51 protein-coding genes, 2 tRNA genes and 3 pseudogenes (1 of these 56 running past the window's edge) are annotated in these 57671 nt (G+C 29.9%); 14 read left to right on the top strand and 42 right to left on the bottom strand.

The features are described 5' to 3' along the window. The 5 genes in view from trmA to ELQ06_RS05755 are tightly spaced (at most 59 nt apart) and all read right to left on the bottom strand, a layout consistent with a single transcriptional unit that may run on beyond the window. Nucleotides 1-857: the 5' portion of a tRNA (uridine(54)-C5)-methyltransferase TrmA gene (gene trmA / locus ELQ06_RS05775; protein ID WP_052797729.1), read on the bottom strand. The gene continues 217 nt to the left of window position 1, outside the view; the window shows 857 of its 1074 coding nt (coding positions 1-857); the start codon lies at nucleotides 855-857; its stop codon lies beyond the left edge, outside the window. After that, complete coding sequence (locus tag ELQ06_RS05770; RefSeq protein ID WP_052797728.1) at nucleotides 854-2587, bottom strand: Na+/H+ antiporter NhaC family protein; 1734 nt, start codon at nucleotides 2585-2587, stop codon at nucleotides 854-856. The genes trmA and ELQ06_RS05770 overlap by 4 nt, the downstream gene beginning before the upstream one ends. Then, nucleotides 2584-3333, bottom strand: a complete 750-nt coding sequence (locus ELQ06_RS05765) for an SDR family NAD(P)-dependent oxidoreductase (protein WP_052781854.1) — start codon at nucleotides 3331-3333, stop codon at nucleotides 2584-2586. The genes ELQ06_RS05770 and ELQ06_RS05765 overlap by 4 nt, the downstream gene beginning before the upstream one ends. Next, a complete protein-coding gene (locus ELQ06_RS05760; protein WP_052797727.1) occupies nucleotides 3330-4568 on the bottom strand; it encodes an ankyrin repeat domain-containing protein in 1239 nt (412 codons plus the stop codon). Before ELQ06_RS05760 ends, ELQ06_RS05765 begins: the two co-directional genes overlap by 4 nt. A 59-nt stretch (nucleotides 4569-4627) precedes the next feature. Next, on the bottom strand, nucleotides 4628-7174 hold the full coding sequence (locus ELQ06_RS05755) for a bifunctional aconitate hydratase 2/2-methylisocitrate dehydratase (protein ID WP_052781852.1): 2547 nt from the start codon (nucleotides 7172-7174) through the stop codon (nucleotides 4628-4630). 54 nt (nucleotides 7175-7228) lie between these two features. On the opposite strand from ELQ06_RS05755, the gene ELQ06_RS05750 reads away from it, so the two are divergent. Continuing rightward, nucleotides 7229-7681, top strand: a complete 453-nt coding sequence (locus tag ELQ06_RS05750; RefSeq protein WP_052797726.1) for a methylated-DNA--[protein]-cysteine S-methyltransferase — start codon at nucleotides 7229-7231, stop codon at nucleotides 7679-7681. On the opposite strand, the gene ELQ06_RS05745 is transcribed toward ELQ06_RS05750, so the two are convergent. From ELQ06_RS05745 to mobB, 5 genes are read right to left on the bottom strand one after another with little or no spacing between them, the layout of a single operon-like run. Continuing rightward, nucleotides 7673-8614 carry a hypothetical protein gene (locus ELQ06_RS05745; protein WP_052779789.1) on the bottom strand — a complete coding sequence of 314 codons (942 nt, stop codon included), beginning with the start codon at nucleotides 8612-8614 and terminating at the stop codon, nucleotides 7673-7675. The genes ELQ06_RS05750 and ELQ06_RS05745 overlap by 9 nt on opposite strands. A gap of 3 nt (nucleotides 8615-8617) precedes the next feature. After that, nucleotides 8618-10504 carry a methionine--tRNA ligase gene (metG, locus tag ELQ06_RS05740; RefSeq protein ID WP_052797725.1) on the bottom strand — a complete coding sequence of 629 codons (1887 nt, stop codon included), beginning with the start codon at nucleotides 10502-10504 and terminating at the stop codon, nucleotides 8618-8620. A 9-nt stretch (nucleotides 10505-10513) separates the two neighbouring features. Next, nucleotides 10514-10711 (bottom strand): hypothetical protein, encoded by a 198-nt coding sequence (locus tag ELQ06_RS05735; RefSeq protein ID WP_002856855.1) that lies wholly within the window; start codon nucleotides 10709-10711, stop codon nucleotides 10514-10516. After that, the gene (locus ELQ06_RS05730; RefSeq protein WP_044260904.1) at nucleotides 10704-11546 is read right to left on the bottom strand and encodes a class 1 fructose-bisphosphatase; all 843 of its coding nucleotides are present in this window, start codon (nucleotides 11544-11546) and stop codon (nucleotides 10704-10706) included. Before ELQ06_RS05730 ends, ELQ06_RS05735 begins: the two co-directional genes overlap by 8 nt. A 1-nt stretch (nucleotide 11547) precedes the next feature. Continuing rightward, entirely contained in the window at nucleotides 11548-12039 is a 492-nt protein-coding gene (gene mobB / locus ELQ06_RS05725; protein ID WP_052797724.1) for a molybdopterin-guanine dinucleotide biosynthesis protein B, read from the bottom strand. Nucleotides 12040-12134: 95 nt separating this feature from the next. Here mobB and ELQ06_RS05720 point away from each other — a divergent pair, with 95 nt between their 5' ends. Continuing rightward, nucleotides 12135-12620: a hypothetical protein gene (locus tag ELQ06_RS05720; protein ID WP_052797723.1), complete on the top strand. Its 486-nt coding sequence runs from the start codon at nucleotides 12135-12137 to the stop codon at nucleotides 12618-12620. On the opposite strand, the gene ELQ06_RS05715 is transcribed toward ELQ06_RS05720, so the two are convergent. From ELQ06_RS05715 to gltX, 3 genes are read right to left on the bottom strand one after another with little or no spacing between them, the layout of a single operon-like run. Next, nucleotides 12517-14142: a lytic transglycosylase domain-containing protein gene (locus ELQ06_RS05715; protein ID WP_079460078.1), complete on the bottom strand. Its 1626-nt coding sequence runs from the start codon at nucleotides 14140-14142 to the stop codon at nucleotides 12517-12519. The two genes, ELQ06_RS05720 and ELQ06_RS05715, sit on opposite strands and share 104 nt — an antisense overlap. Continuing rightward, nucleotides 14139-14420 carry a YggT family protein gene (locus tag ELQ06_RS05710; RefSeq protein ID WP_002852501.1) on the bottom strand — a complete coding sequence of 94 codons (282 nt, stop codon included), beginning with the start codon at nucleotides 14418-14420 and terminating at the stop codon, nucleotides 14139-14141. Before ELQ06_RS05710 ends, ELQ06_RS05715 begins: the two co-directional genes overlap by 4 nt. Nucleotides 14421-14422: 2 nt before the next feature. Continuing rightward, entirely contained in the window at nucleotides 14423-15718 is a 1296-nt protein-coding gene (gltX, locus tag ELQ06_RS05705; protein ID WP_052797722.1) for a glutamate--tRNA ligase, read from the bottom strand. Between the two features lie 85 nt (nucleotides 15719-15803). On the opposite strand from gltX, the gene ELQ06_RS05700 reads away from it, so the two are divergent. Together ELQ06_RS05700 and ELQ06_RS05695 are read left to right on the top strand one after the other, a co-directional pair. After that, on the top strand, nucleotides 15804-16928 hold the full coding sequence (locus tag ELQ06_RS05700; protein WP_052797721.1) for a metallophosphoesterase: 1125 nt from the start codon (nucleotides 15804-15806) through the stop codon (nucleotides 16926-16928). Beyond that, nucleotides 16925-17725, top strand: coding sequence for a phosphatidylserine decarboxylase (locus tag ELQ06_RS05695; RefSeq protein WP_052797720.1), 801 nt, complete (start codon nucleotides 16925-16927; stop codon nucleotides 17723-17725). Before ELQ06_RS05700 ends, ELQ06_RS05695 begins: the two co-directional genes overlap by 4 nt. Here ELQ06_RS05695 and ELQ06_RS05690 read toward each other — a convergent pair. The 7 genes from ELQ06_RS05690 to ELQ06_RS05660 are packed head-to-tail and all read right to left on the bottom strand — an operon-like array spanning nucleotide 17722 to nucleotide 23764. Beyond that, nucleotides 17722-18003, bottom strand: a complete 282-nt coding sequence (locus ELQ06_RS05690; RefSeq protein WP_052793861.1) for a FlhB-like flagellar biosynthesis protein — start codon at nucleotides 18001-18003, stop codon at nucleotides 17722-17724. The two genes, ELQ06_RS05695 and ELQ06_RS05690, sit on opposite strands and share 4 nt — an antisense overlap. After that, nucleotides 18000-20159, bottom strand: a complete 2160-nt coding sequence (locus ELQ06_RS05685) for a flagellar hook-length control protein FliK (RefSeq protein WP_052797719.1) — start codon at nucleotides 20157-20159, stop codon at nucleotides 18000-18002. The genes ELQ06_RS05690 and ELQ06_RS05685 overlap by 4 nt, the downstream gene beginning before the upstream one ends. Next, nucleotides 20152-21339 carry an MFS transporter gene (locus ELQ06_RS05680; protein WP_002899568.1) on the bottom strand — a complete coding sequence of 396 codons (1188 nt, stop codon included), beginning with the start codon at nucleotides 21337-21339 and terminating at the stop codon, nucleotides 20152-20154. Before ELQ06_RS05680 ends, ELQ06_RS05685 begins: the two co-directional genes overlap by 8 nt. Continuing rightward, nucleotides 21317-21820 (bottom strand): hypothetical protein, encoded by a 504-nt coding sequence (locus tag ELQ06_RS05675; RefSeq protein ID WP_052793858.1) that lies wholly within the window; start codon nucleotides 21818-21820, stop codon nucleotides 21317-21319. Before ELQ06_RS05675 ends, ELQ06_RS05680 begins: the two co-directional genes overlap by 23 nt. Continuing rightward, nucleotides 21820-22149, bottom strand: a complete 330-nt coding sequence (locus ELQ06_RS05670; RefSeq protein WP_052793857.1) for an AtpZ/AtpI family protein — start codon at nucleotides 22147-22149, stop codon at nucleotides 21820-21822. Before ELQ06_RS05670 ends, ELQ06_RS05675 begins: the two co-directional genes overlap by 1 nt. After that, nucleotides 22146-23420, bottom strand: a complete 1275-nt coding sequence (gene hemL, locus ELQ06_RS05665) for a glutamate-1-semialdehyde 2,1-aminomutase (RefSeq protein ID WP_052797718.1) — start codon at nucleotides 23418-23420, stop codon at nucleotides 22146-22148. Before hemL ends, ELQ06_RS05670 begins: the two co-directional genes overlap by 4 nt. Further along, complete coding sequence (locus tag ELQ06_RS05660; RefSeq protein WP_002852485.1) at nucleotides 23417-23764, bottom strand: c-type cytochrome; 348 nt, start codon at nucleotides 23762-23764, stop codon at nucleotides 23417-23419. Before ELQ06_RS05660 ends, hemL begins: the two co-directional genes overlap by 4 nt. 79 nt (nucleotides 23765-23843) lie before the next feature. On the opposite strand from ELQ06_RS05660, the gene folD reads away from it, so the two are divergent. Together folD and lepB are read left to right on the top strand one after the other, a co-directional pair. Further along, nucleotides 23844-24692 (top strand): bifunctional methylenetetrahydrofolate dehydrogenase/methenyltetrahydrofolate cyclohydrolase FolD, encoded by an 849-nt coding sequence (gene folD / locus ELQ06_RS05655; protein WP_002852542.1) that lies wholly within the window; start codon nucleotides 23844-23846, stop codon nucleotides 24690-24692. 9 nt (nucleotides 24693-24701) lie between these two features. Beyond that, a complete protein-coding gene (lepB, locus tag ELQ06_RS05650) occupies nucleotides 24702-25550 on the top strand; it encodes a signal peptidase I (RefSeq protein ID WP_052781840.1) in 849 nt (282 codons plus the stop codon). 21 nt (nucleotides 25551-25571) lie between these two features. Here the strand turns inward: lepB and ELQ06_RS05645 are convergent, their stop codons facing one another. From ELQ06_RS05645 to ELQ06_RS05620, 6 genes are all read right to left on the bottom strand, one after another. Beyond that, nucleotides 25572-26732 (bottom strand): molybdopterin molybdotransferase MoeA, encoded by a 1161-nt coding sequence (locus tag ELQ06_RS05645; RefSeq protein WP_052793855.1) that lies wholly within the window; start codon nucleotides 26730-26732, stop codon nucleotides 25572-25574. Beyond that, complete coding sequence (murA, locus tag ELQ06_RS05640; RefSeq protein ID WP_052793854.1) at nucleotides 26729-27985, bottom strand: UDP-N-acetylglucosamine 1-carboxyvinyltransferase; 1257 nt, start codon at nucleotides 27983-27985, stop codon at nucleotides 26729-26731. The genes ELQ06_RS05645 and murA overlap by 4 nt, the downstream gene beginning before the upstream one ends. 65 nt (nucleotides 27986-28050) lie before the next feature. Further along, nucleotides 28051-28479 (bottom strand): flagellum-secreted nonflagellar protein FspA2, encoded by a 429-nt coding sequence (fspA2, locus tag ELQ06_RS05635; RefSeq protein WP_052781837.1) that lies wholly within the window; start codon nucleotides 28477-28479, stop codon nucleotides 28051-28053. A 126-nt stretch (nucleotides 28480-28605) separates the two neighbouring features. Further along, nucleotides 28606-29172, bottom strand: coding sequence for an aminodeoxychorismate/anthranilate synthase component II (locus ELQ06_RS05630; RefSeq protein WP_002871815.1), 567 nt, complete (start codon nucleotides 29170-29172; stop codon nucleotides 28606-28608). Further along, nucleotides 29169-30953 (bottom strand): bifunctional anthranilate synthase component I family protein/aminotransferase class IV, encoded by a 1785-nt coding sequence (locus ELQ06_RS05625; RefSeq protein WP_052797717.1) that lies wholly within the window; start codon nucleotides 30951-30953, stop codon nucleotides 29169-29171. The genes ELQ06_RS05630 and ELQ06_RS05625 overlap by 4 nt, the downstream gene beginning before the upstream one ends. Beyond that, nucleotides 30943-32007, bottom strand: coding sequence for a tyrosine-type recombinase/integrase (locus ELQ06_RS05620; protein WP_002872858.1), 1065 nt, complete (start codon nucleotides 32005-32007; stop codon nucleotides 30943-30945). Before ELQ06_RS05620 ends, ELQ06_RS05625 begins: the two co-directional genes overlap by 11 nt. Before the next feature lie 628 nt (nucleotides 32008-32635). Here ELQ06_RS05620 and ELQ06_RS05615 point away from each other — a divergent pair. The 4 genes and pseudogenes from ELQ06_RS05615 to ELQ06_RS05570 all read left to right on the top strand — a co-directional run bounded on the left by ELQ06_RS05615 (nucleotide 32636) and on the right by ELQ06_RS05570 (nucleotide 36754). Continuing rightward, nucleotides 32636-33298, top strand: coding sequence for a thiol:disulfide interchange protein DsbA/DsbL (locus ELQ06_RS05615; RefSeq protein ID WP_052797716.1), 663 nt, complete (start codon nucleotides 32636-32638; stop codon nucleotides 33296-33298). A 13-nt stretch (nucleotides 33299-33311) separates the two neighbouring features. Further along, entirely contained in the window at nucleotides 33312-34094 is a 783-nt protein-coding gene (gene dsbI / locus ELQ06_RS05610; RefSeq protein ID WP_052797751.1) for a protein-disulfide oxidoreductase DsbI, read from the top strand. Between the two features lie 100 nt (nucleotides 34095-34194). Continuing rightward, nucleotides 34195-36024 (top strand): annotated as a pseudogene (locus ELQ06_RS09045) (aryl-sulfate sulfotransferase). An 88-nt stretch (nucleotides 36025-36112) separates the two neighbouring features. Then, on the top strand, nucleotides 36113-36754 hold the full coding sequence (locus ELQ06_RS05570; protein WP_002873066.1) for a thiol:disulfide interchange protein DsbA/DsbL: 642 nt from the start codon (nucleotides 36113-36115) through the stop codon (nucleotides 36752-36754). A 34-nt stretch (nucleotides 36755-36788) separates the two neighbouring features. On the opposite strand, the gene ELQ06_RS05565 is transcribed toward ELQ06_RS05570, so the two are convergent. Beyond that, on the bottom strand, nucleotides 36789-37775 hold the full coding sequence (locus ELQ06_RS05565) for a c-type cytochrome (RefSeq protein ID WP_052797714.1): 987 nt from the start codon (nucleotides 37773-37775) through the stop codon (nucleotides 36789-36791). Between the two features lie 207 nt (nucleotides 37776-37982). Between ELQ06_RS05565 and ELQ06_RS08640 the strand changes: the two are divergent. Beyond that, nucleotides 37983-38133: pseudogene (locus ELQ06_RS08640) on the top strand (hypothetical protein). On the opposite strand, the gene ELQ06_RS05555 reads toward ELQ06_RS08640, so the two are convergent. Genes ELQ06_RS05555 through ELQ06_RS05535 form a run of 5 tightly spaced genes read right to left on the bottom strand, consistent with a single transcriptional unit; the run spans nucleotide 38111 to nucleotide 42592 of the window. Next, the gene (locus tag ELQ06_RS05555) at nucleotides 38111-38743 is read right to left on the bottom strand and encodes a hypothetical protein (protein WP_044306006.1); all 633 of its coding nucleotides are present in this window, start codon (nucleotides 38741-38743) and stop codon (nucleotides 38111-38113) included. The pseudogene ELQ06_RS08640 and the gene ELQ06_RS05555 overlap by 23 nt on opposite strands. Continuing rightward, on the bottom strand, nucleotides 38740-38982 hold the full coding sequence (locus ELQ06_RS05550) for a hypothetical protein (RefSeq protein WP_052797712.1): 243 nt from the start codon (nucleotides 38980-38982) through the stop codon (nucleotides 38740-38742). The genes ELQ06_RS05555 and ELQ06_RS05550 overlap by 4 nt, the downstream gene beginning before the upstream one ends. Beyond that, nucleotides 38966-40012, bottom strand: coding sequence for a DHH family phosphoesterase (locus ELQ06_RS05545; protein ID WP_002859543.1), 1047 nt, complete (start codon nucleotides 40010-40012; stop codon nucleotides 38966-38968). Before ELQ06_RS05545 ends, ELQ06_RS05550 begins: the two co-directional genes overlap by 17 nt. An 8-nt stretch (nucleotides 40013-40020) precedes the next feature. Continuing rightward, a complete protein-coding gene (gene flhA / locus ELQ06_RS05540) occupies nucleotides 40021-42195 on the bottom strand; it encodes a flagellar biosynthesis protein FlhA (RefSeq protein WP_044260867.1) in 2175 nt (724 codons plus the stop codon). After that, nucleotides 42182-42592, bottom strand: a complete 411-nt coding sequence (locus ELQ06_RS05535; protein ID WP_002852609.1) for an RrF2 family transcriptional regulator — start codon at nucleotides 42590-42592, stop codon at nucleotides 42182-42184. The genes flhA and ELQ06_RS05535 overlap by 14 nt, the downstream gene beginning before the upstream one ends. 174 nt (nucleotides 42593-42766) lie before the next feature. On the opposite strand from ELQ06_RS05535, the gene rpsO reads away from it, so the two are divergent. Next, complete coding sequence (gene rpsO / locus ELQ06_RS05530; protein WP_002852579.1) at nucleotides 42767-43039, top strand: 30S ribosomal protein S15; 273 nt, start codon at nucleotides 42767-42769, stop codon at nucleotides 43037-43039. A gap of 85 nt (nucleotides 43040-43124) precedes the next feature. Here the strand turns inward: rpsO and ELQ06_RS05525 are convergent, their stop codons facing one another. Both ELQ06_RS05525 and flgL read right to left on the bottom strand, forming a co-directional pair. Next, nucleotides 43125-45965: a DNA translocase FtsK gene (locus ELQ06_RS05525; RefSeq protein WP_052781829.1), complete on the bottom strand. Its 2841-nt coding sequence runs from the start codon at nucleotides 45963-45965 to the stop codon at nucleotides 43125-43127. 109 nt (nucleotides 45966-46074) lie between these two features. Further along, nucleotides 46075-48327, bottom strand: a complete 2253-nt coding sequence (flgL, locus tag ELQ06_RS05520) for a flagellar hook-associated protein FlgL (protein ID WP_052781828.1) — start codon at nucleotides 48325-48327, stop codon at nucleotides 46075-46077. Between the two features lie 180 nt (nucleotides 48328-48507). Between flgL and ELQ06_RS05515 the strand changes: the two genes are divergently transcribed. Then, nucleotides 48508-48594 (top strand) — tRNA-Leu (locus ELQ06_RS05515). A 10-nt stretch (nucleotides 48595-48604) separates the two neighbouring features. Further along, nucleotides 48605-48679: transfer RNA gene (locus ELQ06_RS05510), tRNA-Gly, on the top strand. Between the two features lie 30 nt (nucleotides 48680-48709). Here the strand turns inward: ELQ06_RS05510 and abc-f are convergent. The 8 genes and pseudogenes from abc-f to ELQ06_RS05470 form a co-directional block, all read right to left on the bottom strand. Next, complete coding sequence (gene abc-f / locus ELQ06_RS05505) at nucleotides 48710-50641, bottom strand: ribosomal protection-like ABC-F family protein (RefSeq protein WP_134237483.1); 1932 nt, start codon at nucleotides 50639-50641, stop codon at nucleotides 48710-48712. A 9-nt stretch (nucleotides 50642-50650) separates the two neighbouring features. Next, nucleotides 50651-51934, bottom strand: coding sequence for a HAMP domain-containing sensor histidine kinase (locus ELQ06_RS05500; RefSeq protein ID WP_052793846.1), 1284 nt, complete (start codon nucleotides 51932-51934; stop codon nucleotides 50651-50653). Next, nucleotides 51928-52590, bottom strand: coding sequence for a response regulator transcription factor (locus tag ELQ06_RS05495; RefSeq protein ID WP_052781825.1), 663 nt, complete (start codon nucleotides 52588-52590; stop codon nucleotides 51928-51930). Before ELQ06_RS05495 ends, ELQ06_RS05500 begins: the two co-directional genes overlap by 7 nt. Beyond that, nucleotides 52577-54160 (bottom strand): phosphoglycerate dehydrogenase, encoded by a 1584-nt coding sequence (serA, locus tag ELQ06_RS05490; protein ID WP_052797710.1) that lies wholly within the window; start codon nucleotides 54158-54160, stop codon nucleotides 52577-52579. The genes ELQ06_RS05495 and serA overlap by 14 nt, the downstream gene beginning before the upstream one ends. Further along, entirely contained in the window at nucleotides 54157-54645 is a 489-nt protein-coding gene (locus ELQ06_RS05485; protein ID WP_134237482.1) for a hypothetical protein, read from the bottom strand. The genes serA and ELQ06_RS05485 overlap by 4 nt, the downstream gene beginning before the upstream one ends. Continuing rightward, nucleotides 54645-56315 carry a 30S ribosomal protein S1 gene (locus tag ELQ06_RS05480; RefSeq protein WP_002870044.1) on the bottom strand — a complete coding sequence of 557 codons (1671 nt, stop codon included), beginning with the start codon at nucleotides 56313-56315 and terminating at the stop codon, nucleotides 54645-54647. Before ELQ06_RS05480 ends, ELQ06_RS05485 begins: the two co-directional genes overlap by 1 nt. Before the next feature lie 131 nt (nucleotides 56316-56446). Further along, nucleotides 56447-57280 (bottom strand): 4-hydroxy-3-methylbut-2-enyl diphosphate reductase, encoded by an 834-nt coding sequence (locus ELQ06_RS05475; protein ID WP_002867459.1) that lies wholly within the window; start codon nucleotides 57278-57280, stop codon nucleotides 56447-56449. Next, a pseudogene (locus tag ELQ06_RS05470) lies at nucleotides 57270-57671 on the bottom strand (3-phosphoshikimate 1-carboxyvinyltransferase); the annotation flags it as partial. The pseudogene ELQ06_RS05470 and the gene ELQ06_RS05475, both read right to left, overlap by 11 nt.

Here is a 57671-nt window from a genome sequence, read left to right as displayed (position 1 = left end):
TGAGAGAAATTAAAATCATCCAATCGAATATCTTTTAAACGAAAAAATTCTCTTTCTTTTTTGATAGCAAGACTTAATTCTTCGCTTGAAAGTCTTGCAAAGTGGATATTTGTTGTATTGTTAAGCTCGCAATTTTTTAAAGCAAAATTAATATTACTTTTTGAAATTTCGGTGGCTAAAACTTTAAAAAAGAATGGTGCTAAAGCTAAAGTAAAATTTCCATATCCACAGTAAAGCTCAAGTAAATCCATTCTTTTTTGAGTATTTAAAATTTCACACACCCAAGTAATCATTTTTTCATTTATAGCAGTATTAGGTTGAATAAAACAATCGTTGTTAAATTCATAAAATATTTTTCTATCTTGAATATTTAAAGTTTGTCTTAGATTTTCTGTTTTAAAAATAAGTTTTTTGCCTTTACTTCTTGCTATAAGGTTGATATGAAGATTATTGCTTAAAATTTCTAAATTTGACTTTATGTCTTCTATATTTTTATGATAGAGTAAAGTTACGCTAAGTTCTTGTTTTGTGGTTAAAAATTCTACACCAAAAAGTTTTTCTTTTAATTTATCATCTTGTCGCAAGTATTCTAGAAGTTTTGGCATAAAAGCACAAATTTTTTCATCAGCAAAATCTAAATATTCTATAATGTACTTTTTTTTGCTTTTTGGATCAAACATTGCATAAAAAAGCGTATCGTTTTCATGATAAAATGAAAGTTCAGCTCTTGTGCGATAATGTTTATCTTTTGAGGCAAAAAGTTTAAAATCCTTTGTATAAAATTCTTTAAAATATTTTTTTATGAAAGAGTGTTTTTGATCTAAAGTGAGAAAATTTCCAAAATTTTCAAGACTCATGGAACTTTCTTTCCGATGAGTCTTAGTAAAAGCGCAATAAGTATGAAATTTAAAGGCAAGACAAACCAAACGCTAAGTCCTAAAGATACAGGAATATATCCAGCGATTAAAGAAATACCACAGATAAATAAAGCATAAGGAATTTGTGTTCTTACATGCTCCATATGATCGCATTTTGCACTCATAGACGAAAGGATTACATTATCTGAAATTGGTGAGCAATGATTTCCAAAAATCGCACCTGTTAAAACGCAACTTATATTAATGACCATATAATGATGCATAGCGTTTGCATCCATGCCATTGATTTTGGCGATTTCATGAGCTAAAGGTACAGCCAAAGGCATTAAAATCCCCATAGTTCCATAGCTTGTTCCTATGGCAAAAGAAATGGCTGAAGCAAAAGCAAAAATAGTAGCAGGTAAAATAAACTCAGGCAATTTATCTGCAAGTAAACTAGTGATAAATAAAGAAGTCCCTAGATCTTTTACTATGCTTGAAAGTGACCAAGCAAATAAAAGCAATACTATGGTAAAAATCATGGTTTTCCAGCCATATATCCAAGTTTCTACCGCTTCTTTAAGATTGAAAATTTTACGACGCACCCCGATAAAAATCGCTACAATAGCAGCAAACAAAGCAGCTTGGAATAACACCACAGAAGAATCAGCATTTCCAAAAGCAGCCCTAAAAGTTTCAAAAGACAAAGGATTGGCACTTGCTTTTGCAAGTTCTTCACCTTCTAAAGCGCTAAGTCCATTAAAATAAAATCCTGATATAGCTAAAATGATTAAAGTAAAAATAGGAACAATAGCATCAAAAGCACGAATTTTAATACCTTCTTTTGGCGCTAAAAACTGATCTTCTAATTCAGCGGTATCTAGTGCGCCTGATTTAGGTAGAGGTGCAATTTGTCCTGTGGTTCTTGCACGCACTTCAGCCTTGTACATAGAACCAAACTCACGTCCCATGATTGCAGTCATGACTACAAAAAAAAGCATGAAGATATTATAAAAACGATAAGGTATGGTTTCGACAAAAATTCCAAAAGCACTAATATCGCTAATGCCTATGTGTTCATAAGCGGTTTTAATTAAAGAAACTTCTAAGCCTATCCAAGTAGAAATTACAGCTATTCCTGCCACAGGAGCTGCGGTAGAGTCGATAATAAAGGCAAATTTTTCACGAGAAATTTTAAATTTATCTGCCAAAGGACGCATAATTGGACCTACGATTAGTAAATTAGCATAATCATCAAAAAATATTAAAAGCCCTAAAAACCAAGTGTTAACTTGAGCTGATACAGCTGATTTGGCTCTTTTGGCAAATTTTAATGCTACAGCTTTTGCACCTCCCATTTTTGTGATAAGTGCCACAAGACCACCTATACAAAGAATTTGTAAAATGATTCCTGCATTTACTGGATCTGAAGTTGAACCTAAGATATAGGAAATAATTTTTGAAAAAGATTCTACCGCAGTATTGTAATAATTTACAAAAGTTAAATGTTGTGCTTTAAAAATATTTGCAGAAAGGCTAAGTAGAAAAGTTCCACTTAAAACTCCAGTAAAGAGCGATAAAATAACATCTTTTGTGATAAAGGCTAAAGCAATAGCAACTAAAGGTGGTATAAGCGTAAAAGCTCCAAATAAATTAGCATTTGCAGCTGCTTCTGAGGAGTTTGCAAATGTAACTAAAGGTAAAAATAATAAAACTAAAAATTTATTCATTCATTTCTTTCTATATAAAATCCATTCCAAGTTTGTGTTACCGGCATAAGCTCGATTTCATTAACATTAATATGGCTTGGTAGGTTAATAATAGACATTACCACTTTGGCAATATCATTAGCACTGATAAATTGCGTATTTTCATAGACTGCATCAGCTTTTTGGATATCTCCTTTAAAACGCACTTCACTAAATTCAGTTTTGCAAAGTCCTGGAGCAATGTTTGTTACTTTGATATTGCTTCCTCTAAGATCATTTCTTAAGGCCAATGAAAATTGTCCTACAAAAGCTTTGGTTCCACAATACACATTGCCTCCAAAATAAGGATTTCTTCCTGCAACCGAACCTAAGTTAAAAATATAAGCATTTTTTTGTTTACGAAGTATAGGAATAATAGCTTTTGCAACATATAAAAATCCTTTGATGTTTGTATCTACCATAGTGTTAATATCTTCAAGGTTTAATTTATCAAATTCATCTACCCCTAAAGCTAAACCTGCATTATTAAAAAGCACATCAATTTCTTGAAATTCTTTGGGTAAATTTTCAATAGCCTCAAAGATTTCTTTTTGATTTCTTACATCTATGCAAAGCGTGTAAATCTTATCTTTGTGGGCATTTTTTAACTCTGCTAGACGCTCTTTGCGTCTAGCAAGGGCGATTACTTTGTAGCCTTCTTGTATAAAAGCTTCAACGCAAGCTCTACCAAAACCTGAACTAGCTCCTGTAATAAATGCGGTTTTCATTCTAAACTACCTCCGTAAAATAGATTTTCGTTTGCTTTTAAACCCAAGCTTTTTAGATAATCAGCATTTTCTTTTTTACCTGCTGCTAGCGCAAAGTCAAGTGCATTAAAACCAAGATCATCAACAGCATTAAAATTTGCTCCTTTTGAAATAAGAAGTTTTAAAATTTCAATATTTCCATAGGCTGCAGCATGCATTAAAACATTTTTTGAAGTGTGCTCTAGAGCGCAAAATGTAATAAAATAAGGCGTATTTGAACCTATGTTCGCACTTAATGCTAATTTTTCATTGTTATTAATATATTTTTGATTAACATTTGCTCCATTATCAAGAAGTAGTTTTATGATATCAAGACGATTAAACTCTATGGCATAAAAAAGTGGGGTTTTTCCAAAGGCATTGGCTTGATTAACATTTGCTCCATTTTGGATTAAAAAGTTTGTATTTTCATAATTTTCCAATGCGTAAAAAATAGCACTTTCATAACCTTCGTCAATCCTAGCACCAAAACGAATCAAAAGTTCTAAAATTTCTTTTTCTCTTTGATTTAGAAGCGCTGCTTGCAAGGCTATAGTAAGGTCATCTTGGCTTGGATTATTTGAAAAAATAAAATCTTGTATATAAGATACTGAATAATTTTTATTTGACATGATTTTTGCTAAAGGACTAATGTCTTTGTAAATTTTTGTTTCGCCAACAGCCCAATTTAAAAATTCGTTTAAGGCATTGCTAGTATAGTAAATATTACTACCTTTATCAAAATTAAAATTACTTTCAAAATACTTTTCTAAAGGTTCTATAGCATTGTTATATTCTTTCCAAAAAGCTTTGTAAAGTCTAAAATTTCCTATGCTTTGATATGCCCAATATCTAAAATAAGATTTTAAAATATCATATTTTTTTTCTAAATTCTCAGGTGTATCTAAAGTTTTTTGATAAGCGATGGGATCGATAGCTATTTTTAATAATAAAAAATCAAATTGTTGTAATTTTGGCAAATAAGCCATACCATTACAAGAGCTATTGCTTCCGCGAATTTCATTGGAAATTGCATAGAGTTTTTTTGTAAAATCTTGATTTTTTAAAGATTCTTTACAGCTTGAAGCTATATTTAAATAATCTAAATTTGAACTTTCATTTAGTAATGTTTTATTATTTTTAATGTTGTTGCAGTTAATGGCATCACTAGCCATTAAACTTGCAAAACAACAAAAGGAAGTGAATAATAACTTCAATATTTTTCCTTTGAAAATTTTAATTTTGTTATTTAATCCAAATAAGTATTAAATTTGAATTAATTTTCAAGTTTGAAATTTTCAATCTCATTAAAATTTAAATATCTATAGATATTTGCCTTATGCTCATCACTTAGTTTTTCGCTAACAATTTGTAAGTATTCTTCCTTGCTTGGAATTTTACCCAAAATCGCACAAACTGCCGCAAGTTCTGCACTGCCTAAATATACTTTAGCACCCATTCCCATACGGTTGTCAAAATTTCTTGTAGAAGTTGAGAAAACTACAGCTCCATCATTTACTCTAGCTTGATTACCCATACACAAAGAACAACCAGGAACTTCTATTCTAGCACCTGCTGCGCCAAAGATGCTGTAATAACCTTCATTGGTAAGTTGTGCTTTATCCATTTTTGTTGGAGGCACTACCCAAAGTCTGGTTTTAAGTATGCCTTTATCTTTTAAAATTTCTCCCAAAGCTCTATAATGTCCTATGTTTGTCATACAAGAACCTACAAAAACTTCATCTATATTTTTTGGACGCTTATCATCGGCTAAAATTTCGCTTAAGGTTGCCACATCATCAGGGTCATTTGGACAAGCTAGGATTGGCTCTTTAATGTCATTAAGATTAATATCTATAATATAAGCGTATTTTGCATCTTTATCTGCTCTTAAAAGAGTAGGGTTTTTAAGCCATTCTCTCATTTTTTCAGCTCTTCTAGCAAGGGTAGCTTTATTCTCATATCCTGCTTCTATCATAGCTTCAATTAAAGAAATATTGGATTTGATATATTCGCTTACACTTTCTATGCTTAAATCTACACTACAAGCAGCTGCAGATCTTTCAGCACTTGCATCACTGAGTTCAAAAGCTTGTTCGACTTTTAAGTTTGGCAAGCCTTCTATTTCTAAAATTTTTCCTGCAAAAATATTTTTCTTATTTTTCTTTTCAACGGTAAGTTGTCCTTGTTTGATTGCATAATAAGGTATAGCATTAACCAAATCTCTTAAGGTAACTCCAGCTTGTAATTCTCCACTAAAACGTACTAAAACACTTTCAGGGACATTTAAAGGCATAGAACCAGTAACTGCAGCAAAAGCTACAAGTCCGCTTCCTGCAGGGAAAGAAATTCCTATAGGAAAGCGTGTGTGAGAATCCCCACCCGTTCCTACGGTATCTGGCAATACAAAACGATTAAGCCAAGAGTGGATAACTCCATCACCTGGTTTTAAACTTACCCCACCACGACTTGTCATGAAATTGGGCAAGGTTTTATGTAAATTTGAATCGCTTACTTTTGGATACGCAGCTGTATGGCAAAAGCTTTGCATAACAAAGTCTGCGTTAAAACCTAGGCTTGCAAGTTCTTTAATTTCATCTCTAGTCATAGGACCTGTGGTATCTTGAGAGCCTACAGTTAAAGTCATAGGTTCTATATACATACCTGGACGCACACCTTCAACTCCACAGGCACGACCTAGCATTTTTTGAGCCAAGGTATACCCACCGCTTGAAGATTTAGGTTGTTCAGGTTTGGTAAAGATATTTTCACTTTCCATGCCTAAAAATTCTCTAGCCTTAGCACAAAGCCCACGACCTATGATAAGTGGGATTCTTCCTCCTGCTCTAACTTCATCTAAGAGAGTGTTTGGATTGAGTGTAAATTCTGCGATTGTAGAGCCATTTTTTATGATTTTTCCCTCATAAGGATGAATTTCAAACTCATCGCCCATTTCTAAGTTTGTTACATCGCAGATGATAGGTAAAGCCCCGCTATCTTGAGCAGTGTTAAAGAAAATCGGTGCTATGGTTGAACCCATTACTATACCACCACTGTGCTTGTTTGGCACACCTTCTATTTCTTTTCCTAAGTGCCATTGTATAGAATTTATTGCTGATTTTCTACTTGAACCTGTTCCTACAACATCACCTACATAAACCACTTCGCGACCGCTTTTTTTAAGCTCTTTGATTTTTTCTAAGGAACCTGTTTGTCTTACCTTTAGCATGGCATTTGCATGTAAAGGAATATCACTTCTTGTAAAAGCATCTCCTGCAGGGCTTAAATCATCAGTATTTGTTTCCCCTGCTACTTTAAAAACTATACATTTAATCACTTGAGGTAGTTTTTCTTTTTTATTAAACCAGTCCGCATTTGCCCAGCTTTGTAAAACTTCCTTAGCGTGTGGATTGTTTTTGCTAAGTTCAGCTATGGTATGAAAATTATCATGTACAAAAATAATATTTTTCAACACTTCTGCAGCATCTTTGGCTATGTTTTCATCTTTTAAGGCATCGATTAAAACTTTAACATTATATCCGCCTAGCATAGTTCCAAGCATTCTTAAGGCTCTTTTTTTGTCTATATTTGGAGCACTGATTTTGCCTTTAAGTATGGAATCTAAAAATTCACATTTTACTAAAGCTGCATCATCAACACCAGGATTTACTCTGTTTTCTAAAAGATTTGCAAGCTCTTCATTATTTTCATTTTCAAGTAATTTACAAAGTTCTCTAGTTTGATTTGCATTTAAAGGAAGGGGTGGTATACCCAAAGCGGCTCTTTCTTCAACAAGTTTATTGTATTCTTGCATAAAAGACATTTTCTACTCCTTAAATATTTTTTATTATAATTGTAGCTCTTTGAAGGATAAAAAATGTTTAAAGTTTATTATAAAATGCCTTTATGTTACCTATCTTTACATAGTGATGGAAAATTTTTAACTAGAGTCGATTTTTGTGATAATAAAAGATCAGAAAAAAATTGTAGTTTGCTTAACTTAGCAAAATATGAACTTGATTTATATTTTACTCATAAGCTTAGAAAATTTAGCATTCCTGTTTTGATACAAGGTACGGATTTTGAATTAAAGGTTTATAAGGCTTTAATGGAAATTCCTTATGGCAAAATAGCTACTTATAAAGATATAGCAGAAAAAATTAATCATCCAAAAGCTTTTAGAGCTGTCGGAAATGCAAATTCTAAAAATCAAATTCCTATTTTTATACCTTGTCATAGAGTTATTGCAAGCAGTGGCATAGGAGGATATAATGGAGGGCTTGAAATAAAAAGATTTTTGCTTGAAAATGAAGGAGTGAATTTAAAATAAGCTTGGGGTTTGATTTTCTTTGTTTTCAAATTCTTGTTCAAAAATATCATAATTTTCAAGAATTAAACAATATTTAAAATTTTTTAACTTTCTTAAATCTGAAAGCTGATTATAGGAAAAATCGCAAAATAAAGAATTTTTAGAAGCAATTTTAAAGTCTTTTATGTTTTTAAATTTTTCTTTCCAGAATTCAAAGGTATTTTGGTTGTTGCTTACAATAAACGCTTGAGAGCTTGAACCAAAAGGAGTGATTTCAAATTTATCATCAATAAAATAAATTTTAAAATCATCAATCTTATTAAAGTCAAATATTATTTTTTGACTTTTTTCTTTTAAAAAAGAAATAATTTTTGCAAAACTATTTGCGTAAAAAAAAGGCAAATTAAGATTTTTAAAATATAAATTTTCACAAATCAAAGTTGTAAAAAAGAAGCTAGATCGCGATAATAAGGTAAAATTAGCATCTTTTAGACTATGAGAATAGGCGCAAAGTTTATTTAAGTAATTTTCTTCACAGTAGCAAAAAATTTCACCCTTTTTTGCTTTGATTAGTTTTTCAAAATCAGCAAAAATATTTCCTTTTAAAATGTTAAAATAAAAAGCCTTGCAAAGACTTAGTTCGTAAGATTTAAAAAGTAAAAATTCACATTCTTTATCTTCGCAAAAAAAGCGTAAAAATCTTACAAGAGCTCGTTCTAGATTTTCTACTCTAAAATAAAAAATTTCTTTATCTTCAATAGTAATGTCATTTTCTGTAATTATAGCATAAGCGCCTTTTTCTATAGCTTGGGCAATTTCTTTTTTATCGTTATTAAAGAAGGCAAAGCCTGTTTTAAGTTCGTTTAAATTTATGGCAAAACCTTCCACGCTTAAAACACTACCTTCATGAATTAGTGTTGCGTTTAACAGTTCGCCTAAATTGCTAATTTGCATATTTTAACCTACTAAAGAGCCGTTTTGCACAAGTTGTTCAGGGGTGATTAAAACAAGTTTATCTCCGCTTTTTGCAGAAAGTATCATGCCATCGCTTTCATGTCCAAAAATTTTAGCTTTTTTAAGATTGCTTATAACGCAAACTTGTTTACCGATTAAATCACTGGCCTTATAGTATTTTGCTATGCCTGAGAGTACTTGACGGATTTCTTTATCGTCAAGTTCGAGTTGAAATTTTAAAAGTTTTTCACTCCCTTCTATATTTTGACAATCAAGTACCTTAGCAACTTTGATTTCAATTTTTGCAAAATCATCGATTTTTATTTTAGGACTTTCTTCTTTTTTAGGTTCTTCTTTAATTTCTTGTTTTAAAAGAGCTTTTTCTACTTTTGGAAATAAAGCTTCGCAAGGATTTGCTTTAAAATCTAAAAGTTCATTATCAAGTATCATTTTTGTGTAATTTGCAGACGAAATTTCAAAATTTAAAGCTAAGGCTACCTTTTTAGAGGACTTTGGTAGAGTGGGATTTAGTAAAAGAGTTGTTTTGGCTAAAATATTTGCACAAAGTGCTACTAAAGCATTAGCTTGTTCGTGTTTGTTTTCTTTGATTAAATTCCAAGGTTCGTATTTACTAATAGCTAAATTTGCCACACTTAAGGCTTTAAAAAGTTCTTCTAAATAACGATTACACTGTAAGTTTTCTAAAAATTCTACCGCTAAATTTAAGTGTTCTTTTGCTTGATTTAGTTCGGCATTGTAAAATTTTAAAACACCTTCTTTTGAAATATTTCCTTGAGAATATTTTGTACTCATACCTATAATGCGATTAAGTAAATTTCCAAATTCATTGCTAAGCTCTGCATTGATACGATTTATCAGCATATTTTCGCTAAAATCCCCATCGTTACCAAAAGGCACTTCTCTAAGCAAGAAATATCTAAAAGCTTCACTTCCATAGGCATCAACTACTTCTTTAGGTTTTACAACATTGCCTTTGGATTTGCTCATTTTTTCACCTTCTTTAGTCCACCAGCCATGTGCACCTATAAATTTTGGCAAAGGCAAATCCACGCTCATTAAAAAAGCTGGCCAATAAATGGCATGAAAACGCAAGATATCTTTTCCTACTAAATGCACATGCGCAGGCCAAAATTTAGCATTTTCTCCCTTGTTTTGAAAGTCAAGTGAGCTTACATAGATAAAAAGTGCATCAAGCCATACATAAATAATATGTTTATCATCATTAATTTCTTGAGGCAGTTTAATCCCCCAATCAAAACTTGTTCTTGTAATGGAAAGATCTTTAAGGCCGTTTTGGACAAAATTTATAAGTTCGTTTTTTTTGTTTTTTGGCAAGATGGGATCTTTTTCTTCATACCATTGTAAAATTTTATCTTGATATTTTGAAAGTTTGAAAAAATAGCTTTCTTCTTTTAAAATTCTAGTTTGTTTGCCACAATCTGGGCAAGAACAATCGTTAATAAGCTGACTTTGAGTAAAAAAGCTTTCACAAGAAATACAATAGTGTCCTTCGTATTCATCTTTATAAATATCACCTTTTTGCCACATTTTTAAAAACATAGCTTTAACAAATTCAATATGTCTTGTATCAGTTGTTCTTGCGTAAATATCATAGGTGATTTCAAATTCATCCCATAATTTTTTAAATTCAAAACTGATTTTATCAGCGTATTCTTGAGGAGTGGAATTTCTTAATTTGGCAGCTTCTTCGATTTTTTGTCCATGCTCATCTGTTCCTGTTAGAAATCTTGTTTCATGTCCTTGCAAACGATAAAATCTTGCTAAAGTATCGGCTATGATGGTAGTATAGGCATGACCTAAATGAGGTACATCATTTACATAATAAATTGGTGTTGTAATATAACGCATTTTTTTCCTTTAAAAGTCAAATCCGCCTTCGGTTTTACCCTTAGACATACTGTTATAGACTGCATCAACATAATTTTTTCTAGTTTGGCAGTTAAAAATTTCATCGCAATTATAACAAGAGTTTAGATTTTTTGAGTTTTGACATGAAAGTAAAATTTCTTTTTTTTTATCCATATCTTGCTCAAATTCATCTCTAATATCACTCATTGTAAGCCTTTAAAAGTTTTGAAATTTCATATTCTGAACCAAAAAAACAAGGAGTTGTTGCATGGATTTTATCAAATTCAAGTTCAAGTAAAGAGCGGTTTTTTCCATTTGTAGTTTTTCCGCCTGCTTTTTCTATGATAAAGGCTAGAGGAAAGACTTCAAAAAAGGCACGAAGTTTGCCATTAGGCGCATCTTGTGTTGCAGGATAGCTAAAAATGCCACCCCCTTTTAATAAAATTTGATTGATATCACTTACCATGGCTCCAGAATATCTTAAGCGATAGCCTTCATCAAAAAGACTTTTGATAAAATTAGCGTGTTTTTCTTCCCAAAATTTTTGCGTTCCGCCTGTAGCATTAATCTTGCCTTTTTCATTCATTTTAAGATCTTTTATAAAAATAAATTCATTATTTGCATTTAAGCGATAAAGTTTTGGCTGATCTTTGCAAATCACAAGTTCTAAGCGCGCTCCATACATACTATAAAGTGCAGCTCTTAAATTTTTAGCACTTGCTTTTTCTTCATAGATAGCAAAAATAGAACCTATAGCAAAATTAACATCCATTAAGCTAGAACCGTCTAAAGGATCATAAGCTACGATAAAATTTGCCCTCTCGTTAAGCGTTAAAATTTCATCTTTTTCTTCACTTATGATGGCTTTAATACTTGAACATTGACTTAGGGTTTTTGTGATGATTTCATCGCTTAAAACATCAAATTTGAGTTGGGTATCGCCTGTAAAATTTTGATTTTGACTGTAGCTTGTATCGGGAAATTTTAAAGCGTTAGAAATTTCTAAAACCGCTTTTTGTATATAAGAAATCACTTCTTGCATTTTATAATTCTCCTTGTAAATTTTTAGCATTTTTAAGTATGTATTGGCAAATAGCTTGTATATCGTTTAAATCAAGCCAAGTAAGATAAGGGTGAGAAATTTTTTCATAGCTTGCAATGGCGTTTGAAAAAGTAAAATAACTTTCATCAATTTCTTTGCAAAATACGCTAATGCGTGGTAAATCAAGAGTTTTTAATCCTTCAACCAAACAAATGTCAAAATCAGGGCTTAATTTTAAAGCTTTTAAAATATCTCTGTTTTCATGAGAAAAAAAAGTTGTTCTTGTAGGGCTTAAAACCATGACTTCAGCTCCACTTTTAAAAAATTTAAAACTATCTTTACCGTTAAAATCAAATTGAGCTTTATCGGCAGGATCGTGTTTAATGATTAAAACTTTTAAATTTTGTTGCAAAAAATTATCAGCTATTTTGGTGATGAGTGTAGTTTTTCCTGAATTTGAAGGCCCGCTAAAAGCTATAATAAGTTGTTTCATAAAATATACTCTTAATTTTTTTGCAAAATTATATCTTTTTAAACCAAAAAATAGGGTTAAAAGGCTACAATAATACTAAAAAATATGGAAAAAGAATGAAAATTTATAGTGTAATTTTAGGTGCTTTTTTGCTTGGAGCTTGTTCTTTAAAAGATCAGGCGATTGTGGATACAAATTTAAAATCTCAAACTTTAATGTTTACTCAAAAATACAAAATCACACAAGATAAGATTAATGCCATTATAACTATGTCTTATTTAAACCCAATTCTAGACAAGACAAGTAAAGATGATGTATTAGCTTTATCTTTTACTCCAAATACATTAAAAATTCAAAATTTAGAAGTTTTTATCAATAATAAAAAAGCCAATATTGAAAAATTGGATGATGAGTATTTAAAATATGTAATACAAAACAACTATACTGATTATTTTAAAATATCTCTTCCTAGTGTCAAGGAAGAGACTAGGCTTGTAGTTAAGATTTGTTTAGATCATTTGCCTTGTTTTGAATTAAATTTTCAAAAATATCCGAAATCTTTATACTATCGTTCAGAAGATGTCGATACACAATATAATTAGCTAGAACTTTTTTTCCGTAAATTCGGCTTTCTTGATAAGGAACTAGCTCCATAGACAAGAAAGGTTCAAATTTGCCTGTCTTAAACATATCATTTCTTGCAAGCATACGGTTAGTAAATCCTATACCGCCATTATAAGCATAAGCGACAAAAAGTGGAGATTTTAAACGTGATTCAAGGTAATTTAGATGATAGTTTCCAAAGTAATATGCTATTTCAGGTTTAAACATAAAATCTTGATCGAAATTTGGAATTTTTAATTCTTTTTCCCCTATGTGATTGGCCAAAAATGGCATAAATTGCATCATGCCTAAAGCATAAGAAACTGAAATAGCAGTTGGAATAAAACGACTTTCTTGTCTGGCAATAGCCAAAATTAAAGCTTGTCTTGTTTTGTTATAGTCTTTTATATTGTCATAATAAGGCATTATAAAATAATGTTTTTTAAAATTATTTTTGCGTTCTAATATGTAAGCATAAATAGGCAAGGTTTCTTGTGTGTCAAATTCTTTTGCCAAGATATCTAGTTGACTTGCGTTAGCATCGCGAATTTGTTTGTTTATTTTTTGCCAAGCAAAAGGATCTTGCATATTAAAATTATTTTTTTTCTTGCTTGGATTAAGGCTTTCTATCTTTGGAAAAGGTGTGTTAGTAAGTTCTTTTGCGTAAAGACTATAAATATTTAAAGAAGAACTTTGCGATAAAGTTTTTAAATCTTCTTCATTTTTTTTAATCAACCACATCCAAAATATAGCATTGTCTTTATTGCTTTGCGATTTAAAACTTTGAGCCGCCTTTTTAAAAAAGTCATAAGCAAGTTCTATTTTATCATAAGTTAAGGCATTGACTCCTAAATAGAAAGCAGAATCTTCACTTACATTTTCAGGATTTATTTCTAGCATAGAATGTCTAAATTTTGGATTTTCTTTTTTAATAATAATATTTTGCGCAAAATCTTTAAAACCAATGTGGTTTGGTAGTTTATTGACTAAACTTGTATTTAAATCTAAGTCGTATTTTTTAGAATAATTATAAAGTTTAAAAAAACCATTAATATCTTCTTTTTGTACTATATAGCTCATAGGATCAGAAGTATTAAAAGCTAGCAATAAATTTGTCAAATCAGGTCTTTGATTTTTAAAGGTTTGAGCTAAAGTAGTTCGGTCTTTGGAATTTAAACTCGCTATAAAAACTAATGAATTTAAGCGCACACTTTGACAAGTTAAATTTGCATCTAAGATAGTATTTGCTGTATAGGTATAGCATTTAGCATATTTTGGGTTGATATAAGGCTTTAAAGGGATGATTTTTTCAAGTTCGGATTTAATTTTTCCTATATAGCGAAAAATATGAGAATTTAAATCCTGTGCATCTTTTTTACTGATTTTATTTTTTTCTAAAAGCCTATAAATATAATAATCCTTAGCAAGTGAATTTTCTTCCTTTTTGAGTTTTTCTATGCTATATTGTGTAGCATTTAAACTTGAAAAAATAAATAAAAAAACGAGTATTTTTTTTATCACAATATACTCCTTAAGATATTCCCAAGAAAAATGCCAAGAAACTGCAATGCTAAGACTATAATCAAAGGTGCAAGATCAATATTACCAATGCGTGTTGGAATTTTTCTAACTAAGGCGTAAGCAGGATAACTTAATTTATATAAAATTTGCACTATGGGATTATAAGGATCAGGGTTTACCCAGCTTAAAAGTGCTGTGATGATAATAATCCAAGTATAAATGTTAATGACAATTTGAAGTACTTGAAAAATAGAAATAATAAAAGAGTCTATAACCATAATTAAATCCTTGCCAATTCGTGAATAAAATTTTTAATATAAGGATAAAGATCACTAAGCTCAGGTCCGTGGATATTTCCTGTTAAAATTATCCTTAAAGGCATGAAAAATTTTTTACCTTTTAAGCCACTTTTGCTTAAAAGTTCATTTTTAAAATCTTCATAATTTTCAAAAAGTTCAATATCTTTTAAGAGTTCTTTTAAAATCTTATATTCTGTTTCAAACTCGCCAAAATCTTTTGTGCTAAAAATAGCTTGCATTTTTTCTTTAAGTTCTTTTATGGTGCTTGCTTCTTGAGTGTAAAATTTAGCAAGTTGTGCAAGATCTTTATTTAAATCTAAAATTTTATTAAGCTCATCATCTTTTATCATTTTGATATGTTCGCGATTGATTTGCAAAAGTTTTTTAAGATCAAATCTTGCTGGAGCTTTTGAAACTTTAGAAATATCAAACCATTTTATAGCCTCTTCTAAGGTAAAAATTTCACAAGGAGTTTTATTGCCTAGCATGATAAGATAATTCGCGATTGCACTAGGTAAAATTCCACTTTCAAGTAGCCATTTTACAGAAGAATGTGCTTCTCTTTTACTCATTTTAACACCTTCTTCGTTTAAAATGATAGGCAAGTGTGCATAAGTCATAGCTTTATTATAACCTAAGCTTGCGCGGATATGTTCTTGTTTTGGAGTGTTTGAAACATGATCTTCTCCGCGTATAATACAAGTAACATTTTCAAGCATATCATCAACCGCACAAGCAAAATTATAAGTTGGAGTTTTATCTGTTCTCATGATGACAAAAGAGTCTATGTTTTCAGGCTCGAAACTAAGCTCGCCTTTGATAAAATCAGTGAATTTCATAGTATGAGTAGGTTTTTTAAGACGGATAACAAAGGGTTTTTCACATTCTAAAACATCAATATCGGCTAGTTTTTCACAAGTGCCATCGTAGCGATAAGCTTTACCTTGTTTTTTAGCTAACTCTTTTTTTGCTTCAAGTTCTTCTTCGGTACAAAAACAAGCAAAAGCTTTTTTTTCACTTGCAAGTTTTAAAGCCATTTGGCGATGGAATTTTAAATTTTCACTTTGTATATAGTAATGCTGCCATGAAATACCAAAAAGATTTAAAATTTCTTTGATTTCTTCTTCTTTTCCTGCTATATTTCTAGCCTTATCAGTATCTTCAATACGTAAGATAAAATCCATATTTTTTTGTCTTGCACAGATATAATTAAAAATTGCTGCACGTAAATTTCCTATGTGCATATCACCTGTGGGAGAAGGTGCAAAACGGTACATCTTATAGCCTTTAAAATTATTTAAAAACTTATTATAACAGAAAAATTTATACGGATATTTAATTTTACTTGGTTATAATACTTTTATGATATTTTTAATTTTTTCTTTCATTGTGTTATTGATTTTTGGCTTAGCAAATGTTTATATTTATAAAAGATTAATCAAGAAAATTACTCTTTTTAAGTATTTTTATAAAATTTTTTCCTTTATTTTTATTGTGCTTTTTTTAGCTCAAGCTGTGTTTTTAATATTTCGTAGAGATGAATATTTAAGTGATACTTGGTATGAAATTTTAGCCATGTTTTATGCGCCGACTTATTGTTTGTTTTTTATGACTTTAGCTTGGGATTTTGTTAAATTGATTTTAGTTCTTATGGGTAAAAGAGATAAAACATATAATCTTATTTTGCGTTTGATTTTTGAACTTTCTCTTATAGTTTTAAGTGTGTTTTTAATTTATGCAAGTATAAATAATGCTCTAAAAACACCTGAAGTAAAGAGTGTTGATGTTGAAATACCAAATCTTAAAAAAGATTTAAAAATTGTCATGCTTACTGATATACATTTGGGTAAAAATTTGCATGAAAATTTTTTAGACAAGCTCATCACTAAAGTAAATTTGCAAAGTCCTGATATGATTGTAATAGCAGGGGATCTGATTGATACTAATCCTAAAGATTTAAAAAATTACATCTCAAAACTTAATGATTTTAACTCCACTTACGGAACTTTTTATGCTTTGGGAAATCATGAGTATTATCATGGTATCAATGAAGTTTTGGATTTACTTAGAAAACATACTAATATGAAAATTTTAGTCAATCAAAATTTAGATTTGGGTTTTATAAATATTGCTGGACTTGGAGATTTAGCCGGACTTGATAGGGGTTTATATGCTCCTGATTTAGCAAGAATAAAAGTGGATTTAAATACAAGTAAAGCTAGTATTTTACTCACACATCAACCTAAAACAGCTTTGCTTTATGATTTGAGTGATTTTGATCTTGTTTTAAGTGGGCATACACATGGAGGGCAAATTTTCCCTTTTATGTTTTTAGTTAAACTTCAGCAAGGTTTTGTTCATGGGCTTTATGATTTAGGAGAAAAAACTAAGCTTTATGTGAGTAGTGGAGCAGGATTTTGGGGGCCAAGTCTTAGAGTTTTTGCTCCGAGTGAAATAGTAATTTTAAATTTAAAAGGAAAAAAATGAGTTTTTCAAAAGAAAGTTCGAGACTTTTTGGTTTTGTAGCTGGGATTAAATTTCCTAAAATGATACAAAAAATTATTAATGAAAATTATGTTAAGTATTTTAATATCAATATGAGTGAATTTAAAGCTCCTTGTGAATACGAGAGTTTAAATGCTCTTTTTACAAGAACTTTGCAAATTCCAAGAAAATTTGAAAAAGGTTTTATCAGTCCAAGTGATGGTAAAATTTTAGAGTGTGGAAGTACTTTTTTAGCAAATGAAGAACATTTTGCTTTTTCTATAAAAGGACATGCTTATAGCGTTGAGGAGCTTTTAAAAGATAGCTTTGAAAAAGATGAACTTAAAAATGGGCTTGATTATGTCAATATTTATCTTTCTCCAAGAGATTATCATCGTTATCACAGCCCTTGTGATATGCAAATTTTAAGTGCAACTTACACAAGTGGAGTGCTTTATAGTGTAAATGAAAAGCATTTAGAACGCATTAGTAATTTATATGTAAAAAATGAAAGAGTAAGTTTGAAATGTCAAAATAAAAAAGGCATTTTTTGGCTTGTTTTTGTGGGGGCGCAAAATGTAGGAAAAATGCGTTTTAATTTTGATACAAGCATACAAACCAATGCTAAAATTTCTCATAATTTTACTAGAAAATATGAAAATTTAAATTTAAAAAAAGGCGAAGAACTAGGAAATTTTGAACTAGGTTCTACTATAGTTTTAATCTCTCAAAAAGGGCTTTTAACTTTTAATTTAAAAGTAGGGCAGAGTGTTAAATTTGGAGAAAAAATAGCGGATTAGTTTTTAGGAGTTTTATTTGCCATTTGATAGATAAAGGCAAAAACTTCAGCTACAGCTTTATACATATTAGGTGGAATTTCATCACCTAAGTCAAGCTTGCTTAAAATTTCTATTAAATCTTCATCTTCTTTAATAGGAACTCCGTGTTCTTTGGCTAAAGAAATAATTTTAGCAGCACTTTCGCCTTTGCCACTTGCAAGCACTTTTGGGGCGGAGTTTTTTTCTCTTTGATAACCTAGAGCTACAGCTTTTTTAATCGATCTTTTGATTTTGCTCATACTTTTTTATCCATACCCATCTCAAGATCTAAATTTTTCATATTTCTAGTATCAAATTTACTTCTTATGATATCACCTACAAAGAAATTTGCACTCAAAAGTCCTGCTTTATTGATATTTCTTTTAAGTTCATGGGCATTTTCATAGATGGTTTTTCTAAATTCAATGTTTTCTGCCATGATATTAATATCTATATATTTTTCATTATTTAAAGAAATAAGAATTTCTAAATCCCCAAGTTTTGCAAATTCGAGTTTAATCTGAGCAAAAAATTTATCCTTTTTTCCGCGTCTAAACATAATTTTAGAATCATTTAAATCATCCCAAGAAAAAGGCAGATAAGTATTGATAGAATCATTGGCTAAAGACATAAGCTGATTGATTTCAATTTGCGCTAAAAGACGATTAGCTTGATTATATATAGCTTCATTGCCTTCATTTTTAGCTAAATTTGAAATTTGCAAAAGTGTTGATTTTACATCATGGTGTAAAGATTCAGCTATATCTTGTTCTGTTTTTGGTTTAATTTGCGCTAGATCTTTGGTAGAAAGATTGAGTTTGTGTTCGAGATTTTTAAGTTCTGCTTGATTAAGTTTGGCATTTTGAGCATAAGGTTCAAGTTCTTTCAAGCTTTCATTAAGTCTGCGAGAAAGATTGCTTAAATTTTTACTTAAATCTTGCACTTGCTCTAGATCTAAATTCTCTACATTAAATGCTAAATTTTTTACAATATTTTGTTTTATAAATTCCTGATTTTTAAAAATATTTTGCATAGTTTGGTTATTGTTAGATTGAATATTTTGAGTATTATTTAAATTTTGCGTATTGTTTGTGTTAGGATTTGAAGTGTTGGTATTTGTATTGATTGAAGTTTTGTTTTCTGTTTTTGTTTCATAAAATTTTGGATTTTCTTTGATATTTTCTTTTGATTTTTCTTGTTTTTCATCTTTAGTTTTTTCTTGGTTTGGAGTAGAATTTTTTATATCATTGTCTAGCTTATTTTCTGTTTCATTATTTTGAATATCATTTTTTGTATCTTGGGTATCTTCTTCATGGGTTTTTATACCAGAATCTAAATTTTCATCTTCTTTTGATGCTTTTATATGTTTTTCTTCATCTTGGTTTTTTGTATTATGATTAAGTTTTTCTTCCTTGATATTTTCTATGTTACTTAAAAGATTTTCTAAAATATTTTCTTTATCTTGTATTTTAAAAGCTTGATTGCCTAGTATATTTTTTAAAGTATTTTCAAGTTTTTCAAAGGCGGTAGCAGTTTGCTTAAGGATGTTTGGATCTTTTATCATTAAATTTTCTGGCTTATTAAGAGCTTTGAAAAAATCATTTTTGATGGAATTTAATTCTTTTAAAATTTTATTAGCTATAGGGGTGATTTTTTCTTGAGCATGACTGGGATTTTTACTTATATAATTTTTAAAATTTTCCAATTTAGAACTTAAATTCAAAAGTGCTTTAAAAGAACTTTGATTTAAAATTTGCTTATTTTCATTTTTGCTAGAATTAATAATATTTTTTAATTCTTTTAAAGTGTCTTTTGGGCTTAAATTTGTATTTGCAAGCTGGGCTATCTGAACGCTTAGTTTTTCGCTACTAAGACCTTTGATTGTACTTAAAAGAGAGTGAAAACTTTTGGGTAGTAATTCTTCGTTTAGGGCATCTTTTAATTTAGCTTCTAAAAATACGCCTGAATTTTTAAACAAAGGAGCTAAGTTATTGTTTTTTATTTCACTGGCAGGTTTTAAAATTTGATTTAATCTATCTAAAACTTGCGTAAAAGTATCGCTTTTTGCAAGTTCTGTGCTTAAAGTTTTTAATTCATTAGCAAAATTAGGAGCTAAATTTAAATTTTTTCCTTGTTTAAGTACGGGGGAATCGGGATTTTTTTGAGCATTGATTTGATCTAAAAGTTTATTAACAAGTTCTTTTAATTTGGCACCTGTTTCATTTTGAACAAATTTTGCTAGTATTTCTTCACTACTAGCGTCCTTGCTTAAACCTAAATTTTGCTTTAAAGCTTGTGCAAGTGCTTCTTTTGGATTGTCTTTTAAATTTGTTTTATCTTTTGAAGCAGAGTTATCTACTTTTAAATCATTTTTTTGCGTATTGGCAATTTGACTTGCTAGTTGAGTATTAATCATCAAATATCACCATATTTCCAGGCTTTTTCTTAAATTTTTTATTTAAAATATTTGGTTTATTGATAGCAAAAAGAATTAAAAATGCTAAAGAAACTATATAAAACCATATAAAACCTTTGATTTCAAAATATTGCATTAAAAAACCTAAAATTAAAGGGCCAAACAAAGAGCCTAAAGAATAGCAAAAAAGAACACCGCGACCTAACTCTACACCTTTATTTTTGCTTACTAAAACATCATTTGCTCTAGCAAGTGCTAAAGCATATAAGCAAAATATTCCTATACCAAGAGTAATTCCTAAAAAATATTGCATATATAAATGAAGTTTAAAAAAGATAAATATAAGCATAGTGATAAATCCTATACTTGCACAAGTGATAATGGCAAATTTGCGACCAAGTTTGTCTGAAATAGTTCCTATGATGGTTTGTGCAATAAAACCACCTAAAACCCCACAAAATATAAAATAAGAAACCGCTTTTGTATCAAAACCTTGCAAAAGTATAAATAAAGATGCCATAGAAAAAAAGCCATTTATAAGCATTCCGGCTATAAAGCTTGTGACGATAGCTAAAGGAGCTATATCAAAAATTTTAGGTATAGAAATAGGACTTGATGCGGGTAAAACAGGTTCTTTGATTTTAATTAGATTTAAAGGTAAAGATGAAAGTAAAATTAAAGTTGCACTGAGGATAAATACACTATGTTTGCTTAAATTTAACGCTATGATTAAAACTCCAATACCAAACGCAAGATAAAAAACAATTTCATAAAAACCTAAAATTCTAGATCGAATGGCATTTTTGCTTTTTTCATTAAGCCATGATTCTATGACCATTAAAAGTCCATAGTAGCAAATTCCTATGGAAAATCTTAAAACAGCCCAAAAAATAAGATTTTCGCTTACTGTATGAAGCATAGCTGAAATTCCAAAAATAGCACCAAATAGCCCAAAAGAGCGTATATGACCTATACGAGAAATAATTTTATGAGCACTGATGGTTCCAATAAGAGCGCCTACAAAAAAACAAGAACTTACTACTCCAACAGCTAAAGAACTTTCTCCGTTTTCTTTTAATATAACACCTATAGAGCTTACTATCAAGGCATTACCTGCAAATAAAAATGCCATACCAGCAAAAAGTGCCGTCATTGATTTAATAATTTTTTTTGGACTCATACTTTTTTATATATAAAATAAAAATAAACACACAAACTAGCAAGGATGAAATTCCACAAATATAAGCAAAGATATTTAATTTATCTTGGCGATGTAAAAATAAAAATCCAGCAACCAATACTACATAAGCCATCAATTTAAAGAGAGTAAAAAACATAGCAAAAAAATGGATTTTCTCTTTAACATTTGGCTTTAAATCGTCTTTTAGAACTTTAAAATGAATAATTTTTGATAAATTTTGTTTTTTTTTGATAAAAAGTGATGAAATGAAATTAAAATCTTTTTCATAATTTTTTGATTTTTTTATAATGACTTTTTTATAATTTAAATAAGAAGCAAAAATAATCAATAAAACACTAAAAAAAGCTATTTCATAGCTTAAAAATGTATCTAATTTAAAATGATTTAACGATGAAAATATGATCCAAAAAAATAAATGAATAATGGAAAAAATATAAAATAGAGCTTTTTTGTGTTCCATTATTTGTTCTTTTCTTTTTGAATTTTTTCTTTGATCAACTCATCTCTTTCTCTGAATTCTTCATAGCTTTTTACTTGAACTTTATAAGCTTTGTAAACATTAAGTATAGCAGCACTGATCCCCCAAAAAACTCCAAGCCAAAAAAGCCAAGGATAAGGAGTAAATTTTTTAAGCAAATATCCTATTCCCACACCTATAAATACAGCAACAACCATAGAGATGCCAAGACTTAAACCATCCGCAGCTTCAAGAGTTTTGCGAATAATTTTTTGTCTTTTGCCGTTGGAATTTTCTAAGTGATTTTTTTCTTCTTTTAAAATATTGCTCATATTCTTTTAAAGCTTTCTCTAACAGCTTCTAATGTTGTATCTATAATTTTATCATCCATTTTTGAACATATAAAACCTGTTTCAAATTGAGAAGGCGCTAAATAAATTCCATTTTCAAGCATATTTTTATGAAATTTTGAAAATAATGCTAGATTAGATTTTAATGCATCTTGGTAGTTTGATACAGGATCTTTGGTGAAAAAGTATCCAAACATAGAACCTACATGACAAGCTTGTAGCGGAAGTCCTTTTTCATCTGCTAATTTTTTCATTCCTTGGGTAAGTTTTTTTGCTAATTTTCCAAGTTTGTCATAAAGCTTGGTTTTCTTTTTGGCTTTTGTAAGACTTGCTATACCTGCAGCCATTGCCAAAGGATTTCCACTTAAAGTTCCTGCTTGATAAACTCCACCCAAAGGACTTAAAATATCCATAATTTCAGCTCTAGAAGCAAATGCTGCTGCAGGTAGACCACCTCCTATTACCTTACCAAAAGTAATTATATCTGCTTGAATATGATTGATTCCATAGGAACCAAGGTAAGATGCTCTATATCCACTCATTACTTCATCAAAAATCAGCAGAGTTTGATTTTTTTTACAGATCTTAGCAAGTTCTTCTAAAAAATCTTGTTTAGCTGGAACTAACCCCATATTTCCAGCAATAGGCTCAATGATAACACATGCAATATCTTTATTTTTTTCAAAAAGCTCTTTAACGCTGTTTATATCATTATATTTTGCTACTAAAGTGTGTTTAGCTATATCTTCTAAAACACCCAAAGAACTAGGAGAGTTAAAAGTAGCAGCACCACTTCCTGCACTCACTAATAATGAATCAGAATGCCCGTGATAACATCCTTCAAATTTTAAAATTTTGTCTTTTTTAGTAAAACCACGGGCAAGACGAATAGCACTCATGGTTGCTTCTGTTCCACTGCTTACAAAGCGGATCTTTTCTAAATGAGGAAAATCAGATAAAACAAGCTTGGCAAGTTCAGTTTCTAATAAAGTTGGAGCTCCAAAACTTGAACCTTTATGAAGTGCTTTTTGACAAGCTTTTTGTATATCTTTATCGCAATGTCCAAAAAGTAAAGGCCCCCAGCTTTGAACATAGTCTATATAAGAATTTCCATCTATATCGAAAATATAAGCACCTTTTCCATGAGAAATAAATTTTGGCTCACTTTGAACATTTGCAAAAGCACGAACTGGAGAATTTACACCGCCTGCGATGAATTTACACGCTTCTTTAAAAGCTTTTTTGTTTGTCATTTTTCTTCCTTGCTAAATTGCTTGATGTAATTATATAAAGTTACAATTTCATCATTTGTTAAAGAGTAATTTGGCATGATTGATTTTGCGTCTTTACTCTGATTAAGAGAATTTTTAAAATTCTCAAAACTAAGATTTTGTATACTTGGAACTTTATAAGCTGTTTTAATACCATTTTTCATATAATATCCTAAAATTTGTTCGCTTCCATCTGCTCCATGACATTCTTTACAACTAATGCCCCTTGGATTTTCATAAAGCATTTTAGAGTATTCTTTAAGAGTGATAAAATCAGCACCAAAAAGACTGATACTAAATAAAAAAAACATTAAAACAATTTTCAAAGTTTCACCTTGTTAATGAAGTTTTAATATGATACAATTTTTACTTTAAAAAAGTGATTAAATTTATAGAAGGAAAATAATGACTTTGCTTGATGGTAAAGCTTTAAGCGCAAAAATCAAAGAAGAATTAAAAGAAAAAAATCAATTTTTGAAAAGCAAAGGGATTGAAAGCTGTTTAGCTGTTATCTTAGTTGGAGATAATCCTGCAAGTCAAACTTATGTAAAATCTAAGGCTAAAGCCTGTGAAGAATGTGGAATTAAATCTTTAGTTTATCATCTTAATGAAAATACTACACAAAATGAACTTTTGGCATTGATTAATACCTTAAATCACGATGATAGTGTTCATGGAATTTTGGTTCAGCTTCCCTTACCTGATCATATTTGTAAAGATTTAATACTTGAAAGTATTATAAGTAGTAAAGATGTTGATGGCTTTCATCCTATTAATGTAGGATATTTAAATTTAGGCTTAGAAAGTGGGTTTTTGCCTTGTACTCCACTTGGAGTTATGAAGCTTTTGAAGGCTTATGAAATTGATTTAGAAGGAAAAGACGCTGTTATCATAGGTGCTTCAAATATAGTAGGTCGTCCTATGGCTACTATGCTTTTAAATGCTGGAGCTACAGTAAGCGTTTGTCATATCAAAACCAAAGATTTGAGCCTTTATACTAGGCAAGCTGATTTGATTATAGTAGCAGCAGGTTGTGTGAATTTACTTCGATCAGATATGGTAAAAGAAGGAGTGATTGTTGTTGATGTTGGAATTAATCGTCTTGAAAGTGGAAAGATAGTTGGAGACGTGGATTTTGAAGAGGTATCTAAAAAATCTAGTTATATAACTCCTGTTCCAGGTGGAGTAGGTCCTATGACTATAGCTATGCTTTTAGAAAACACAGTTAAATCTGCTAAAAATAGACTTAATTAAGGAAAATCTATGGAAATTTTAAAGAAATTATATAAATTTTCACAGTCTTGGACTGGAACTGTAGTTATTGTTCTTTTGGTGATTTTTTTCTTTATACAAGCTTTTGTTATTCCTTCTGGTTCTATGAAAAACACCTTGTTGGTGGGGGATTTTTTATTTGTTAAAAAATTTAGTTATGGTATCCCAACTCCTCATATTCCTTGGTTGGAAATTCCTGTTTTGCCAGATTTCAATAAAGATGGGCATTTGATAAAAGCACAAGGGCCACAAAGAGGAGATATAGTTGTTTTTAGAAATCCTAGAAATGAAAAAGAACACTTTGTAAAGCGTTGTGTAGGTATAGGAGGAGATAGGATAGTTTATGCAAATAAAACACTTTATGTAAGAATGCATGAGGGTGATGATTTTATGAGAGAACATTATCCGAATGATCTTGTTACTCTTGGAGGGCAAATTTATGTAAAAGAACCTTATAAACAAAAAGGTATTCATTATGATCCAAAAAAAGATATAGAAAGTGATATTTTACGCTTTCTTAGCATAGGTGATTTTGCTATGTCTCCAACTTATATTAAAGAACTTGGAAATCATATAGGTTTTAGTGGTGGAAATGCTTATGTTTTTGATGTGCCTGAAAATGAGTATTTCATGATGGGTGATAATCGTGATTATTCTTATGATAGTCGTTTTTGGGGTTCTGTTCCTTATAGGTTGATAGTAGGTAAACCTTGGTTTATATATTTCTCTTGGGATAAAGATAAAAATGTTCGCTGGGAAAGGATAGGGCGTTTTGTTGATACCTTGGAAAATGATGAGCAATATATCCATGATCATGATGATGAGGATAAATTAAGCTAATGTTTGTGAAAAACACAAACATTATATTTTTAAAAGCGTGATTTCATCACCTTTTTTTAATTCACTTGTATTTTCTTCGCTTATAAGCAAAAACTCACTTTTAACAAGTGGAAGTATCATACCAGAGCCAAATTTGTTTTCGTTAAATGGTGTAAAAATACCTTTTTCTAAATTTCCTAAGATGAGATTGTTTCTTCCACTTTTAAGCTTTAAATCTATACCCATTGTAGCATGAAATTTTAAAGTATTTTCTAAATTTCCGCTTAATAAAGCAACAATTTTTTTAGCAAAAATAAAACAAGAAAGATAAGCTGCCATAGGATTTCCTGGTAAAATCAATACGAAATTTTCACCTTTTCTATAAAGCTTAGTAGGTCTTGCAGGGCGTGCTTTTAGTCCTTTAAAAAGCGGAGTAAAGCCTAATTCATCTAAAGCTTTTTCCATAAAATCAGCCTCACCAACACTTGCACCTCCTGAAGTGATTAAAAGATCAAAATTTGTATTTTCTAAAGCCTCTTTAGTGCTTTTAAAATCATCTTTGATAATACCTAAATAAGAAGCATTTTGAAGCATGGTTAGTAAAGGCAAAGCATTGGCATTATAAATACTTTCTTCATCGCATTCTTGCCAAGGTTCTTTAAGTTCATTTCCGCTTGAAAAAATTCCTATGCGAATTTTTCTTATGACTTCTATTTTATAAAGCCCTTGAGAAGCAAGTAGGGCGATATGTTTATCATTAAGTTTAGTGCCTTTTTGAAGCAAAAGTTCGCCTTTTTTTAATTCTTCGCCTTTGTAGCGATAGGCATTGTATTGTTTAGGGGCTTTTTTAATGATGAGTTTATTTTCTTCTATATACTCATCTTCTAGCATTAAGATAGTATCAGCATTTTTGGGCATTTTAGCCCCTGTCATAATTTTATAGCATTCATTTTTAGCAATTGTATAAAAATTTTTATCTCCTGTGAAAATAGTCCCTTTAATCTCCAAAGCCTCATTGACATCAGCATAATTAAAAGCATAGCCATCAAGAGCAGCATTGTCAAAACTGGGTAGATTTTTTGTAGCGTATAAATCTTTAGCTAAAATTCTATCCTTTGCTTTTTCAAGGCTAATAAGCTCACTTTCATCTAAGCATGAAATTTGATTTTCTAAGTCTTTTAAGGTTTCAAAGATATTTTTCATTCTTCAAGCCTTGTGATTTTCACACCTAAACCTTTAAATTTTTCTTCCAAATTTTCATAACCCCTATCAAGATGGTAAATTCTATGGACTTTGCTTGTGCCTTTAGCTGCAAGAGCTGCTAAGATAAGGGCTGAAGAAGCACGCAAATCTGTAGCCATGACATCAGCAGCGTTAAGTTCTTTTCCGCCTACTATAGTAGCAATATGACCATTTAGTTTAATATCTGCACCCATTCTTAAAAGTTCACTTACATGCATGAAACGATTTTCAAATAGTCTTTCATCGATAATACTAGTTCCATTAGCTTTTAAAGCTAATGCCATAAACTGCGCTTGCATATCGGTTGGAAAGCCTGGATATTCGCTTGTCATGATTTCTACAGGTTTAATTTCTTTAGCAGGAAGTAGAGTGATGCTATCTTCTGCAATCAGGGTTTCAAAACCCATTTGATGAAGTTTTGCTAAAACTGCACTAAGATGAGTGGCATTAACTTTATTTAAAGTAATTTTAGAATTTGTAATAGCCCCAGCACAAAGATAAGTTCCTGCCTCAATTCTATCAGGTATAACACTAAATTCTTTAAATTCTAAAAGTTCTCCATCGCTGCCATAAATTTCAAGCTCGTCTGTACCTATGCCTTTGATTTCAAGTCCTGCGTCTTTTAAAACTTCGCAAAGTTGAACAACTTCGGGTTCTTTTGCAACATTTAAGAGTTTGGTTTTACCTTTAGCTAAAGCTGCTGCCATGATGATGTTTTCGCTACCTGTAACCGTGATTTTATCAAAAAGAATTTCATTGCCTTTTAAATTTCCACTAGCTACGACATAGCCTTGTTTGATTTGTATATTTGCCCCCATTTTTTCCAAGGCTAAAAGATGTAAATCAATAGGTCTTTGTCCTATGGCACATCCACCAGGCAAAGATACTTCACAATGCCCAAAACGAGCAAGTAAAGGCCCTAGGGTAAGTATGGAAGCACGCATTTTGCGTACAATGTCATATTTGGCTATAGTTTGATTAAGGGTGTTTGTGTTTAATAAAGCACTATTATTTTGAAAATTGACTTTAGCTCCTAAATTTTCTAGCAAAGATATAAGAGTTTTTATATCAGCAACATTAGGAATATTGTTGATTTTTGCTTCATTTTTAGCAAGTATGCTTGAAACGATCAAGGGTAGGGCGGCATTTTTTGCCCCGCTTATTGCAACATTTCCGCTTAGATGATTTGTGCCTTCGATTTCTAGATAAGTCATATTTTTCCTTGAAAAAGTTTAAAAATGCACTATTATAGCATTCTTAAACTTTTGAAAAAATATAATCAAGCTTGTTGGCTTTGGAGTTCTTGAATTTGAGCTTGAATTACATCTGCTTGAGATTTTAGCACATCAATTTGTTTTTGAAATGTCGTTTTCATTTGTTCGTTAGCGTTTGTCATTTTTTGAGTAAGTTCTGCAATTTTAGCTAAAATTTCGGCTAATTTTGCTATTAAAGCCTCTAATGTGGGATTTACGCCACCTTTGCTACTTTGAATGGAATTTTGGTCTTTGTGGTTTTCTATTTTTTCTTGACTTACTTTGATTTCATATTCTTTTTCATTTTTTGAATTTGCTTGACTTAAACTTCTTGCTTCATCTGAAATTTGAATTTTAACCACATTGTCACTATGAACATTACTTGCTAAATCATTGTTTTTGTTTATTTGTGTTTGATAATTGCTAAAATTTGTTGTCAAAGTATCTATTTTCATCTTAAATCTTTTTAAATTAATTTATATTGTTATCGGTTTTTTTATTTATAAATTTATATTAATGATAATTATTTTAAGGATATTTTATTTTAGATTTTCATATTTATATTTTAAATGCAAAAAAGACTAAAGTTTCATAAAGTTTTTAAGTATTTTTTTACCTTTTTGAGTTAAAACCGCTTCAGGGTGAAATTGCAATCCATAAATAGGATATTTTTTATGTTTAATTGCCATAATAATATTTTCTGAATTATGAGCTAAAATTTTGCATTTTTTAGGCATAGAGCTAATATGTAAAGAATGATATAAACAAATTTCAATTTCTTTTTTAATACCTTTAAAAATAGGATCTTTTTTAAAATAAAGTTTAGAAATTTTACCATGCATGGGATTTTGCATTTTAGAAACCCTACCGCCAAAAATTTCAGCTATACACTGATGTCCTAAACATATACCTAAAATTTTTTTATTTTTTTTAAAATATTTGATTGCTTTTAAGCTTAATTTAGATTCCTTAGGAGAATGAGGCCCAGGAGAGATGATAAGATGAGTGAAATCAAATTTTTCTAATTCTTTAGCTTTTTTAAAGGCATCATTTTTTATCACTTTACATTCAAAACCAAGTTCTTTAAGATAATAGATGATGGTATAACTAAAAGAATCATAATTATCTATAAATAAAATTTTCTTCATTGTAATTTTACCTTTTTTAAACCACGCACGGAATTAATGCAATAAATATTTTCTGCTTCAAATAAATCTTGTTTAAATAATGCTTTTTCTTTTATCAAACCAAGATTGACTAAGAAATTTCTATATACGCCATTTAACATACCACTTTGAATTTGTGGAGTATAAAATTGAGCGTTTTTTTCTAAGATGAGATTGGTTCTTGAGCCTTCGCAAAGTTCATCTTTTTCGTTAAAAAAAGCTATGTCATAACACAAGTTTTGTTGCCATTTGTATGAGTGTTGATTATAACAAGTACGTAAAGAGCTTTTGTGATAGAGATTGTCACTTTTTGAGTTAATTTTATCATCACTTAAAAGCAAAATATCGTTTGAATTTTGTTTTAAGGCACTTTGTTGAAAATCGTATCTTCCGTCTTTGTATAAAATAAGCTTTAAAATTCCTTCTTTATGTGGATTTTTAAAGGGTAGGGGAAAATTATAAAATAAAGAATGTTTTTTGTGGAAAATTTTTTCATCGAGTTTAAAAAGTGTAAAATTTTGATATTCTTTATAAGAACTTTTTTGGTTTAAAATATTATAAAAATCTTTAAAGAGCTTGTGAGTATTAAAATTAAATTTAAGAGCTGAATTTATAAGCCTTAATAAATGTTCTTTTAAAAATAAAATTTGAGAATTTTTAAAATACATGGTTTCAAAAAGATGAAAATCACAAGGATTTAAGATTGCGCTTTTAAGTTTTAATTCTTCAAATTCATCTTTGAATTTTGAGTCCCAAACCAAGCCACTACCGGTGCTATAAGTATAAATTTCATCTTGTTTTTCTAAGGTGCGTATGGCTACGCTAAATTTATTTTTATTTTTGTGTATTAAACCTATAGTTCCGCAATAAATACCACGATCTCTTTGTTCTAATTCTTCAATAAATTTAATGCTTTCAAGCTTTGGAGCACCTGTAATAGAACCGCAAGGAAAGAGAGCTTTAAAAATTTGATATAAAGAAATATTTTTTTTAAGTTTTCCTTGTATGCTTGAAGTCATTTGATGTAAAGTAGGGTGACTTTGAATTTCAAAAAGTTTGGTTTTTAAACTTTTTTTTGTGATGATTTTTGAAAGATCGTTACGCAAAAGATCACAAATCATAACATTTTCACTTAGATTTTTTGTATCATTTTGCAAGAAGGTTTTATTTTCTTCATCTTTTATAGGATCTTTATCACGCTTAATCGTGCCTTTCATAGGTTTTGTAAATATTTTTCTTTTTTTGGTTTTGAAGAAAAGTTCAGGAGAAAAGGATAAAATTTCTCTTGTTTCATCTTTTATAAAAGCTTTAAATTCAGTATCTTGTCTAGAAAGCAAAAGTTTAAAAAGTTCAAAAGAATCCATTTTGCTATGAAATTTAAAATTTTGAGTGAGGTTGATTTGATAAACTCTTCCTTTGGAGATCGCCTCTTTAACTTTAACGAAATTTTCTTTGTAATTATCTTGATCTAAAAAATTTATAAATTCAGGAATAAATTTTTCTTCATCAATATCTTCTTTTTGAAGTTTTTTTCTTTTTTTAAAAGCAAATACAGACAAATAAGCTTTTTTGCTTGTGAAATTTTTATCTTGAAAATATCTATATAGCTCATAATCAGCAGGCATTAAAATATAAAAATCATTTTTATATTTTTCTATAAATTTAAAGCATTTTTTACATTCTTTGTGGTTAAAGGCTTTTAAAATGTGTTTTAAATCATAGTAAAAATATTTACCAAAAACAGCGTAGTTTTTAAGAGTCACTTAATTCCTTTGCAACCTGTGCGGCAAGTTTTAATTTATCATTATCAAAATGAGTGTAAATTCTTGAAGTGTTTAAACTTGCATGCCCTAAAGCTTCTTGAACTAAAACTAAATCTTTTTGTTTTTTATAAAGCAGGGTGGCAAAAGTATGACGCAACATATGAGCACCATTTTTTTGTTTGCGAATTCCTGCGCGAAATAAAAGCTGTTCTACTATACGACTGACATAAGATTGAGTCAGTGGAGTGCCTTTTTTATTGACAAAAAGTAGGGCGTCTTTACTCATATAATTGATACTTACATTTTTAAGCAAATCGTAAATAAGTTCTTTTTTTATCATTACAACACGATATTTATTGCCTTTAGCTCTTATTCTTATGATATAAAGATCGTTTTCTTCGCTAATATCACCCATTTTGATATTGATAGCTTCGCTTACCCGTATGCCTGTAAAAATGATGATTTTAATAATAAGTTTATTGCGTATGGTATTGTTTTTAAAATCTGCATTTTCAATAGCATCAAGAAATTTTTTAAGCTCTTCTTCACTCATAAATTCAGGTAATTTCACCCCTTTAGAACCTGCTATACCTGCCCAGTTTTTAAGATTGATATCGAAAATATGTGCTTTTTCATCTTCTTCGTTTTGCTTGTCTAAAAAATCAAAAAAATTAATCACAGCAATACGGTAATTTTTTTTACTTGCATCTGATAAAGCACCTGTTATGCTTGCTAAAACTTCTACAATAAGTTCTTCATCAATCTGTTTTAAAGAGTAAAGCTTGTAAAAAATTAAATATTCAAACACTTTTTTTAAGGGGTTAAAATAAGTATTAACCCCACTTAAACCAGCATTTCTTGCTTTTTTTGCTAGAGCGTCAAGTTCTTCGATGTTCTTTACACCTTTTGTAAGAGCAAAATTAACTTCTGCTAAAGCTTGTGGATTTTTTAACTCTTTGTTAGATAGCGAGTTGAGTTTAAATTTTACATATTTTGCCAGCCAAAATAAGAATGATTTTTCAAAATTTTCTTCACAATCTAAAGGGTATTTCATAAAAACTTTTCCTAAAATCTAAAATTTTTAGCTTTTTAACTATAAAAGGTATTTTAGTATTAACTTAGTAAAAAAAAGCTTTTTTGGGAAAAAGTTTGTTTTTGCATGCGAGGAAAAAAGATTAAAATATTTTTATTAAATAAATCTTATATCAATCATAAAAAGATATGATAAAAGGTAAAAATATGTAAAATTTATAATTTTATATTGAAAACTGTAATTTTCAAACTTTTTTATATACACCTAGATTATTCTACTTTGATATAGATTAAGCTACTATTTTTACATGCTTTTATGATTTTACCTTTTGAATGAAATAAACTTATCCACAAAATATAATGTAAAAAATTGATAATTTTATTTTGTAAATTAAAATTATATTTTACTTTTCTTGAAAACTATAAAGAATATTTAAAAATTAAATTATTTTATATTATTATCAAGATATATATAAAAATGATAGCTTGTGTATTAAATTTTTTAATCCCCTATTCTTGATTTTTAGTTAAAGTAAATATTCTTAGTTATAAAATTTTTAAGAATATTTTTATTTTAATAGTTTTATAATGATTATTACATAAAAACTTAATAAAAAGTTTTATCAAAACCAAATTTCAAGGAGAAGGTAATGAAATTTCCAGTAAAATTAGTAAGATCTATTGTTGTATGTGCTTTTTTAGCAGGCATAAGTGCTAGTGCATTAAGTGAAGGTAAAGAATATGTAATTCTTAAAAATCCTATTGCTAACGCTGATAATTCATTGATTGAAATTTTTTCTTATCGCTATACTCATTGTTATGATCATCTCAAATTTAATACCATGGGTAAAGTTAAAGAAAAATTACCTAATTTAACTTATAAATTTTATCCTGTAAGTTCTATGGGAGATTATGGAAAGCAAGCTAATGAAATTTTTGCTTTTGCGGCATTTAAGGATGGTGTAAATAAAACTGATCTTACGGATAAAAATAGTTTAACTCATAAAGTTGCTGAAGCTTATTTTAATGCATATTTTAAGAAAAAACAAAGATGGGAAAATGGTAAAAATCCTGAAGCTTTTTATAGTGTCGGTTTAAAAGCAATGAATGTAAATAAAGTTGATTTGGAAAATTTCTTAAAAACTTCAGAGGCTGCAGAGCTTTTAAAAAGTTACGAAATTGCCAACCCTATTTCGCAAAATTATGACACCCTTGCTTTTGTTTTTAATGGAAAATATCAAATCATTCCAAGTGCAATCAACTCTCCAGAGGCTTTGATTGAAATTATTAAAGAACTTAGCAAGCAAAAATGAGAGTTGTATAAAAATGAAAGATAATTGCAGAAATTTTTCACTTTCTAAATGGCAAGATACGCGCAAGCCTTGGTTAATTTTGATTATAGTTACTATAGGGCTTACTTGTATAGCACATTTTTTATTTCAAGAATATCTTTTTATGGAACCTTGCGAACAATGTGTATATATAAGATTTGATATGCTTGTTATAGCTATAGGTGGTATGATTGCATTAATCAACCCTGCAAATAATATTATAAAAATTTTTTCTTATAGTTTAGCTTTTTATGGAATTTGGCTTGGCTTGGAGCATTGTCTAACTTTAAATCATATTCATGAAGTGGTTCATTCTGAAAATCCTTTTGCAGGTGTAGATGGATGTCGTGAAATTCCTATTTATCCATTTAATTTACCTTTGCATGAGTGGGCTCCTAGTTGGTTTTTGCCAACAGGAGAATGTGGGATGGATACCCCTGTAGTTCCAAAAAATGCTTATAATCATCTCAATGCTTTTCAAAAATTTTTTATAGGAACTCTACCTGATTTTGAAAATGGGCTTTATAGCAATGGTTGGTATTTGATTCCTAGTTTAAAGTTTATGAATATGGCAATTTGCTGTCTTATAGCATTTTTATGTTGTTTTATTGTGCTTTTTGCAATGTTTATAGCCTATGTTTTAGATAAAAATAAACCTAATGCTAAAATTTTTGCATTGGTGATTGTTATTTTGGTTTTAGTGCTTAAATTTATAGGCGAACCAAAAAATCCAAATCAAAATATAGCTAGTTTAATTCATTTGAATCAAGTCATTTAAAGATACTCTTAAAATACGCAACAAATTATTTTTGTTGTGTATTATTAAAATTTTATTAAGCTATTTTATGATGGCTTAAATAATTTTTAAAGGATTTATCATGAGACTTAGCAAAACTCTTTGCATGGCACTTTTGGCGTGTTCTATCCTGCTTGCACCTAATGCTTTAATGGCCATGGGTGATCCTAATGGAGTGAAAATAGATTAGCAAATTCAAGGACAAATAGGTGCGATTAAAATGAATCCTTATGGATTGTCTCCTTTGACCGCTATTATCATGAATAATGCCTATGTTTTAAGTGATATAAAAGTAACCATTGTTCCTAAACCAAATGGCCAAACTATCTCTTATAATGTGAATTCTAAAATGGCTAAGACTTATGGTGGAATTCCTATTTTTGGACTTTATCCTTCTTATAGTAAAGGTAAGTTATGCTAAATCTACAAATAGTAAAAGTCAAAAAATCATTGATGAGATTTATAAAATTGCAACTCCAGGGGTTAGTATAGAACCAAGTAGAAGGCACTGATCAAAGAGGAACTCTTTTTGAAAATGTGAAAGTATTAAAAATGGATCCAAAATTTTCAGATAGGCTATATTTAGTAAATAATGCTCTTGGAAAATAATCTGGCAAAGACTCATAATCTGTATGGAATAATCTTGTAGGTGGTGCTATGGAATGGGATGAAAATTCAAATGTCTTTATCATAAGATACCAAGGGTGAAATCAGATGGTATTATGATAACAATAAACTAATGAACTGGGACAATATTTACAATCGTGGAATTATGATGAGTTTTCGTCAAAACAAAGATGGAGCTTTAACTTGGGGATTTGGTCAAAGATATGTAAAATACGATGTCTGGGAAGAGAAATTTTCAATCGCAAATTACCTGCTGTCTATATAGATTTTTTCTCATGCTATGGACAATATGCAAAATGGGCATTATTTATTTAAGAGTAGCTTCAACAAATACTTTGAGTCCAGATGGTAAGCATGTACGCGCTGTGCGTGATACTATTGTAGAGGTAGATGAGAATGGTAATGTTGTTGATGATTAGAGATTGTATGAGATTTTAGATCCTTATAGAAGTACTATTATCAAAGCTTTAGATCAAGGTGTAGTGTGTTTAAATATAGATGCAAGCAAAGCGGGTAAAACTTTAAGCGATGAAGAACTTGCCAAAATGGATGAAAGCGACAAATTTGGAGATATAGCAGGTATAGGCAGGAATTTGGGCTCATGTAAATAGCGTTGATTATGATCCAAGTGATGATAGTATTATTATTTCTAGTCGCCATCAAAGTGCTGTTGTTAAAATTGGTCGTGATAAAAAATAAAATGGATTTTAGGGGTACATAAAGGGTGGAATAAAGAATTTCAAAAATATTTATTGCAACCTGTAGATAAAAATGGCAAAAAAATTGTTTGCGATGATTATAGCAAATGCCCAGGTTATGAAAATGACAATGGTGGATTTGATTTTACTTGGACGCAGCATACAGGCTGGAGAATTGATAGTAAATCAAACAAGCGTTATATTTATATAAGTGTTTTTGATAATGGTGATGCAAGAGGAGCTGAACAACCTGTATTTGCAAGTCAAAAATATTCTCGTTCTGTAATTTATAAAATCGATCAGCAAAATAAAACTGTGGAACAAATTTGGGAATATGGCAAAATCGTGGAAATGAATGGTTTTCTCCTGTAACTTCTTTAACTCAATATGAACCAGATAAAAATTCTATTATGGTTTATAGTGTAACAGCCTGAATGGCTTTTGATCTTAGTAAAGGTGTAAATCTTGGAGAGCCAAAACCTGAAATTGATGAATTTAACTAGGGTGCCAAGGAACCTTTGGTTCAAATTCAATTTAGCGGTTCAGGAACGGGTTATCAAGTAATGCCTTTTAGTATTGATCAATAAAAATTACCAAAAAATAAATTTTGGCGGCTTATTTATTTTTTTTAAATAAAATTATCTTTGAAAATTTTATTTAACTAAAGGATATAATATGCGTAAATTTTTTTGCAAATTTGTTTTAACGCTTGTATTTTGTTCAAGTTTTGCATTAGCAAATAATAGTTTTATTACTCTTAATCCAAGTTTACCTAGCTCTGAAAATAGTGTAATAGAAGCATTTTCTTATAAATGTATACATTGTTACAATCATCATAAATTTGGAACTCTTGAAAAACTGAGAGAAGCTTTTCCAAATTTACATTTTAAACTCTATCCTGTAAGTTTAATGAATGGGGAATTTTCCAAAGAAATGAATGAGCTTTTTGCCTTTGCTCAATACAAAGATGAGCAAAATGGTAAAGACGCGAGTTATTCTGATAGTTTATCTCATAAACTTGCTGATGTTTATTTTGTTTCTTATTTTTTAAACAAGCAAAGAAATTTTTCAAATTTAAATGAATTTTACGACATAGGTTTAAAGGCTATGAATGTAAATAAAAATGAAGTATTAAATTTTTTAAATACCCCAAAAGCTAAAGAAATTTTAAGCGAGTTTCAAAGAGCTAATGATATAGCTAAAACCTATGGCACCCCTGCTTTTGTTGTTAATGGAAAATATCAAATTAACCCAAGTGCAATCAATTCGATGCAAGATTTAGAAGATCTAGTTAAAAAATTAAGTAATATGAAATAATAAATTTTTAAGGCAATAAAAATTGCCTTAAAAATTATTTTTTGATCATATTTGTATAAGGTCCATAGCGATGTTGGGTTATAGAAAAGCTATCATCATAAGGTTCTATATCCATATCTAAAGGCTTAACCTTTCTATCTGGAAAGTCTTTATTTCTATTTGCTTTCATAGGACGAGCTTGTGAATTCATGTAAGCTGCTACATCATAAGCATCTTCAAGACTTAAGTCAGGCGCACCTTGAGGCATATTTTCTTTAATATAAGAAGCAGCTTTGATAAGACGATACATTCCAGCTCCTGTATTATAACTATCATCACCCCAAAGTGGTGGATAAAGATAATACGCCCCTGTGCTATCCTCATTTTTAAGCCCTAATCCATTTTCTTGATGACAAACGGCACATTTATCCATATAAATTGCCTTACCTTTTTTAGGATCAGCTGCTCTTAAGATGAAATCTATCTTCTTAAGTCCCTGTCCTTCTATCTTAGCTCCTACTGGAACTCCTTGAGATAACCATTGCATATAAGTTAGCATGGCTTTCATTTCAGGTGTATCACTAGGCATTCTTTTGCCATTCATAGAGCGTTCAAAACAGCCATTGATCCTATCTGCTAAGGTAATTACTTTATCTCCTCTTGCATTATATTGTGGAAATCTTGCCCAAATTCCTACAAAACCCGATTGATTTTGCACACTTCCACCATTAGCATGACAGCTTGAACAAGAAAGATTATTTCCCGCAAATCTTTTTTTAGGATCTTTGGCTTGTGGACCCACATACTTGCTTGTTTCATTAAGAATTTTATTTCCCAAAATAACCATTTTGCTATATTCTGAATTTTTTGGCATTTTAGTTTCATCTATAGTGCCATCTTCATTTAATTCCTTAGGTAAATTCCATTTGGCAGTAGGCAGATCAATACCTGTTGCACTCTTAGTTTTTTCCAAATTTGGATTTAAGGCTAAAGCACAACTTCCACATAACAACAAAGTTAAAATTATAGAAAATTTATTCATCAATTTTCCTCCTTATTTTGCGTAATTTAAATTCAGTATAAGACTTTATTTAGAAAAAGTCAATAAAACCTAATTACATTTTAAGAAAAAAGCTTTAAACCTTAAAATAATATTCGTTTATATTTAAAATAGAACTTATATATTTAAAGCAAAAATAAAGTTTTTTCGCTATAATAAAATCTTGCAATATTTTTAAAGGTTAGGTTAATGAAAAATTTAAGCATTCAAGAAAAAAAAGACTTAGACAACTGCGTTTTTCAAAATCTTGGAAGGCAAGATACTTTTACTTTAAGCGTGGTTTTTAAAAATTTTTATTTCAAAATTAAAGCATTTATTTATTCTAAATAATACCACTTAAAATCCTTTTTTGTGTAGGAAAGATCTTTAAAAGAAGGTGATTGGATAAATAGTTTGCACTCTTTATCCAAATTTTCTATCCCGTATATTTTCATAGCCATTCTTGAGTCATGTCTTGTAAGTTCTATTCCAACGCAAGCTTGATTGTTGATTTTGTAAAGTAAAGTGCCACCATCTTTTTCATCTATATTTAAAATATCCAAATTCTTATTTTTACTCATATCTTTTACATCTTTACTAAAAAAATATCGGAGTTTATAATATATCATAATATCCTGCATGGTATTTTTCAAATTTTGTAAATTTTCATTAATCAAGTATCCATTATTTTTATAAAGTTTTAAAAAATCTTCATTAAGAAATTTTTGAAAACTTTCATCTTTAGATAATTTTTGACAAGAATTATAGCTATTTAAAATTCTAACTTGACCAGCTTCTATTAAAAGTTCAAGGCAATCTTTATTTTCTTGTGAAAATTGCACTAATTTAACTTCTTGAATCTTAAAATCTTTATTTGGTTTTTTTTCATAAGCAAAATCATTTAATTTTTCATAAATATTAGCAAAACTTAAAGAATATAAACTAAAAAAAATTAAAATACACTTTTTCATTGAAAAAAATCTTTGTATTTATTTTTTAGAAATTCCACCACTTCTAAAATTTCATCAACCCCTTCTTTGTTGGAATTTTCGAGTACATTATCTATATTATCAATATAAGCTTCTATTGCATTTTCTAATTTTTCTCTTTTAACTCCAGCGTATAAAAGCATAGCTTCTAAAACTATGCTAAGCTTATATTGTAAATCTTCTAATTCATTTTTTAAGGTTTTATTATTGTTTTGATTCATTGTTTTCCTTTTTAAGTTCTTTGCTTTTAATTAAATCAATAATTTGAGCCTTGATATAATTATAATTTGCTCCATCTTTAAATGTCGCAAAAAGTCCACCACTAGCATTTTTATGTCCGCCACCACCTACTAAATTTTTAGCCATTAAACTTACATCTATTTTTCCATTTGCACGAAAACTTAAGGTTTTTCTAGAACTAACATCAATAAAAAAGTCATAATCAGGATTTTTTACTAAAAAATCATTTCCAATAACAGAAGTATTGCCTATATTTGAAGTTAAGATGCCTTTATGGCCTTCATATTCTATGCTGAAATTTTCTTTTAGCTCACTTAGTTTTTCAACTACAAAATAAGAAATTAAATTAGAAAGAGTATCATCATTTTTTCTGGCAAAATAATCCTTTTTTATAAAATGAGTAGCATTATCGAGTAAAATATTTGCATTTTCTTTTCCTATAAATTTCCAAGCCTTATCAAGCAAGAAAAACATATAATCAATTTGAGATTCTTTAAACATTACACGATTTATTTCTTTTGCATTGGCAATCAAGCCTAAAAAAACCTTTCCAAGTTCAAAATTTTCATCCTCGCTTAGCCAAATATCAACAGCATTAACCACATCAACAAATTTTGAAAGTTCTAAAACAGGAGTACAGATTTTAGAGAAAAAATCATAAACGATTTTAGTTGCACATCTTTTAGAATCAAGTAAATACCAAGAATATTTTTGAGCACATTCTTCGCCACTTTGATGATGATCAAGAAGAAAAATTTTAGTATTTTTCTCTTTGCAAATTTTTTCAAATTCTTCACATTGATTTAAATTTAAATTTAAATCTGTTATTAGAATAATAGCTTTTCCGAAATTTTCATCTTTTTCTATATCGCCTATAATAGAGTTAAAATTTTCATTAATTTCTTTGCCATAATTAGAATTATAAAATTTCACATTTTTAAAATAAAAATTTACTATAAATTGACAAGCATAGCCATCAAGATCTGTATGTGAAAGATGATAAATTTTCATTATATTCCTTAAAGTTCTATCCTAATAATACCCTCGGTATTAAAATTTGTATTTTCTGCAATTTCTGCAAAACTTAACACTACTATATTAATGCTAAAATTATAACAAATATCAGCAATGAATTTTCTAAGCTGCGGTTCAACGCAAAGTATAAAAGGCTTGATACGACCATTTGCTACTGCGGCAACTTCAGCCCTTAGAGTATCTACTAAAGTACCTGTTTGAGCTACACTTAGAGGCAAGTGATAACTTCCATCTCTAAATTGTACATTTTCCATTAAAACCGCAGAACTAGCAGAGTCTAAGATAAAAATATCCAAATTTCCTTTATCATCTAAATACATATTTGTAATCATCCTAGCTAAGGACGCCCTTACATGTTCAATAATCATATCAAAACTCTTGCTTACTTCTGCTATATCGCTTACAGATTCTAAAATAGTAAGCATATCTTTAATTGGTATGTGATGCTTAAGCAAGTCTTTGAGAATTTTTTGAATAAGACTTACAGGTGCAACACCTAAAGCACCTTCTACGATGATTGGATAATCATTTTTAACCTTATCAAGAAGATTTTGTACCTCTTGGCGTGTGAGAAGTTCGCTTGCGTGCGCTTTGATAAGTTCGCTCATATGTGTTGAAATAACACTTGCAGGATCTATTACTATATAGCCATTTAATGTTGCTTCATCTTTTAAATTCGCATCAATCCAAAGTGCATCAGAGTTAAAAGCGGGTTCTTTTGTAGCAATCCCTTCTATCTCTTCTGTGATAAAACCACTATCCATGGCTAAATATTTATCCGGATAAATTTCAGCACTTGCTATAGACACGCCCTTGAGTTTAAAACTATACTCATTTGGTTTAAGTCTTAAATTATCTCTTATTCTTATTTTTGGCATTAAAAATCCTAAACTTTCAGCAATACTTCTTCTCATTGAGCGAATTCTTTCTGTAAGTTCGTTTTCAGCAAGCTTAATAAGTCCGTATCCAAGTTCAAGTTCTAAAATTTCAACTTTGAGTATATCGTTAATCTTGTGCTCTTCTTCTTTGAGAATTTCTTCTTCGCTTTTCTTAGCAGGCGCTGCCGTTGTCTCACCTGCTCCACTTTGAGATGCAGCTGCGGCACTTGGTTTGCTTTTTTTAACTGTAGTTATATCAATTTTACCTTCCTTAACCTGCTTGGTAAGATAGCCAAGGCTTAAAAATACTAAAGCCATAAAGCCCAAGGATAAAGTTGGCAAACCAGGCACTAACGCAAAGATAAAAAGTACAAAACCTACTATTAAAAGCGTGCGATATTCGCTTAAAAGTTGAGTTAAAGTTCCTTCTGCAAAATTTTCCTCATCTTTGCTTGCACGAGTGATAATTATAGCGGTTGCGGTAGAAGTAATAAGCCCTGGAATTTGAGATACAAGTCCATCACCTATGGTTAAAATAGTATAGGTAGAAGCAGCATCGCTTAAAGCCATATCGTGCTGAAAAGATCCTATTAAAAAACCACCTATGATATTTATAATAGTTATGATAATTCCTGCAACAGCATCTCCTTTGATAAATTTAGAAGAACCATCCATTGCACCATAGAAGTTTGCCTCAGCAATAACTTCTTGACGTCTTGCTCTAGCGGTTTGTTCATCAATAAGTCCTGCATTTAAATCCGCATCAATAGCCATTTGTTTACCCGGCATCGCATCAAGTGTAAATCTTGCTTGTACTTCAGAAACCCTTGTACTACCTTTTGTTACAACCATGAAATTAATCAATACTAAAATACAAAATACAATCACGCCAATGACCATATTTCCACCAACAACAAATTCTCCAAATGCTGCTATAATCTCACTCACAGCTTCAGGGCCGTTTTGCCCTTCGCTTAAAATCATCCTTGTGGTAGCTATATTTAATGAAAGCCTAAATAAAGTGATAATCAAGATTAAAGTTGGAAAAGTTGTTAAATCTGTCGGTTTGGGTATATAAATAGAAATTAAAATAATTAATACCGATAAAGCTATACTTAAAGCCAAGAAAAAGTCCAAAATAGGACTTGGTAAAGGAACTATAATAATAGCTAAAATACAAACTAAAAAACCAACAATAGTCAAGCTTTTAGCTTTTAAAACAGGAGCGATTAAAGGCCCCAAGAAAGGAAAAACTAAATCGACTATTTTATTTTTTGCCATTATTTTTCATAATATCTTCTAAAGTAATAGAATCTAAAAATTCATCTACTTTATTTTGTAAATTTACTAACATAGGCATTAAGGTGCAATTTTCTTCTTTATTATTTGGACAAGTACCACCACTGCATTCAAATACACTGATATCCTTTTTTTCAGCACTATTAACAATTTCTTTTATAGTATATTGACTCGGTTCTTTGATTAAAACAAAACCACCTTTTGCCCCTTTAAAGGATTTTAACAAGCCATCTTTAGCTAAAGTTTGTAAAATTTTAGCTAAAAAACTTTTAGGAATATCAAGCTCTAAAGCTAAAGAATCTACATCTTGAGGTGTTTCTTTTTGAGAAATATAAATTAAAGAAAGTAAAGCGTATTCGCTAGCTTTGGTAAATAGCACAGATTCTCCTTGTTATAACTACAGAAATAGCTGTAATTATAATAAATAATTCTTAGAAAAAGACTTAAATTTTGACAAAACCTTCTAAAAAAGATAAATTCAGTTTATTTTTTGCTTTTTAAGATAAAATTACAGTCCTTTAATTTTATTATTTTACCAATCAGGAGGTCTATCATGGCTTTAGATTCGGCCAAAAAAGCAGAAATAGTTGCGAAATTCGCTAAAAAACCAGGTGATACTGGTTCAACAGAAGTTCAAGTAGCTCTTTTAACTGCAAGAATTGCAGAACTTACAGAACATTTAAAAATCTACAAAAAAGACTTTTCATCAAGATTAGGACTTCTAAAACTTGTAGGTCAAAGAAAAAGACTTTTATCTTATCTTAAAAGAAAAGATTATAATTCTTATAGTAAGTTAATTACTGAATTAAATCTTAGAGATAAATAATTTTTAAGCCCTTTTTACGGGGCTTTTGTCTTTTAAATTTCTTCTTTTGTAATCAGTTTTATATATCAAAAACACAAGAAAAATCTTACAAGATTTCCCTTTGTCCTTTGGCATCAGGTTCGCTTAAAATCCCGTTTTGCGTAAGTTGTTCAATAATATTTGCAGAGCGGTTATAGCCGATTTTTAAACGGCGTTGTAAATAAGAAATGCTTGTTTTTCCATCTTCTAAGATTACTCTTTTAGCTTCTTCATAAAGCTCATCTACTTCCCCATCAAAGCTTTCATTTGTTGTAACACCTACGCTTTGTTGATCCTTTAAAAAGCTTTCATCATATTCTACGCTTTGTTGATCCTTTAGAAAATCCACGATTTTTTCTATTTCAAATTCGCTTGCAAAAGGCGCATGCAAACGTACTATAGAGCTTGTTCCAGGAGGAGTAAATAAACAATCCCCTCTTCCAAGTAAACTTTCAGCACCCATAGCATCTAAAATAACTTTAGAGTCAATTTTTTGCCCTACTTTATAAGAAATTCTACTTGGTAAATTCGCTTTAATTAGTCCTGTTACAACATCAACAGAAGGTCGTTGTGTAGCTACAATCAAGTGGATTCCACTTGCTCTTGCCATTTGCGCAAGTCTTCCTATATAAAATTCTACATCTTTACCCGCAGTCATCATTAAATCAGCAAGTTCATCAATAATTACTACAATAAAAGGAAGTTCTTCTCCGCCTAATTCTTTCATTTTTTCATTGTAATTTTCTATATTTTTGGTTTTTGCATCAGCCATTAAGCGATAGCGTCTTTCCATTTCAGCTACCATATTTGAAAGCGCATTGACTGCTTTTTTTGGATCTGTGATAACAGGAGTTAAAAGATGAGGAATGTCATTATAAATGCTAAATTCAAGCATCTTAGGATCTATCATCATCAAACGCAAGGTTTTTGGAGAGTTGCGATATAAAAGACTTAAAAGCATAGAATTTATCCCCACACTTTTACCACTACCTGTCGTTCCTGCGATGAGTAAATGCGGAAGTTTTTTAAGATCGGTTACAAAAGCATTGCCTACTATATCTTTACCTAAAGCTATGGTTAAAGGACTTTTAGCGTTTTTAAAAACTTCACTTTGTAAAATTTCTCTTAAATAAATGGTTTGAATTTCATCATTTGGAACTTCTATACCTACAACATCTTTTCCTGGTATTGGAGCTTGAATACGGATTGATTTTGCCATTAAAGCCATAGTTAAATCATCTTGCAAATTTAAAATACGACTTACTTTCACATCTGCACTAGGACGAAATTCAAAAGTAGTTACCACAGGACCAACATAAGTGCTTATAACATCGCCGCCTATTTTAAAACGACGCAATTTTTCAAGAAGATTATAAATTTTTTTATCTATTTCACTTTCATTGATTTCTTGTTTGTGTTCTTTTGGATTAGCTAAAAAATCTAATGGCGGCAAGGTGAAATCTTTTGGTTTTTCTACTTCGCCCTGCTCTATTTCACGCAATAAAGCTTGGTTAATAGCAATTTCTTTGGCTAAAACTGCTTTTTGAAGTTTAACTTCTTGATCATTTGTTTTTTCATTATCGATTTTAGTTTCTGTATTTTGGATAAAATCGAGTGTATTTTTTTCTTCTATAACTATTTCATTTATATTTTTTATAGGAGTAGGTTCTATATAAGGATGATTTAACTCTTCTACAATGGGAGCAAATCCAAAGATATTGTCTGCTTTATCTAGATTTTTATTTTCATTTATTTTGTCTGATTCTTCTATTTCTGTTTTAATTGTTTTTGGGCTATTAAAACTATATTTATTCCCTTCTATAATATCGCTTGAATTTATCGCATCATATTCTTCTAATTTTTTAATTTCTTGTTTTACTTTATTTTCTAAAATTTCATTTTGATAGGCTTTGTATTCTTGTTCTAGTTTTTCTTTTTTTATCAAATTCTCTCTAAGTTCAAGCTCTTTTGTAAAAATTTTTGGTTTAACTTCTTGATTAGAAACTGGAATTTCAATATTTTTACGTTTATAACTTGGCTCATCTAAATTTTTATTTGTATCTATTTGCTTTATATCTTCAAGTTTTTTAGGTTTTAAAAAACGTTCAGGAATCATATCTACCTCTTCTTCTGAAATAAAATTAAAATCTTCATCAAGACTAATGCTCATTTTACTAGCCTTTTGTGCGAAATTTCGCACTTGTTGAGAATGCTCATGAACAAAACTTCTTGATTCTTTTAAACTTTGTTTATCAATCTCTATGGTTTCATCTAAAATTTGATTTTTTAGTTTTTCAAAATTTTCCTTGGCCGTGGTAATTGAATTTTTACTTGCATTGATATTGCTATCTTTAATTATCTGTTCTAAGTTATTGGTTCCCCTTTTTTTGTTTATTTGTAAATTTCCATAAATACTATCTTGCAAAATATTTAATTTTGGAGCTATAGGTTCTGATTTACCTACATCTTCTTTCTCGTTTTCTCCACCAAATACACGCATAAGTAAAGATTTAAAAGCTTGCTCTATTTTTAATAAATAAGTAAAATCTAATTCTATTTTTAAAATTTCTTTTGCAAATTTTGGAAACAATAAAACCAAAGAAAATAGTAGAAGTAAAAGAGCAAAAATTCCACTCCCTGTACGCCCTAAGATTATAGAAAAAAATCCATATACAATTTCTAAAATATACCCAAACTCTCTATAAAAGACAGAAAATAAAAGCAAGGTAGAAAAAAAGGCCAAAGAAAAACCAAAAAGCTCCCTACGCTTAAAATTTTCTATTTTATATTTTTTTTTATAGTAGAGATAATTTAATATAAGCAAAGAAAATGGATAATAATACCCAAATTCTCCAAATAAAAATAAATTAGCCTTGTAAACCCATTCTCCCATGCCAGGTGCTAGCATACAAAGACAAAGATAAAAAATAACAAGCGTGGAGCTGGTAAAAATGGCTTCTTTTTTAATATTCTTTCCTTGAAAATAAAATCAAAGCCAAATTATACCATAAAAAATTTTACATATAATTTAATAAGCTAAGTTGAGAAATTGTTGTACTAGCTTTAAGAGAAGCTTGATATGCAAGTTGAACTTGCATTAAATTCATCATTGCCTCACCATAATCTACATCAATCACATTTGATTTTATACTTTGGACATTAACGCTTAAAAAGGATGTGCGTGTATTAACACCTTCGATAGTATTATGATATGCTCCCATAGTTGTATTAAGCTTGCTAACATGATCTGCTAAATGATCAAGTCTTTCTAAAGCTCCTTGCATACCTGTATTTCTAGGGTTTTCACTTTCGGAGTCTGCTCTCATATTGCCTTTTAAAACAGCATCAATCATTGAATCTAAATCTTTAATAATATCCACATTTGGCTCATCTATAGTTAAAGAATTATTCGCGCTAAAACTAAAATTTGGACCATTTTGTACAGTAGAAGTTGTGGTAAAAGGAGGTGCTGGAAATTGGCCACTTTGAGAATCACTAAGAGAAATTTCTATATTAGTGCCTGAAGAAAGTTTATCAGTAACACTAATACGACCTTTATAATCCATACTTACATCAACAGTAGCTTGTGAATCTTTCATGAGTTGTTGTATTTGGGTATAATCTGCATTATTAATTTGACCATTATTGGCTTGTATGGTTGTTGTAGGAATTTTATCTGCAGCAAACATACCTATAATATCATTAATTTGACCATAAGTAATATCATTTGATCCTGTAACAACCCCACTATTTCCAGTTGCAGGATTAGTATGCATAATAGGAAAGCTTATGGTTTGACCTGGATTATTAGGATCAGGGTAGCTTACAGTTGAAGTTTGTAAATTTATAGTAACATCGTAAGAATTTCCACCTTTGGAATTGACTTTTAAATTTAAAGTAGTACCATTTAGGCTATCTCCTGCCATTACCTCGCTAAGTTTGGTTGAATCAGTGGCATAAGCATTGCTTCCTTTGATAACTTGAGAAACATTACCATAAACAGTATTTCCATTTTTTTCAAAATACACATTATCGTAATCAGCTCCATTGGTGGCATTTCCATCTGTATCTGTCATTTTACTTTTGATAAAATCAGTTTGTTTTAAATCAATTTCAAAGTTTTGTCCGTTAATTTGAATGGTTACAGGATTATTTAAATTTGTTATATCTCCATTATTGGGATTTCCTAGTGCAGCAGTCATAACCCTGTTTGTAACATCTTCCATTGTAATGCCTTCATCCTGTGCTGCTTGGATAATATTATTTAATTCAGTTTTATCATCAGCTTGTGGCGTGAAAGCTACAGCATGAAAATCGAGTTTATTATTACCTTGCTTTAGATCTGTAATTTGAATTTGACCACTATCATTCATACTTACTTCTACTACTTTATTATTTGGAGTATTACCATAAAGAGCTCCAATATTTTCCATTACATCTTCTAAAGTATCTTCGGGTTTGACGAGTACAGCACTTTTAAAACTTGTTCCATCGGGTCTTGTACCTTGAACATAAAGAGTTGTTGGAGGAAAATCTAGTTTGCTATCATCATACTCAAAGTCTTTGTCAGCATCTAAGCTATTATCTTTTACATAACCTTGTCCGATAAGTTGTTGCCATTTAGAATTTCCTGTGAGATATTTAGTTTTATCAGGGTCTTTATTTAAATCCCAACGATTATCTGTAAAACTAACATTAGTGCTTATTTGTTTTTTATAGTCTCCATCTGCTTTAAAAAATAAATCCCAACCTGGTATATTGTATGGGCTTTCAGTTCCAGCTCCAGTTACTACATTAATATTATTTTTATCTCCATAATAATTTCCATTAGAATCAAAAGGTTTGTTTGCAACTTGAGAACCCGCAAAAAGATACTGACCATTAACACTGGTATTTGCAAGCTGAACTATGCTTTCTTTTATGCGTTCTAGTTCTTTTGCTATAGCTTCTCTTGAGGTTTGAGAATTGCTATCGCTTGCAGCTTGGGTTACTTTAACTTTAAAATCTTCAAGAAGTTTAACCATATCTTGTAAAGCTTTCATACTATTTTGAGTCATTTCTTGAGCTCTACTTGTTGATTCTTTTACTTGTTCTAACGTTTTAATTTCATATTCAAGACGCGTATTATCTATATAAGTGCTTGCATCTTCATATGAATTTTGTATTTTCAAACCTGAAGCAAGTTGTTGAGATATCTGATATAAAGCACTTTGACCGCCCATAGAATTATTCACACTATTTGTGAAGTTAAGTTTATTTGTAATTCTCATTTTTTTCCTCTAAAGTATTAAAGTTAAAATCTTTTCAAACATTGCTAATAAACAAAAGCAATAACTGTTCCAAAAATTTAAATTATATAATTTTATATTGTCTTTTTGAAAATACTTTTTATTTTTAAAGTATTTTTTAGCCTAAAAAAGTATAATTTTAGCTTTAAATCTTAAAAATGAGCCCGAGTGGTGAAACTGGTAGACGCGCCAGACTCAAAATCTGGTAAGGGCAACCTTGTGTCGGTTCGAGTCCGACCTCGGGCACCACTTATTTTTTGCGGGAATAGCTCAGGGGTAGAGCACAACCTTGCCAAGGTTGGGGTCGCGAGTTCGAATCTCGTTTCCCGCTCCATAGAGTAAAAAAAATATAAAATCTCTTTAATTATAAATTCTCGCTTTTCTCTAATACTAAAAAATACTCATTTTCTAGAATTTCAAGTTCTTTTTGCATTACTTCAAGCTCTTGATAAAGCTTGTTAATACCTATTTCTTGATATACATTTGGATCGGATAAATCTTGATTTAATTTAGCTATCTTTTGCTCTAAAAAATCTATTTTTTCAGGATGGTTTTTTAATATCTCATTTTCTTTGTAGCTCAATTTTTTGGAGCTTTTTTCTTTTTGGTTATTATTTTGCTCTTGGGTTTGAAGCTCTAAAGCAAAATTATCCAATTCTTCAATTTCTTTTTCATTTTCAAGATATTCAGTATAAAGAGTGTGTAAAATATTTATATATCCATTTCCCTCAAAAGCATAAAGTTTTGTTGCGATTTTATCAACAAAATATCTATCGTGTGATACTAGCAAAATAGCCCCTTCAAAACTAAGTAAGTATTCTTCTAATATATTAATCGTAGCTATATCAAGATCATTAGTTGGCTCATCTAAAATCAAAACATCATATTCTTTAGTAAAAAGCAAGGCTAAAGCAACGCGATTTTTCTCTCCGCCACTTAAAAGAGCCACGCTTTTATCTAAAAATTCCTTAGGAAATAGAAAATTTTTCAAATATCCATAAACATGCATATTTTTACCACGAACTTCAACCCTATCTCCACCATTGGGACAAAAAATTTCAAGCAAGCTTTTATCAGAATTTACCAAGCTTCTAGCCTGATCAAAATATCCTATCTTAAGCTCTCCGCGTTTTATTTCACCGCTATCTTGTTTAATTTGCCCTAGAAGAATTTTTAACAATGTTGATTTTCCACAACCATTTCTTCCTACGATAGCTATGCGTTCACCTTGTAAAACACGCGTTGAAAAATCTTTAAAAAGATTTTTATTGTTTATATTTTTGCTTATATTTTTAAGCTCAAAAAGCATTTTTTTACGATTGATCGTTTTTTCCCCATTAAAATTTAAAGCTGCTCTTGAAATTTCAAGCTTCAAGCGTTTGATTGCTCCAGGATTTTTTTTCGCTTCTTCACGCATTTTAAAAATGCGTTCTTTTCGTCCTTCATTTCTTTTAAGTCTTGCCTTAACCCCACTTCTAAGCCATTCTTCTTCGCTTTTTAATTGCTTTAAAAGAGTTTCATGGCTCTTAGCAAGGCTTTGCAAAATTTGTGTTTTTTTCTCTAAATAGTTTGCATATCCGCCTTTAAAAATACTAAGCTTACCCTGCTCTACTTCTACACACTTGTGTGCTATAGCGTCAATAAAATATCTATCATGGGAAATAAAAATCACACACATCTTTGAATTTTTTAGCAATTCTTCCAAAAAGCTTGTCATATATACATCTAAATGATTAGTTGGTTCATCAAGCAATAAAATATCAGGATTTTTTAGTAAAAGTATGCAAAGCCCAACGCGGCGTATTTCTCCACCACTTAAAGTAGATATAATGCGATTTTCATACTCAAGTAAACTAAATTCTTTTAAAACGCGTATTATTTTAGATTCTATACTCCAAGCATCTTTACTATCAATCAAAGTCATAAGCGTATCTATTTTTTTAAGATAATCTTTATTACTAGGATCTTCTTCTAATTTTTTATGCAGTATTTCATATTCTTCCAAGGTATTGTAAATTTCTACAAGCTCTTGCTTGATGGCTTCTTTTACGCTTAAATTTGCATTAAAATCAACGGTTTGTGAAAGCATGGCTATGCTTTTTCCATTTTGTCTTATTATTCTACCGCTATCTAAAGGAAGTGTGCCTAAAAGCGTTTTTAAAAAAGTAGATTTTCCTTCTCCATTTTTGCCTATAATAGCAATCTTTTCTCCCTCGTTTGCGCTAAAATTTACTTCATTTAAAACTATTTTGTCTCCAAATTTTTTTGAAGCTTCAATTAAATCTATAAGAGCCATTTTTTATCCTTAACTGAGTTTAAAGCTAAAACTAGAACCATAACCTAAAGTGCTAGAAATTTCAAGATAACTTTTATGTATATTTAAAATTTTCTTTACTAAAAAAAGTCCCAAACCAAAAGAATTATCACTTTTTACATCAATTTTATAAAATTTTTTTGTAATCAATTTTATTTTATCTTCTTCTATGCCTTTTCCAAAATCTTGCACTATTATCTTTTGATCTCTTGCCGTTAAAATGACTTCTTTTTGACTATATTTTAAAGCATTAGAAAGCAAATTTATAATCACTTGCTCGATTAAAAATTCATCGGCCTTAACTTTCGTGCTTTTGCCTTGCAATGCAACTCTTTCAAAGCCTGGGTTTTTAGTGATTTTTTCACATAGAGAAAAAAGATCAAATTCTTGCATCTGCAAGGCTTCACTATTAAGATTAAAAACAAAATTAAGCTTATGGGTCAAAGCATTAAGCTTAATGCTTTGACGCGAAATTTTTTCTAGTAATTCCTTTTTTAATTTTTTATCTTCCAATTTCTCATCTTTTAACATCTCTAAGCTAAGATCAATCACGCTTAATGGATTTTTAAGCTCATGAGAAATAGCAGAAATCACGCTAGCAAGCTGAGTATTTTTTAAAGTGATTTTATCGCTTTGTTTTTTATTTTTTTGGGTATTCTTTAGAATTTTATCTTTAGTTTTTAAAAGTTTCTCATTTAGTAAATTAAATTCTTTAAACATTCCTTTTTCTAATATAACAACTTTATGATCCCCTATAGAATCCAAAAAATCCAAAATTTTATTAAAATTTTTCTCTATTCTTCTACCTAACAACAACATTAAAACAAAAACAAACAGCAAGCATACTCCAAAACCGATTGCCATTTTTGTCCAAAAAAGCTCTAAATCTAAAAAACGAGGATAAACAATAATAATATATTTATATCCTTTGTAAATAAAGCTTTTAGTGAGAATTTTTTTTGAATCGAAATTTAAAATTTCTCCTTCTTTAAGATTAGAAAAAAAATCAGGATTTTTTACAGAACTTATTTTCATATCATTGTTTAGGATAATAAAATCAGCCCTAGTATCTTTAGCAAAATCCTTAATATTAGCATCATTTAAATGCTCTAAGAGGGAAAATTTTAAAACATCATCAAGGCTTTTGATTTTTTGTTCATATTGTTTTATAAGCAAGAAATTAAGATAAGAGTTAGTAAAAGTATAAAAAATAAACCCAAAAATCAAAGCCAATACAACAAAAAAAACTATAAAAATATTTTTAGTTTTTAGCATAATTTATAGCCAACACCCCTAACACTTATAATATGATCTTTTAGTTTTGGAAATTTATTTCTAAGTCTTGTTAGAGCTATATTGATTGTTTTATCACTTGTAGTATCATCTTTCCAAACGCTTTCGCTTAAAAATTGTCTAGTAAGCAAGGTATTTGGATTTTCAAAAAAATATTTTAAAAGCTCATAGTCAAGATTTGAGATTTCTAATTTTTGATTTTTGTAAAAGAATTCATAATTAGCCAAATCTAAAATAAAATCACCAAAAGATAGTTTTTCTTCTTCTTTTTTATGGCGTTTTAAAATTGCTTTAATGCGAAGCAAAAGCTCATTAAAATCAAAAGGTTTACAAACATAATCATCACAACCACTTTCAAAGCCTTCGAGCAAATCTTGATGCAAAGCCTTGGCTGTAAGAAAAATAACTGCTTCTTTATATCCTTGCTCTCTTAAATCTTGAATTTTTCCTAAAGAATCTCCACTGGGCAAATTTCTATCGACTATTAAAAGATCGATTTGCTCATTATCGAGCAAATCTTCAACTCCAAAAAAATCCGCTAAAGATATAACTTCATAACCACTAGATTTTAACTTTAAAACAAGCAGTTCGTTTAAATCTATATCATCTTCTATAATTAAAATTTTAAATTTCAACATATTGGACAAATACACACGCCTCTAATTGTTTTAGTTCATCTAATACTTCTTTTTGAACTTTTTCATCAATCAAAACAACAGCCAAAGCATACCCAAAACCATCTCTACCAAGCCTAAAATCAGCTATGTTGATATTTTTAGCTGCCAAAACGGAACTGATTTTAGCTATAACTCCTGGTATGTCTTTGTTTTTAAAAATAATCATTTTTCCCTTTGGCTTAAAATCAGTTTTAAAGCCATTTAATCCAACTATGCGTTGTTCATTTTCATTAAACACTGTTCCTGAAACACTGGTATTTGAATTTTCGGTGATAATTTTAACACTAAGTTTATTATTATAACCACTATTTGGAAGAGTTTCGCAAGATAATTCAACTCCTTTTTCTTTGGCAACAAATTCTGCATTAACATAATTAATTTTCTCTCCTAAAATTCCACCCAAAGCACCAACAGCTGCAAAAGTTAGCATAGAATTTGCATACTCACCAATAATTCCTTCAGCCTCTAATTTAATACTTTTTATAGGATTTTTATCAATTTGAACAGCTAAAAAAGCCATTTTAGAAACAAGTTCTATATAAGGAGCTACAAAAGGTGGTAAGTCTTCAGTTTTAATTGGTAAATTTAAGGCATTAGGATAAGCCACGCCTCGTGCTGCACTTAATGCTTGCTCACAAGCTTCTCTTGCGATATTGTCTTGACTTTCTAAAGTATTTGCTCCTAGGTGAGAAGTAACTGAAATATTTTCAAAGTCTAAAAGAGGATGATTGGTCGCGGGTTCTTTATCGAACACATCTATACCAAGCCATGCTATTTTACCACTTTTTAAACCTTCATATAAAGCCTCTTCTGTGTATAATCCTCCGCGAGCACAATTTATTAATCTTATTCCATCTTTCATTTTTGCAATTTCTTGCTTTCCTATCATACCATTGGTTTCTTTGGTTTTTGGTGTGTGAATGGTAATAAAATCACTTTTTTCTAAAATTTCATCCAAATTTTTTGCTTGCTCCATATCTAAATCTGTAATCTTAGAAGCAGAAATATACGGATCATAGGCTAAAATTTTCATACCAAATACTTTAGCACGGATAGCTACTCTTGAACCTATATTTCCAAAACCTATAACCCCTAGCGTTTTATTCATCAATTCAATGCCATACCATTTTTCTCTTTCCCATTTTCTTTCAATTTTTAAAAAATTATGAGCATTGACAAAGCTTCTAGCTGATGTTAAAAGATGTGCCATTGTTAGTTCAACTGCGGCAATAGTATTTGCAGTTGGGACATTCATCACAATCACTCCTCGTTTAGAACACTCTGGAATATCAACATTATCTACGCCCACCCCAGCACGCACAAGCGCTTTTAATTTTTTGGCATGATTTAAAAAATTTACATCTACATCCGTAGAACTTCTAGTAATTGCAACTTCAACATCGCTTAGCATTTGCATAAGTTCATCTTTTGGAAATTTTGCAGCTTCTATAAGCTCAATATCTTCAGCTTTTCTTAGAATATCGACACCTTTATCCAAAATAGCATCACACACTATAATCTTTTTTTTCATAACCAAATTTCCTTTACTTCTGTATTTATTTTATATTTTTTTAATTCTTTGATAATATCATCTATAAGTTTTTCATTGCCTGTATCCAAAAAGATTTCTGGACTATCGCCAGATTTAAGAAGAAAATACTTCACATTAAAAGAATTTAAAGTCTGCCTTAAGCAAAACATAGAATAAATATCATATTTACCAACTATAAGTTGATAATATTTATTTTTCTCCTCAAGCTCGCTAGTATCCGCGTCAAAATATAAGGTAAATTTTTCTGCTGCTGGGGTAAAATCTCTTGTAGGCCATTTTGCTAATTCTTCTTGCCATGAAAGATCTTGATTTTGGGTTTGAATGCTTGGCTGCGTATTTGTATCTTTAGCAAATTGTGGAATGAAATTTACATTAGCTTTAAATTGCCAAAGCAATGTAAAAACAACAGCAAGCAAAATGAGTAATAAAATACTCAAAATGCTTATTGTAATGTATTTTTTCATTAAGCTAGCTGATCTTTAATGATATCACCTAAAGTTACTTTATCATCATTATTGATTTCATTAAGAACTTCTCTTTCTTTCATTCTAACAAGATTTTTGACACTTAGGCGAATTCTATTTTTCTTTTCATCAATAAAAACTATAGCAGCTTCAATATCGTCACCAATTTTTAAATTTTCAAGCATAGAAGTGCTTATATCTTCTTTATGAATTAAAGCATCAACATTTTTACTTAGCTCTACAAAAACACCAAAATCTTTAATATCACGAATAGTGCCTTTTACAATATCGCCGACTTTATGAATTTTGGCATATTCTTGCACTGGAGAACTGTTTAATTCTTTTGTGCTTAATGATATTTTTTGGTTTTCTTCATCTATTTTGATAATTTTTACCTTGATTTTATCCCCTTGAGAGAATTTATCTTTACATTTATCGTTTCTATCCCAAGAAGCATCTTCATTATGCAATAAACCTTCAATACCGCCAAGTTTAACAAACGCACCAAAAGAAGTTACCGAGGTGATCTCCCCTTCAACCACATCTGCAATTTTGTAAGATTTCATAAATTCATCAAAAGGTCTAGAAAGTAAATTTCTTAAAGAAACTCTTAAGCGTCTTTCATTTGGATTAATTTCAATTACTTCAACATCAATTTCTTGACCTTTGTTGATATAATCTTTTGGATTTTTAATATTTTTATCCCAAGAAATTTCACTGATATGTAAAAATCCTTCTATATCATTTCCTAAATCCACAAAAGCACCATAAGGCTCTATATTTGATACTATTACTTTAATGGTATCACCTACATCAAGAGTATCTTTTATCTCGCTCCATGGATCAGGTAAAGCCGCTTTTATAGACAAGGATAAATGTTTGCGTTCTTTATCATACTTTATAACTTTAACTGGAACCTTATCACCCTCTTTATAAAGTGTTCCAGGATTTACAGGTCCTTTGTAAGAAATTTCGCTGTAATGAACAAGACCATCAACACCTCCTACATCCACAAACATACCATAAGTAGTAATTTTTTTCACAATACCTTCAATTAAATCTTCTTGTTGTGCTACATTATTGATCAATTCTTTGCGTTTTCTTCTCTCGTCATCTAAAGTTTTTTTACGAGAAACAATGATACTTTGCTCATCTTTGTCGATTTTAATAATTTTAACTTTAAACGTTTTGCCTATAATATTATTTGTTTCTTTGAAGCCATATTGAGATTTTGGTAAGAAAAATTCAACATCATTTTCATCAACAACTATCAATCCGCCTTTATTTTTTCCAACTACTTTTACGGTAAAAATATCATCTTGATTTTCTTGATAGTTTTTAATAAATTCGATAACTTTTTCTTTTCTCAAAGCTTTTTTATGAGAAAGTAAAGATCTGCCACCACGAGAACCCATAACAGCAACTTTAATACCATCGCCTACATTAAATAATAGCTTAGAATTGTCATCTTGTATTTCGCTAAGAGCTAAAATACCTTCAGATTTTTTACCTATATCTACATAAACTTCATCATTTTTAATCTCTACAATCACACCCTCTGTTGTAGCCTCTTCTCTTGATTTATCAAAAGCTTCTAAAAGCTGTCCAAAATCTTCTTCCTCAAGATAATCATCTACGCCGCCTTGAACTTTTTTGTTCACCTCGCTCATTATGGTCCTTTTAAATAATTTTTAGAAATTGATTGATTTTACCTTATTTTTCTTTAATTAGTGTTAAGTTTTTTTATTTTTGTTAATTTTTTTTAAATTTTTGACTTTTTTATGCTATTTGAAAACATTTTTTAATTAATTTTAAAATTTTTTATTTTGGCGATAACTTTTTGTATGATCCAATCAGGAGTACTAGCACCTGCACTAATGCCGCAATGTTTTTTATCTAAAAACCATTCTTTTTTTAACTCTTCTTCGGTTTCAATTAGATAGCTATCTTCACAATTGGTTTTTGCAATTAAAAAAAGTTGTTTTGTATTGGCTGAGTTTTTACCCCCTACAACAACCATAACATCACTTTTAAGCGAGAGTTCTTTAATGGCATCTTGATTTTTAAAGGTTGCATCACATATAGTGTTAAAAACTCTTACTTCTTTGGTTTTAAGTATTAAAAAATTTACTATCTCCATAAAATGCTCAGGCTTCTTAGTTGTTTGGCTTACTACAGCTATTTTATTAGGAAGTTTTATATTTTGAAGTTCTTTTTTATCCAAAACTACATAAGCTTTTGTACTTACATAACTTTTTACTCCTTTAACTTCGGGATGATTTTCATCTCCAAAAATAACAACTTCATAACCCTCCTTACTCATTTGCTCGCAAATTTGTTGTGGTTTTGTAACAAAAGGACAAGTGGCATCAAAAATTTCTATATCTTTTTTTCTCAATTCTTCTAAATCTTGCTTTGTAATACCATGAGTTCTTATAATAGCTTTTTTTTCATTACTTAAAGCTTGTATATTTTCCAAAGTTTTGACATTAAAATTTTTTTGCAAACGAGAAATTTCTTCGTTATTGTGAATAAGAGGGCCTATAGTTGCGGCATCTTTTATTTGTTCTGCTTTTTTAATAGCTCTTTTAACACCAAAACAAAAACCATAGTTTTTTGCTAATTCAATAATCAATCCTAGCTCCTAAATTTGATAAAATCTCTATAAAATTTGGAAAAGAAGTTTTTATACAATCACTATCATCAATCTCGATTCCACAAAGCAAACCTAAAATAGCAAAACTCATAGCAATACGGTGATCTCCATAGCTTTTAATTTTTGAAGATTTTAGTTCGCATCCACCTTCTATTTCAAAACCATCATCAAGTTCTCTAGCTTCAACACCACAAAGCTTTAGATTTTCAACCATCACAGCAATCCTATCGCTTTCTTTAACACGTAATTCTTTAGCATTTATTAAACTAGATTTACCCTTAGCCAAAGCAAAAGCTATAGCCAAAGCAGGCGCTTCGTCTATTAACCAAGCGATATTATCTTTAACTTCTATGCCATTAAGCTTGCTAGA

The sequence above is a fragment of the Campylobacter sp. CH246 genome, from assembly GCF_004378835.1.
Taxonomy (GTDB): Bacteria; Campylobacterota; Campylobacteria; order Campylobacterales; family Campylobacteraceae; genus Campylobacter_D; species Campylobacter_D jejuni.
The sequence above is the reverse complement of the archived record's forward strand: the minus strand, read 5'-3'. Positions and strand labels throughout refer to the sequence as shown.

Coding starts and splice junctions, on each gene's coding strand:
- ELQ06_RS05770 (WP_052797728.1), bottom strand. CDS start 2,587: ATGAATAAATTTTTAGTTTTATTATTTTTACCTTTAGTTACATTTGCA.
- ELQ06_RS05765 (WP_052781854.1), bottom strand. CDS start 3,333: ATGAAAACCGCATTTATTACAGGAGCTAGTTCAGGTTTTGGTAGAGCT.
- ELQ06_RS05755 (WP_052781852.1), bottom strand. CDS start 7,174: ATGTCTTTTATGCAAGAATACAATAAACTTGTTGAAGAAAGAGCCGCT.
- ELQ06_RS05750 (WP_052797726.1), top strand. CDS start 7,229: ATGTTTAAAGTTTATTATAAAATGCCTTTATGTTACCTATCTTTACAT.
- ELQ06_RS05745 (WP_052779789.1), bottom strand. CDS start 8,614: ATGCAAATTAGCAATTTAGGCGAACTGTTAAACGCAACACTAATTCAT.
- metG (WP_052797725.1), bottom strand. CDS start 10,504: ATGCGTTATATTACAACACCAATTTATTATGTAAATGATGTACCTCAT.
- ELQ06_RS05735 (WP_002856855.1), bottom strand. CDS start 10,711: ATGAGTGATATTAGAGATGAATTTGAGCAAGATATGGATAAAAAAAAA.
- ELQ06_RS05730 (WP_044260904.1), bottom strand. CDS start 11,546: ATGCAAGAAGTGATTTCTTATATACAAAAAGCGGTTTTAGAAATTTCT.
- mobB (WP_052797724.1), bottom strand. CDS start 12,039: ATGAAACAACTTATTATAGCTTTTAGCGGGCCTTCAAATTCAGGAAAA.
- ELQ06_RS05720 (WP_052797723.1), top strand. CDS start 12,135: ATGAAAATTTATAGTGTAATTTTAGGTGCTTTTTTGCTTGGAGCTTGT.
- ELQ06_RS05710 (WP_002852501.1), bottom strand. CDS start 14,420: ATGGTTATAGACTCTTTTATTATTTCTATTTTTCAAGTACTTCAAATT.
- gltX (WP_052797722.1), bottom strand. CDS start 15,718: ATGTACCGTTTTGCACCTTCTCCCACAGGTGATATGCACATAGGAAAT.
- ELQ06_RS05700 (WP_052797721.1), top strand. CDS start 15,804: ATGATATTTTTAATTTTTTCTTTCATTGTGTTATTGATTTTTGGCTTA.
- ELQ06_RS05695 (WP_052797720.1), top strand. CDS start 16,925: ATGAGTTTTTCAAAAGAAAGTTCGAGACTTTTTGGTTTTGTAGCTGGG.
- ELQ06_RS05690 (WP_052793861.1), bottom strand. CDS start 18,003: ATGAGCAAAATCAAAAGATCGATTAAAAAAGCTGTAGCTCTAGGTTAT.
- ELQ06_RS05685 (WP_052797719.1), bottom strand. CDS start 20,159: ATGATTAATACTCAACTAGCAAGTCAAATTGCCAATACGCAAAAAAAT.
- ELQ06_RS05680 (WP_002899568.1), bottom strand. CDS start 21,339: ATGAGTCCAAAAAAAATTATTAAATCAATGACGGCACTTTTTGCTGGT.
- ELQ06_RS05675 (WP_052793858.1), bottom strand. CDS start 21,820: ATGGAACACAAAAAAGCTCTATTTTATATTTTTTCCATTATTCATTTA.
- ELQ06_RS05670 (WP_052793857.1), bottom strand. CDS start 22,149: ATGAGCAATATTTTAAAAGAAGAAAAAAATCACTTAGAAAATTCCAAC.
- hemL (WP_052797718.1), bottom strand. CDS start 23,420: ATGACAAACAAAAAAGCTTTTAAAGAAGCGTGTAAATTCATCGCAGGC.
- folD (WP_002852542.1), top strand. CDS start 23,844: ATGACTTTGCTTGATGGTAAAGCTTTAAGCGCAAAAATCAAAGAAGAA.
- lepB (WP_052781840.1), top strand. CDS start 24,702: ATGGAAATTTTAAAGAAATTATATAAATTTTCACAGTCTTGGACTGGA.
- ELQ06_RS05645 (WP_052793855.1), bottom strand. CDS start 26,732: ATGAAAAATATCTTTGAAACCTTAAAAGACTTAGAAAATCAAATTTCA.
- murA (WP_052793854.1), bottom strand. CDS start 27,985: ATGACTTATCTAGAAATCGAAGGCACAAATCATCTAAGCGGAAATGTT.
- fspA2 (WP_052781837.1), bottom strand. CDS start 28,479: ATGAAAATAGATACTTTGACAACAAATTTTAGCAATTATCAAACACAA.
- ELQ06_RS05630 (WP_002871815.1), bottom strand. CDS start 29,172: ATGAAGAAAATTTTATTTATAGATAATTATGATTCTTTTAGTTATACC.
- ELQ06_RS05620 (WP_002872858.1), bottom strand. CDS start 32,007: ATGAAATACCCTTTAGATTGTGAAGAAAATTTTGAAAAATCATTCTTA.
- ELQ06_RS05615 (WP_052797716.1), top strand. CDS start 32,636: ATGAAATTTCCAGTAAAATTAGTAAGATCTATTGTTGTATGTGCTTTT.
- dsbI (WP_052797751.1), top strand. CDS start 33,312: ATGAAAGATAATTGCAGAAATTTTTCACTTTCTAAATGGCAAGATACG.
- ELQ06_RS05570 (WP_002873066.1), top strand. CDS start 36,113: ATGCGTAAATTTTTTTGCAAATTTGTTTTAACGCTTGTATTTTGTTCA.
- ELQ06_RS05565 (WP_052797714.1), bottom strand. CDS start 37,775: ATGAATAAATTTTCTATAATTTTAACTTTGTTGTTATGTGGAAGTTGT.
- ELQ06_RS05555 (WP_044306006.1), bottom strand. CDS start 38,743: ATGAAAAAGTGTATTTTAATTTTTTTTAGTTTATATTCTTTAAGTTTT.
- ELQ06_RS05550 (WP_052797712.1), bottom strand. CDS start 38,982: ATGAATCAAAACAATAATAAAACCTTAAAAAATGAATTAGAAGATTTA.
- ELQ06_RS05545 (WP_002859543.1), bottom strand. CDS start 40,012: ATGAAAATTTATCATCTTTCACATACAGATCTTGATGGCTATGCTTGT.
- flhA (WP_044260867.1), bottom strand. CDS start 42,195: ATGGCAAAAAATAAAATAGTCGATTTAGTTTTTCCTTTCTTGGGGCCT.
- rpsO (WP_002852579.1), top strand. CDS start 42,767: ATGGCTTTAGATTCGGCCAAAAAAGCAGAAATAGTTGCGAAATTCGCT.
- ELQ06_RS05525 (WP_052781829.1), bottom strand. CDS start 45,965: ATGCTAGCACCTGGCATGGGAGAATGGGTTTACAAGGCTAATTTATTT.
- flgL (WP_052781828.1), bottom strand. CDS start 48,327: ATGAGAATTACAAATAAACTTAACTTCACAAATAGTGTGAATAATTCT.
- abc-f (WP_134237483.1), bottom strand. CDS start 50,641: ATGGCTCTTATAGATTTAATTGAAGCTTCAAAAAAATTTGGAGACAAA.
- ELQ06_RS05500 (WP_052793846.1), bottom strand. CDS start 51,934: ATGCTAAAAACTAAAAATATTTTTATAGTTTTTTTTGTTGTATTGGCT.
- ELQ06_RS05495 (WP_052781825.1), bottom strand. CDS start 52,590: ATGTTGAAATTTAAAATTTTAATTATAGAAGATGATATAGATTTAAAC.
- serA (WP_052797710.1), bottom strand. CDS start 54,160: ATGAAAAAAAAGATTATAGTGTGTGATGCTATTTTGGATAAAGGTGTC.
- ELQ06_RS05485 (WP_134237482.1), bottom strand. CDS start 54,645: ATGAAAAAATACATTACAATAAGCATTTTGAGTATTTTATTACTCATT.
- ELQ06_RS05480 (WP_002870044.1), bottom strand. CDS start 56,315: ATGAGCGAGGTGAACAAAAAAGTTCAAGGCGGCGTAGATGATTATCTT.